Raw genomic sequence first — 56112 nt, 5'->3', positions numbered from 1 at the left:
GGACCACCTGCACGAGCACTTCGTCGACCCGGTCCGCGCCCGCGGCGGACGCTACCTGCTGCCCACCGCGCCCGGCTACAGCGCCGCCATGCGGCCGGAGTCGATCGCGGAGTTCCGCTTCCCGGAGGGACCGGCATGGCGCTGACCGTCGACACCGACCGGCTCGGCCTGGCCACGCTGCGCCGGCTGCCCGAGGAGAGCCGGCCGCTGGTGCGTCCCGGCACCGTGCCGGCCGGCATCGTCCACCTCGGGCTCGGCGCGTTCCACCGCGCCCACCAGGCCGTGCACACCGAGGCGGCGGTCGGCGCGGCCGGCGGCGACTGGGGCATCGTCGGCGTCGCGCCGCGCAGCACCGACGTGGTCGAGGCGCTGGCCGCGCAGGACGCGCTGTTCAGCGTCACCACGCTCGCCGCCGACGGCGCGTCGACCCGGGTCGTCGGCGCGCTGGCCGGGGTGCGGCACGCCGCCAGCGACCCGGACGCGGTGGTGCGCCTGCTCGCCGACCCGGCGATCCGGGTGGTCACGCTGACCGTCACCGAGAAGGCGTACCAGCTCGACCCGGTGACCGGCGCGCTGGCCGCCGACGCGGAGCTGACCGCCGACCTGACCACCGACCGGCCGCCGCGCACCGTGCCCGGGCTGCTGGTCCGCGGGCTGCTCGCCCGGGCCGCCGCCGACGCCGGGCCGCTGGCGCTGGTGAGCTGCGACAACCTGCCGGCCAACGGACGCCGGCTGCGCAGCCTGGTCGACCAGGGCCTGGCGCTGGCCCGGGTGCCCGACGCGACGCTGGACCGGGTGGCGGCGCAGGTCACCTGCCCCGGCACCATGGTCGACCGGATCGTGCCGGCCAGCACCGACGAGACCCGGCAGACCGCGCGGCGCGCGCTCGGCGTGACCGACCTGGCAGCGGTCGCGGCCGAACCGTGGTCGCAGTGGGTGATCGAGGACGACTTCCCGGGCGGCCGACCCGCCTGGGAGCGGGCCGGCGCGGTCCTCACCGACGACGCCGGACCGTGGGAACGGCTGAAGCTGCGCGCGCTCAACGGCGTGCACTCCGCCACCGCGTACCTCGGGGCCCTCGCGGGCGCGGAGACGGTGCTCGACGCGCTGGCGCTGCCGCACCTGGACGCGGTGCTGCGCCGGCTGGTCGCCGAGGAGATCGCGCCGAGCTTCACCCCGCCGCCCGGCGTCTCCGTGCCGGACTACGGGGAGCAGGTGCTCGCCCGCTTCGCCAACCCGGCGATCCGCTACCGCACCGCGCAGGTCGCCTCGGACGGCTCGCAGAAGCTGCCGCAGCGGGTGCTGCACACGGCCGTCGACCTGCGCGCGACCGGCCGGTCCGCGCGGTGGAGCGCGCTGGTGGTGGCCGCCTGGCTGCGGTTCCTGCACGGACACGCCGACGACGGCCGGCCGCTGCCGCTCGACGACCCGCTCGCCGACCGGCTGCGCGCGGCGCTCGCCGGCGGCCGGCACACCCCGGCCGGCGTGGTCGACGCGGTGTTCGCGGTCCGCGAGGTCTTCCCCGCCGAGCTGGCCGCCGACGAGGAGTTCCGGACGGCCGTGACCGGCTGGCTGACCGCGCTGGACCGGCACGGCGTCCGGGCCACCCTGGCCGGCGCCCGGTGACCGGCGGCACGCCGGCACGACCCGGCGACAGCGACGACCCCCGAACCGACGACGGCGACGGCGCGCGACCCGGCGACAGCGACGCGACGGGGGTGGGTCGGTGAGCGGCGACGCGCCGCCGCGGGTGGCGCTGGTCGGCGCGAACGGGCACGGCCGCTGGCACCGGCGGGTGATCGCCGCGCTGCACGGCGCCGGCCGGCTGCGGCTGGTCGCGCTTGTCGACGTGCGGCCCCCGGAGGAGGAACCGGACGCGCCGACGCCGCCCGGAACCGGGATCTTCACCGACCACCGGGCGATGCTGACCGCGTCCCGGCCGGACGTGGTGGTGGTGTGCACGCCGCCGCACACCCACCTGCCGATCGCGCGCGACGTGCTCGCCGCCGGCGCGGACCTGCTGCTGGAGAAGCCGCCCGTGCTCGACCTGGCCGAACAACGGGCGCTTGTCGACGCCGCCGGCGCCGCCGGGCGGGCGGTGCAGGTCAACTTCCAGGCGCTCGGCTCGGCGGCGCTGGCCGAGCTGACCGCCGCGCTGGCCGCGGGGCGGCTCGGCCCGGTCACCGGCATCGCCACCGTGGCGGCCTGGCAGCGTCCCGACGCCTACTACGCCCGTTCCCCGTGGGCCGGCCGGCGGTCGGTGGACGGCCGGCCGGCGCTGGACGGCGCGCTGGCCAACCCGCTCGCGCACGCGCTGATGCAGTGCCTGGCGGTGGCCGGGGCGGTGGCCGGCGAGCCGGTGCGACCGGCCCGGATCGAGGTGGAGCGCTACCGGGTCCGCCCGATCGAGGTGGACGACACCACCGTGCTGCGGCTGACCCCGGCCGTCGGGCCGCCGGTGCTGGCCGCGCTCACGCTGGCCGCCGAGGAGCACGTCGCCGGGGACGTGCTGGTCACCGGCGAGCGGGGGCGGGCGGTGCTGGAGTACCCGACCGACCGGCTGCGCCTGCCCGGTGACGCTCGCCCGCGCGCCGTGCCCGGCCGGGTCGGGCTGCTGGCGAACCTGCTGGACCACCGCGCCGCCGGCGTGCCGCTGATCGCGCCGCTGGCGCGTACCGGGCCGTTCACCGAGGTGCTGGACGCGCTGCGGGACGCGCCCGAGCCGACGCTGCTCGACGGTGACCTGGTGCGCGCCGTGGGCGACGGACCGGAGCGGGTCCGGGTGCTCCGGGGCGTCAACGCGGTGCTGCGGGACGCGGCGGAGACCGGCGCGCTGCCGTCCGAGGCGGGCGTGCCGTGGGCGGTCCGGCCGTACCTGGTGGACCTCGGCGTCGACATCCCCGACAGACAGAACGGAGCACGTCATGCGTAGACGAACGGTCACCGCCGCGATCCTCGCCGCCGCGCTCGCGGCCACCACCGCGATGCCGGCGTCGGCCGCGCCGGCCGGCGGGACGCCGTCGCCGGCGGCGGGCCTGCTCGGCCGCCAGGAACCGGCGGCAAAGCTGCTCGGCCGCCAGGCGCTGCCGGCGAACGACGGCTGGGCCGCCGAGGGCGTCGGCACCACCGGCGGCGGGGCCGCCACCGTGGACCGGGTACGCCTGGTGCGGACCCGCGCCGAGCTGGTCGCCGCGCTCGGCGGCGACAACGCCACGAACGCGGCCGACGCCACCCCCAAGATCGTGTACGTGGCCGGCCCGATCGACGGCTTCGAGGGGCCCGACGGCACGCCGCTGGACTGCGCCGACCTGGCCGACCCGGAGTACTCGCTGCCGGCCTACCTGGCCGCGTACGACCCGGCGGTCTGGGGCCGGGTGGACCCGAGCGGCCCGCTGGAGGCGGCCCGGGTCCGGTCGGTGGCCGCCCAGACCCGGCAGACGCAGATCAACGTCGGGTCCAACACCACGATCGTCGGGCTGCGTGGCGCCCGGCTCACCGGGCTGACCCTGATGATCGACCGGGTCGCCAACGTGATCGTGCGCAACCTGGAACTGGCCGACGCCCGGGACTGCTTCCCGGCCTGGTCCCCCACCGACGGCGACGCCGGCAACTGGAACTCGCAGTACGACCAGATCTCGGTGCGGCGCAGCGAGCACGTCTGGGTGGACCACAACACGTTCACCGACGGCGACAACCCGGACCGCGCGCAGCCGAGCTACTTCGGCCGGCCCTACCAGGTGCACGACGGCTCGCTCGACGTCACCCACACCGCCAGCCTGGTCACCGCGTCCTGGAACCGGTTCGCCGGGCGGGACAAGCTGATGCTGATCGGCTCCTCCAACACGGTCGGCCCGGACGTCGACCGGCTGAAGGTCAGCGTGCACCACAACCTGTTCGACGGGGACCTCCAACGGCTGCCCCGGGTGCGGTTCGGCCAGGTGGACGTGCACGAGAACCACTACCGGCTGGGCGGCCCCGGCTTCGAGTACGCGCTCGGCGTCGGCGTCCGGTCCGCCATCGTCGCGGAGCACAACTTCTTCACGCTCGCCGACGACGTCGACCCGGCGGACCTCATCCGCGACTGGGGCGGCACCGCGCTCACCGAGCGCGGAAGCTGGGTGCGGCAGGGTGACGGGCGGGCCCGGCCGGTGGACCTGCTGGCCGCGTACAACGCCGCGCACGACCCGGACCTCGGCGGCGACGCCGGTTGGACGCCGACGCTGCGCGCCGCGCCGCCGCTGCCGACGCCGCTGGTGCCGCTTGTCGTCGGCGCCTGGGCGGGCGCCGGCCGGCTTCCGCTCTGACCGCTGACCGACCCGCGCACCGGGCCGGCGTCCGCACCCACGGACGCCGGCCCGGCGGCTTCCGTCGGGGTGTCGGCTGACAGGCCGGCCCCGATGCGCGATGATCACCTTTGCCGAACCTCGCCGTCGGTGGCATGAATCGGCGGTCACCGGGGACAAGAGGGTGAGAAGCGGGTGGTGACAGCGCGAGTGGATGCCCAGGCCCGGAGACGGGCACGGGACGGAGGCCGGACGTGACGGGTGGGACATCCGGCCGGGTCCTCACCATCGATCTGCCGGCCGACCCCGGCCGGCTCGCGCCCACCCGGGAGCGGCTGCGCGGTTGGCTGCACGCGCACGGCATCGGCGAGTGGGACGTCGAGACGGTGCTGATCGCCACCGGGGAGGCCTGCGCCAACGCGATCGAGCACGGCTACCGCTTCGCCCCCGACGGGATCACCACGCTCCGGGTCGAACTGCGCGACGACCGGCTGGAGATCGAGGTACGCGACCACGGCGCCTGGCGGCCGGCCGACGGCGGCGACGAGAGCGACCGCGGCCGGGGGCGGCTGATCATGGCGCGGGTGATGGACGAGGCGACGATCGTCGGCACGCCGGAGGGCACCTGCGTACGCCTGGTCAAGCGGCTCACCCCGGCCGGCTGACGCCGACCCGGGGCCTGTCGTCCGTCCCCGGCGAGCGAAGATCAGCTATAAGGGACGTATGGAGTTCCCCGCGTACCTCGCCACCATGCCGATGCACGCGATCACCGAGATCCATGGTGAACCCGGCCTGCTGGCCCGTTTCCGGCTGGAGGTCGCCGCGTTCGACGACGCGGCCCGCGACCGGTTGACCGAGGCGCTGGACCTCGCCGCCGAGCTGCACCGCGACGACCGGCGGGTCCGGGAGCCGTACCTGAACCACCTGCTGCGGGTGGCGATCCGGCTGATGCACCACTACCAGGTGCGCGACGTGGACGTGATCGTCGCGGGGCTGCTGCACGACGCGGTGGAGGACCATCCGGTCGAGCTGGCCGGTCCGACGGTCGACCGGGACGTGACGACGGCGGCGCTGGCCACGCTCGCCGCGCGGTTCGGCCCGCGGGTGGCGCGACTGGTCGCGGCGGTCACCAACCCGGAGTACGACCCGGACCGGGACCGGGACGCGCAGTACCGGGAGCACGTGGCGAGCAGTCTGGACCGGGAGCCCTGGGCGCGGGTGATCAAGGTGTCCGACTTCACCGACAACGGCGTCGGCGTGATCCACACGGTGGGCCCGAAGGTGGCCCGCGCGGCCACCAAGTACCGCCCGCTGGTGCCGGTCTTCCGCGAGCTGGTCGCCCGCCCGGACACGCCCCTGTCGGCACCGGTCAAGCAACACATCTTCGCCCAGCTCGACCTCGCCGAGGAGCGCTTCAGCGCCATCCTCGACCCCCGCCCCTGACCCCCACCCCCGTCACCCCAAGCGGCCTCTTTCTCGGAAAGCGTGGCTGTGCCGGGCGGATCAGCCACGCTTTCCGGGAAACAGCGACCAGGGTGGGCGCGGAGGGGTGGGGTGGGGGTGGTCAGGTGGGGTGGGGGTGGTCAGGTGGGGTGGGGGGTGGCGCCCAGGGCGGCGGCGACTCTGGCGCGCAGGGCGGGCAGTTGCTCCGGGTGCTCGCGCAGCACCACCCGCAGCGTGGCGTGTCCGCCGGCGGCTGCCGCGCCGAGCACGTCGAGCAGCGTGCCGAGCTGGGCCGGCGGCTCGTCGGCGAGCAGGTTCGCCGCGTCGCGTACGACGAGGGTGAGCGGCCCCTCCTCGATCCGGTCGTTGAGGACGTCGGCGAGCGCGTCCCAGTTGCGGCCGTACCAGTCGGGCAGCGGCAGCGCCTCGGCCAGCGTCTCGTGCAGGGCCGCCCGGGTGCGGGTGGCCGCGCCGGGGACCGGCACGCCGGCCGGCTCGGGCGCCGAGTCGGCGTCGAGCGTGAGCCAGGCCGGCGGCTGCGGGGACGCTGCGCCCATGGGATCTGTCCTTTCCGACCGTGGGGGGGGGGGGGGGGGGGGGGGGGGGGGGGGGGGGGGGGCGGCGCGGGGGGGGGGGGGGGGGGGCGGCGGGGGGGGGGGGCGGGGGGGGGGGGGGGCCGGGGGCGCGGGGGGGCGGGCCGGGGGGGGCTGGCGGGGGCGCTGCGCCGGGGGTGGGGGCGCGGGGGCCCCTTGGTCTCTCCGCTGTGCCCCGCGCGGCCGGGGGGGGGGGCGCCCGCCCCCGACGGAAACTCAGAGCCGGTAGAAGTTGGCGTAGTGGTCGGGCGAGAACCAGGTCGTCCCGGTGCTCCTGTTCACCACGATCCGGTACGCGTCCCGGGCGGCGTTGCAGGCGCGCGGGTAGACGTCGTACTCGTAGTAGGTGGCGTTGGTGGGCAGTTGGCCCTCGCGGTTGTAGAACTGGCCGCCGGCGAAGTTGCACTGGCCGCCGCTCCACGAGTACCAGCCCCGGCTGGTCGGGAAGCTCTTCGCCGACCAGCCGGAGCGGGCCGTCCTGGCGTCCGCGCAGCGCGACAGCGTGCAGGAGCTGTAGACGGCGGCCTCGGCGGGCTCGGCGAGTCGGGTGGAGACCGTGGCGGGGGCCACCAGCGCGGCGGCGGCCACGGCGGTGACCAGGGCGGACGCGGCCAGGGCGCGGCGGACGCGGGTGACGACGGCGAGGAACGGGGTCAAGGGATCCTCCTTGAGCGAGCCGACAGGGCATCGACCAACATCGTTGGCTGGTCGGCGCTCAGTCTGCCCAGGATCCTGCCCGGCGTACAGCCCTCAGCCGGCGACCGGGCCCCGAATCCCGGGTGAACAGGCGGTGGCGGGTGCGGACGGACCGAGCCGCCCGCACCCGCCGGGTGCTCAGCGCGCGAACGCCTGGAACTCGGCGATCCGCACGTTCTGCGCCTGCGGGCTGGCCGTCGCGCAGTCGGTCGCCGCCCGCGGGTCGGCGTCCTGCTCACCGGCGTAGTCCGGCGCGCCGGTGCACTGGTTGGTCAGCACCTCGACTCGCAGGTGGGTGGCCCGGGTGCGGGGGATGTCGAACGAGCGCAGGATCAGCTCCGGCGCCCGGGGCCGCGGCGCCACCGCCGGGAACGCGTCCGGCCGGCTCGTGAACACCGGCCGGAAGTCGGCCGCGTCGGCGCAGCTCACCGTGCCGCCGGCGGTGCACGCCAGGACCCGGAACTGCCGCACCGCGGAGTACCGGCTCTGGGTGCCGGCGTCCGGGTCCCCGGTCACCGGCGGGCGCAGCATCGCGCTGACCTGCACCCGGCGTACCTGCTGGAGGCCGCCGGCCAGGTCGACGGTGACCTGCCGTCCGGCCACCGGCACGCCGAGCGAGGCCCAGTTGGTGGCCTCGTCGTCGTCCGCGACCGACGCCAGGTTGATGCCGTCACCGGCGACCGTCGCGCCCGCCGTCGTCGACGCCAGGTTGGCCCGCAGCACCACCGGCAGCGTCCGGTCCTGGCCGGCCCGCACCGTCACCGGGCCGATCCGGGTGTGCCCGTACCCGGGCGCCCGGACCACGAACTCGTACGTGCCGGGCACCAGGTCCACCCGGTCGGTGCGCGGGGTGGCCGCGTCGGTGTCCGCGACCGGCACCGCCCGCGCCTGGTAGCGCCCGACGAACAGCTGCGCGCCGGCCACCGGCCCGCGGTCGCCGAGCGGCAGCAGCCGCAGCGAGCCCTCCTCCGCGTACGGGGAGGTGAAGCCCGGCGTCGGATCGGGGTCGGCGTTGCCGACGCTGGCCGCGGTCTCGCCGAGGCCCCGCGCGGCGAACGCGTTCCAGAGCAGGTCCTGGTTGGCCCCGCCGAAGCGGATCCGGTCGGCGGCGAGCATCGCGTCCCGGGCGTCGACCATGCTGACCTGGCTGACCGCCATCAGCAGGAACGAGTCGACGACGAGCTGGATCCAGCGCCGGTTGCCCGGGCAGGCCGTCACGTCGCGGGCCCCGGTCGCGCACGCCTTCTGCACGGCCGGCGTGCCGGCGCCCCAGCGGCGCACCATGGCCGCCCGGATGTCGGTGTTGGTGGCGCTCCACACCTCGCCGGACGCGTGCACCTGGAGGCCGGTCACGTCGTAGTCGACCGACGAGTAGTTGAGCGGACTGTCACTCATGTTGTAGTTGCGGATGCCCGCGTTCGGGTCCTGGGTGGTGTACTCGCCGATGGTGAAGCCACGTCGGCCGGGCGCAGCGTACCCGTGCTCGAACAGGTACTCCATGGCGAGCTGGTCCGACCAGCTCTCGCTCATGCCCTGCGGCGAGCTGACGCCCGCGCTCGGGCCGGCGATCATGCGGTTGGTGACCGCGTGGCCGTACTCGTGGGCGATCACCGACATGTCGAAGTCGCCGTCCACGCAGGGCGCGTAGAACGAGCCGGCGACCGGCTGCCACAGGTACATGTTGGTGGTCGGCGCGACGCCGTCCGGCGGGGTGATCTGGTTGGCGTTGTTGCGGGCCGGGAACGTCGGCGGGCCGCCGCTGACGCCGCCGGCCTGCGCGTTGCCCTGCTCGGCATCGCCGCCGAGACCGCCCCGGCCGAGGTTGTCCTGTTGCAGGTTCCAGGTCTCCTCGGTGAAGCCCAGGTGGTAGGTCCAGTCGTGCATCCGGTTGTGCATCCCGAACAGGTTCGCCCGGGCCGCGTCGATGTCGCCTGCCTGCGGCGAGGTGAACACCTCCGGGTCGCAGCGCCGCTCCTGCCACTGGTTCGTCCACGGGTACGCGTAGACGCGGTCCGGACGCGGCGTGGCGGTCTCGGTGCCGACGCTGAACGGGTCGTTGCTGAACCAGTTCTGCACCGCGATCGCGTTGTTGCCCTTCGTGGTGGCGGTGGACGCCCCGGTGGCCGGGTCGACGTCCCACGCCGGGTGCCCCGGCACGCCGACCACCTCGCGGCAGCCGGCCGCCGGCGCGGCGCACCAGCGCACCCGGGTGTCGACCGAGGACCTGTCGACGCGCGGCGAGTTCGGGAACACGTCCCAGGACGGACTGTCCGCCGCGTGGTCGATCAGGTCCGCACGGACCAGCACACCGCCGTCGCGGGCGTCCACGTAGGTGGAGTAGGCGGCCGGGTCCGCGCCGGTGGTGTCCGCGCCCAGCACCACCTCCCAGGCCGCACGCGGCCCCCGGTCCGCGGTGGGCACCGCGACCAACGAGGTACGCATGACCTGCGCGTCGGCGCGGCCGGCGTCCGCGATGGCGGCTCTGCGGGCCTGCGCGGCGTCGATCGTGGCGGGCGCCGGCGTGCCGGCGTCCCGGGCCAGCGACGAGCTGACGTGCCAGACCGCCCCGTCGCGTACGCCGATCGCCAGCATGCCGTCGACGGCGGCCGGCAGGTCCCCGAAGCGCTGCCGGAACAGCACCGTCGCGCCCGGCCCCATCGGCGCCACGGTCAACTGCTCCAGCCCGGCGGCGCCCTCGGCGGTCAGCCCGAGCACGTCGGCGTTCGCCGTCACGTAGGCGCGTGCGGCGGCGGCCGGGTCGGCGGGCAGCCCGGTGGCGAGCGGCTTCCCGGTCGAGGTGAGCGTGGCCGGCGTACCGAAGTCGGTCCAGCGGACCCGCGCGCCCAGCGCGGCGACCCGGTCCCGCTGCCGCGCGCTGGCGGCGACGCGGCCCTTGCGGTTGTCCTTGGCCCGGCTGTCGTGCCGGTCCCCGGGCAGGTGGTCGGGTACGGCCCCGGCGCGGGCCTGGTCCCGGGGTGCGGCCTGACCGCCGGCTGCGGCGGTCAGGACCATGCCGGCTGCCATGAGCAGCGCGGTGGTCCCCGTCAACGCACGGGATGGTGTGCGCACGGTCCCTCCTGTCATCGTCGAACGGCGATGTCCGTGCCGCCATCCGACCAGGATGATCGACCGGCCGACACCCGCCGAACATCCATTAATGACAGTGTGTCGGCTCAGGGCCAGATCATGCCGCCACCGAGGTTGTGGGCGACGATCTGGCCGTGGCCGAGCACCGTGCCGCTGCCGACCCGGAACACCTGGCCCGGATCGGTTTCCGCCTCGACGGTCGTGCCGACGACGACCTCCCGCAGCGGTTCGAGTTGGTCCGGGTGCACCTCCAGCATCGCCTCGAAGCGGCCCTGCCAGCGGGTGGCCACGAAGTCGGGCGAGGAGTCGCCGCCCAGCACGGACCGGCGGGAGTCCTCCAGCGCGTCCGCGACCTCCGAGGCCCGGCCCTCACTCGTCCGGGCGTAGAGCCTCGTCAGCCGGTCCCGCACGATCGGCCACATCTCCGAGGCCATCGCGGCCACGACCGCCTGACCGGCCTGCCGGGCCAGCGACATCACCATCGGATCCATCAGGTGTCTCCCCGCTCCTGGTCGTCCTTCGGCCCCCACATCTCCCTCAGCACCGCACCGATCGCCGCATGCTGTGGATGGTCTTCGGGAAGGACCCGATGCTGTCGGTCACTCGCCTCGGCGAGCAGCCGCCGCGCGGCCGTCTCGTCGCCCAGCCGCTGTCTCGCCCGGGCCAGCAGGATCATCGCGCGCAGGGTGTCCGGGTGGTCGGTGCCCAGCAGCTCTCCGTAGCGCGCGACCACCAACTCGTAGGTCTCCGCGGCGGAGTTCTTCTCCCCCATCTCGAGCCGGATCGCGGCGATGTTCTCCAGTGACGCCAGCGTGGCCGGATGCTGCGCGCCGAGCCGCCGGCGCCGTCCGAGGTGCACGGCCTGCTCGCAGTTGAGCGCCTCCGCCAACCGGCCCGCCCCGAAGAGCATCGTGGCCCGGTTGCCCAGCGCCACCAGCGTGTCGGGATGGTCCGGCCCGAGCGCGGCCTGCCGCAGGGCCAGGAGCGTCTCGTTCCGGCTCAACGCCTCCTCGCGTCGATCCTGGCTCCACAGCATCACGGCGAGGTTGTTCAACGCGGCGAGGGTGTCGCCGTGCTCCGGACCGAGCAGTTCGGCCCGCCGCGTCCAGACGCGCTCGGCCAGCACGAGCGCCGTCTGAACCTCCCCGGTCTGCCAGGCCAGCGCGGCGAAGGTGTGCAGGGCCGCGATCGTGTCCCGATGGTCGGGGCCGAGCAGGTTGGTGAAGCGTGCCGCCGCGTCCTGGCTCAGACTCACCGCCCGGTCGATCTCACCGACCGCGGAGAGCTGACCGCACAGGAGGAGCACGAGCGCGCGCAGCGACTGTCCCTGGGCCCAGTCGGCGGCCACCACGTGCGGAAGCAGCCGCCGGTACCGGGGCCAGCTGCGCGCGTCGACCGGATCACCGAGCCGGGCGGAGACCAGGAGCCGCTCGCCCTGACGCCGGTACGACTCCTGGGCGATGATGGTGAGCTCCTCCCGCACGGCCTCCTGCACCAGCGGGTGCACGCGGAACGAGTCCTCGTCCCGCTCCACCAGGCTGTGGTCGTGCAACGTGGCCAGCAGCTCGTCGAAGTTCGAGTCCCGCGTCATCGCGTTGCGCAGGCCCGGGTGGTCCGCGGCGGCCGGGGTGTCGACGAAGAGGCTGACCGGGATCGGGTCGGGGGCGAAGAACGCCACGATGCGCAGCAACTCCACGGCGGCCGGCGCCTCGTTCCACAGCCGCTCCCGCGCCCAGGCCCAGAAGGGAGCCAGGATGAAGCCGGACGACCGGGTGTGCGTGTCGCCCCGGAGGTTGCCCGCCACGGCGGGACTGGTGGCGGCCAGCGCCAGCGCCAGCGCCAACCCACCGGCCCGCCCGGCGATCTCCCGTGCCGGGCCGTCGCCCAGGTCGGGCTCGATCCGGCGGAGCAGCTCGACGGACTCCGCCTCGGACAGGACGGACAGCTCGTGCCGGACCACGTCCGCGCCCCAGCCCTGGAGCCGGGAGGTGATGAGGACGTCCATCACGGGCAGCGGAGCCACCGTGCGCCAGTCGCGGACGTCCTCCACCCCGTCGAGGATCAGCAGACACCGCCGATTGCCGAGCACGAAGGGCAGCTCGCGGCCCGGCTCGTCGAGGTTGGGATCCTCCGTCCCGCCGAGCGCCACGACGAGCTCCGCCACGCCGAGGACGACGTCGTCGCGGGACCGGGCGGAGACCCACCACACGGCGTCGTACGTGGGGGCGAACCGGTGCACGAACTCGGCCGCCAACGCCGTCTTGCCGACCCCGGCGAAACCGCAGATCACCTGCGTGACGCCACGGCCCCGGAAGCCGGCCCAGAGGTCGAAGATCTCCTCTTCGCGGCCGACCAGGTCCCGCAGCCGTACCGGTGGCATCCGGGCGATCTTCGGCAACCGGCCGGGGAAGTCGCGTGACCCGACGCCCGCGTCCCGGGGACGAAGACCACCGGTGGACGGCTGCACCAACCGGATCGCGGTGAGCAACCGCTGGCGCGCCGTCTTCTCGTCCTCTCCGGCCAACTGGATGCCGTTTAGGTCCCGCAGCCCCGCCGGCGTCGGGCACTCGACGACCTGCACCGGGATGAGGCGCGCCGACTCGCCGCCCGGATCGACGTCGCGGGCGAGCCCCCACTCGCGGCGTAGCCCCACCGTCCGGAGCGCCGCGGGGGACAGCAACGCGAGCGTCACGTCGCTGGACAACATGACCCTCTCGATCTCCTCCGACAACCGGGCCCCGGGACGGAGGTTTCGCGACGAGGCCCAGACCCGGTAGCCGGCCTGTTCCAGCTCGGCGGCGATCCATTCGGCCCACCGCTGGTCGGCGGGGTGATGACTGATGAAGAAGTCGTACAGGCTGACCCCGACGGTCCGCCGCCAGAAGCGCCTGACCAGCGCCTCCCGCTCCGACACCGGCAGCGGCTCGGCCTCGGTAACCCGACCGCCCGTCACGCGGGCGGTCAGCCGCTCGTAGGCGGCCAGCAACGAGCCTTCCTGGTGCGGGCGGTCACCGACCGATGCCAGGATCTCCTCGTAGGCGTAGAAGATCTTGTAAGGGATCTCGACGTCACCCCAGTAGCGGTCCCGCTCCTCCCGGCTCCCGACGTCGACGAAGCGCCGGAAGCCGTGCCGCACGTAGCTTCGGGCCGCCTCCAGCCGGGCCTTCTCGCCGTCCTCCACCCGCGACGGCACCGGGAGGATACGCAGGTCGCGGTCGCCACGCTGCCGGCGTACCGAGTCCGCGACGGCCAGCGCGCCGGTGACGCTCTGGTTGTTGAGCGTGAAGCAGATGACCAGGACGTCCGGAAGCTGCACCGTGCAGATGCCCGACGTGTCGTTGAGGCCGGTCCGGCTGTCGATCAGCACGTAGTCGTAGTGCCGGCGCATGCTGCCCCTCATCTCCTCGATGAAGGAGCCGCCGTGCAGCCGGTCGTAGAAGTTGTCCCAGTCGAACGACATGGCGCGGCTCGCGTACGACCGGTCCTGCCGGCCGGCGGGCAGGAGGTCGACGAACCCACCGTGGGGAAACTCGTGGCGCAGAGACACCGCGTACTCCAGCACGTCGGCGTGCGTCTTCCGCCACTGCTCGCGGTTGTCGAGCGACGGATCGACCATGCCGGCCGCGTAGCTCCACAGCATGTCCATCAGACCCGGCGTGGAGGTCAACTCCTTGTCCAGGAGGAACGGGTGGAAGTAGCGGTGCAGACCGGGCGCCTCCAGGTCCCAGTCCACGGTCAGCACGCGATTGCCGTTGCTGGCCAGGATCCAGGCCATGTTGGCCAGGGCCATCGAACGACCGGTGCCACCCTTGTACGAGTAGAAGGTGACGATGCGTCCCGTCGTCTCGTCGGCATCCATCAGGCCGCCCCCGGTCCGTCCAGGATCGGGCGGTCGACGACCGGGGCGGCATCCGCGAACTCCGGCACCGGGTGTCGCTCGAAGACGAACTTCTGGGTCCGGATGAGCACCTCCCGCAACGTCTGCTGGAACTCGTCCACGCTGCGAAGCGAGTGGTGGAAATTCGGATGCGGAACCCGCATGTTCTTCGCGAACAGGTTCGACACCGATGCCCCCAACGTCGTCACGTTCGCCGTCGACTCCGCGTCCGCCGGGTTCCACGGCACCAGCACGGCGCAGTTGCCGTAGAAATGGTGGTCGTAGGGCTCCAGCGCCTCGGCGTACGCCGGGATGAGTGTGGCCCAGGCGTCCACCAGCAGGACGACCAACTCATTCGCCGACTCCGCGTCGGTGAGCAGTTCGGGCAGCTTCTCGGACGCGCCGACCGGGTGCGAGGTGAGGTCCTGCTCGTCCGCGACCGTCATCGCGTAGCGCACCACCGGCTTGACCGCCTCCGGGAGGTAGGGCATCCAGTCCTCCGAACGCGTCCCGTAACGGTCCACGTCGACGCGCTTCTCGGCGGCCTCGGTCGCTGTCGGCGCCGCCACCACGAGGTGCACGTGTCGCGGGCCGCTCGTGCAAGGCTCCCCCGCCCTCGGCCGGGGAACGGGACTGTCGCCATCTTCACCGGCCACGGGCCGGAAGACGTCCGGCGCGGTGTCGAAGTCGATCGCCGCATCGTACGCCGGAAGCTCGTACCGCGCGGCTACGGTACGGATCCGGTCGACCAACTGGTCCAGGAAGTCGTCGTAACGGTCGCGGTGCCGGGCCTTTTGCTGCACCATTTTTCGCAGGGCGATCGGGGGCTGCTGGGTTCCCAACACGCCACTTCGCGCCCAGATGTCCTGGGCGAGCCGTGGGATGCCGACCTGGCCCGCACCGAAGACGTCCTCCCACAGCACCGGCACGATCAGCTCCGGCGTGACGCCGTGCTCCTGCTCGTACGACCGCAGTCGGTCGGCGAAGATCCCCCACTCCTGACCGCAGAAGCGCGCATCGAAGTATCGCGGCGAGTAGAGCGGCACGAACACGTTGCAGGTGCCGAGCGCCTTCGCGACGGTGGGCCGCCACTGTGTCCCGTCGTCCATCCTCCCGTACTCGAAGCCGATGCGGTCCTCCGGCAGGTTGGTGCTCCGGCGGATCTCGTCCGACAGATCGGTGAAGAAATCGGAGACGAGCCCACCGCGCCCGTCCTCGCCGCAATAGCTGAGAAAGAAAAGAAACGACATCCCCGCACACTCTCGCCGACGACCGGGGGTCAGTCTGAACGAGACAGTGACGGTGCGGCAATCGTCGACTTGCCGACAGTTCGGCTGATCGGCTGCTCAGGCCAGCAGCGTCAGGACAAAACCGGTCGCGTAGACGATGGCGAACGAGACCGGTATCCACTGTTCGAGGTGGGTCAACGGCCAGTACCGCGACGGGTCACGACCCTCGCCCAGCGCCTTCCACTCCGCCCGCCAGTACGGCGAAGCCGGCAGCCGCTCCTCCAGCGCGCCGATCACGACGTACTTCGCGGAGTTGAGCTGACGATAGGAGCGCAGCAACCAGAACCAGGCCGCACACTGCAACAGCAGCGCCGCCACCGGGACGGCCAGATAGCTCGGCTCGACGCCGTCGCGACTGCGCCAGATGACACCGGCGGCGGTGGCGATCAGCGTGTTCAAACTCAGGAAGAACGTGTTGGTGAGGCCGCGCCGGGCACTGACCCGGTCGGCCATCTCCACATAGATCTTGTACTGCTCCAGCACCACCTTACGGCGGTCGTCGGCGTCCGGGGAATCCTCCTCGTCGGCCGCGCCCCACAGCAGCGGGGTCACCTCGTCGAAGCGGGCCGTCGTCGTACCCAGATACCTGCCCATGTTCACCGCTACAGTGTGGCGGTCCCGCCTCGGGTCGCAAGTCCGGGCGAACCATCGATCCGCGCTGCCCGTCACCGCGGCTGCTGGCCGATCAGGGCGCAGACCGCCAGGTACACCTCCCGACGGCGGATCTGGTCCTTCCGCTCGACCACGAACACGAGGTCACCCCGGCGGGTGCGCAGCAGGACACCCGGGAGCATGTTGGACGCCCCCAGGAGGCGGCTCACCGGATGCCGGACGTTGCGGTCGGCGACGGCTCCCGCGAGCCCCGTCATGTGGAACTCGTCCTCGCGCGCCGACAGGATGTCGCCGGCGGCGAGCCGGTCCGTCACCAGCCGTCCGCCGGCCATCAGGCTGCGCGTCACGGCGAGGTGGTCGGCGAAGACCCGCATCACCGCGTGGATCCGGCTGGCGTCGGCGCGGGCGCCGAGGCCGGCGGTGAACCCCTCGAACGTCACGAGCGGCGCGGCGCCCGCAGACGTGGGGGCGGCGCGCAGTCTCCGCTTGCCGCGACGGGCCGCCATGACGCCGAGCAGGAGCGGAGCACCCCCGATCAGCAGACACAGCAGGAAGCCGAGCGCGGGACTGTTCCGGCTCATGGGTGTTTCCCTTCCTCGACGGCGGAGCGGACCTTGATCCGACCACGATGGACGGTCGGCGGGATCGGTTGCCGGGCCGCAATCAACGGCGCGCTCGCGGGCCACCGCGCCTGATCGGCCGACCCGACCGGCCTCGACGGCGACCCGGGCCGCCCGATCAGGCGGCAGTGACGACCGGGTCCGAGCGCCGAGGACCGTCAGGCAGACGGACGGGGTTGATCGTGGGAGTCTGCCGGCTGGCCCGGGTCTCGGTCCCGCGGGCCGCGGGACGCCAAGGCCGCCGGCTCCGGCCGACCAGGCTTCGGGAGCAGGTGCCGCACCTGCTCCACCGAACCCCCGCGAACACCCAGGCTCTCCCGGGCGGCTCGGTAGAACCGGTCACGCCCCAGGTCGGCCCGATGGACCATGCCGGGCACGTCCGTCGGCGGCCGGGGCAGGTCCCGGGCCGCCGACTCGATGTCGCGGACCGCGTGCCGCCACTCGGCCGCGGCCCGGACCGTCGCCTCGTCACCGAGCAGCAGCACCGACTCCCACGCCAACGTGTGCCGGACGTCCGCCTCGGCCAGTCGGGCCACTCCCTCGTGGTGGTCGAGCGCCGGCCGCCGCGCCCCGGGACGGTGCTCGCCGAGCATCTGGGTCGCCACGGCGTGGATCTCCTTGACCGCCTTCGTCAGCTCCACGTACGCGTCGAGACGCCGCTCGTCCCACCGGACGGTCTGGCTCCGGCGCCACCGGGTCCGCTCGTTCAGGCCGGTGGCGAGCATCGTGCCCGCCGTACCGATCAGGACGCCGAGCAGAGCCGGCAGTTGCGTCCCGAGGCTTCCCAGCACGCTCATCGATCCCCCGCCCGCCGATCCCGTCCGGCCGACCACGCTATCGCTGGTTCCCCGAGCTGCGATCACCGGGCCGCGAAGCCGATCGGGCGGCGGCGCACCTGGGCTACGACGCCCGGGGCGCCGGCGGCGCACGCCTCCGGGTCGAGGCGTCTAACGGAAACGCGGAGCGCAATTCCGAAGAACGTACCGGCAACGACCGTGCCTTATCGTGCCCGGATGATGATCCCGACCGAACCGATCGGCAGCATCCCCCGCTCGCCCGAACTGCTGGCCGCCGTCGCCGACCACGCGGCCGGCCGGATCGGCGCCGACGAACTCGGGACGCGGTACGACGAGGCGGTTCGGGACACGATCACGCGGCTGGTGGCGCTCGGGTCGCCGGTGGTGACCGACGGCGAGCAGCGCAAGCCCAGCTTCGCGACGTACCCGCTCGCCGGGCTCACCAACCTGGCGCCCGACGGCGTCGTGATCCCGTTCGCGGACGGCCACACCCGGCAGCTGCCGAGGCTGACCGAGGGGCCGTTCCGGTACGCGGTGCGGTCGGTGGAGTACCTGCGAGGCGCGCAGCGGTACGCGACGGTGCCGGTCAAGCAGGCCGTCATCGCGCCGTCCGCGCTGAGCCTGCTGTACCCGGCGGACGGCATCGCCGGGTACGACCGGGAGGCGTTCCTCGACGACCTCGTCAACGAGGCCGAGGCGGACATCCGTACGGCGCTCGACGCCGGCGCGGACTCGGTTCAGCTCGACTTCACCGAGGGCCGGCTGTCGGTGAAGCTCGATCCGTCCAAGGGGTTGCTGGAGTCGTTCGTGGCGCTCAACAACCGGGTGCTCGACCGGTTCACGGACGCGCAGCGGGCGCGGATCGGGGTGCACACCTGCCCGGGTGGGGACCGCGACTCGACGCACAGCCTCGACGTTGACTATGCCGAACTCCTGCCGGGCCTGTTCGCGCTCAACGCGGGCCGGTTCTACGTGCAGCTCGCGAGCGAGCCGGACCCGAAGCGGGTACTCGCGACGATCGCGGCGCACGCCCGGCCCGGACAACGAGTTTTCGTCGGCGTCACGGACCCGATCGACCCGCGGGTCGAGACTCCCGCGCAGGTGCGCGACCGGGTGCTTCTGGCCGCCGAGCACCTCGGGCCCCAGCGGCTGGGTACCTGCGACGACTGCGGGTTCGCGCCGTTCGGCGATGACGTGTCGACGTCCCGGGAGACGGCATTCGCGAAGGTACGGGCCCGGATCGAGGGTACGGCCCTGGCCGCCGAGCGGCTCTGACCGTCGGCGACGACCCGCACCGGACCGTCCGCGACCAGGGCCGGGATTCCCGGTCAGTCCTGCGTGCAGGCGAACAGGGTCCAGGCGTCGACCTCGGTCGGGTTGAGCGGCCGGGCCGCCGGGAGGTAGGCGGACAGGTCCCGGAAGTCGGCCGTGGCGTTGTGCACGCACACCGCGAGCGCGCCGTCGAGCAGGTCGCGGACGGCCTGCGCCTCGGGCGCGGTCACGTCCTCCAGCAGCGGACTCCACACGTCGAGCGTGAACACCACGTGGCAGGCGCTCTGGTCGGCCTTCACCACGCAGTAGTAGCGCCCGGTGTCGGCCAGCCGGTTGCGGATGTTCGCCCAGGTCATCGCGCCGGAGATGTCGGCGACGTCCGCGCCGGGCGCGCACGCCATCTGGAAGAACCAGCGCGTCGGGTCGCCCTGGACCACCGCGCCGTAGACCAGGACCAGCCCACCCTGGTGGTACACCACGAAACCCTGCACGTCGGGGGTGAGGGTGAGGAAGTCCGGGGTCCACACCCGGTCGTACTGCCGCTCGGCGAGCGACCTGAGGAATTCGATGGTCCGTCCGGCGGCCCGGCGCGCTTCCACGCCCATGCGTTCAGTCCCTCCCGCGCCCGGCCCGGCGGACGTCGGCTCGTCGGCACGCGACCACGCCATGACGGTCGTGACCGGCACGGCTCCGGCGATCAGCATTCGCACCCCACGGACCGGCCGCAGCCGTCGGTGGCGCCCCACCACCCGAGGGGTTTGCGGAAGCCTCACGCTACGAAGCGCGACCTAGCGGAATCAAGACATCACCCTGAGATCACGGTCCGGTCTGGACGGTCGGTCCCGTTGACGGGACCGACCGCATTGAGCACGTTAACAGACCCGGCGGCAAGTCCCGTCGATCGGACTATCCGACACGTCGTCCGATCGGACGAACGCGAGCCTCGGCCCGCCCGCGCGGCTGCCCACTCCGGCCGTACCCGGTTGTTAGGTTGACTCCGGGACACCCCTCACCCGACCGACCCGCCGCCGCACGACGGCCGGGCGGCCGGCTGCCGTCCGGCGGAGAGGGGTGCGATGACGGCGATGCCACCGGATCCCGGCCCGACCGGCCGGCGACCGGGCCCCGGCACACCTGTCGGCGCCCGGCGGCGCTGGGCCGGGCGGGCCCGGGCGCTCGGTGACGCGGCGCGCCGGCGCGTCCGGCGGTTCTGGGCCGGCGCGCAGCCCGCGCTGCGCGGCCTGTGGTGGACCGAGGAGCCGGCTACGCCGGTGACCACCGTCGACCGGCGGCAACCGGAGCAGTTGGTGGTGCCGGCCCAGGGCCAGGTCTACGTGTTCGGGGTCCGGGCCACCTACACCTGGTCGTCGGAGACCGCCCGGCCGGAACTGTTCGGCTGGTACGTCGACTATTTTCAGCCGCAGGCGACGCAACGGCTGCACCGGCTGGCGGTCCGCTGCGCGGCGGAGGTGCCGCCGCACCGTCCGCGCGACCTGCTCGCCGCGCTGACCGCGGCGCTCGCCGAGCACGATCCACCACCCTGGGCGTACGCGCGGGGCGACGTGACGTTCACCTGCGAGCCCGACGTGACGGTGCACCTGGACGAACGGGTCCGCCGGCTGCTCCAGCCGTACTGGGAGCAGCGCATCGCGCTGGAGTGCGAACGCGACCTGGCCCGCCGACGCGCCGAGTACGCCGCGGAACGCCACCGGCGCGACCCGCCCCCACCCGACGCGACGGAGCCGGAGCGACCCCCCGGCGGCACGGGGCGCGCCGCGGCCCGACCGGCGCCGCCCCGACGCGGCCCGCGGCCGGACGCCCCGGCGGAGATGTTCATGCCGCTGAACCCCCTGCTACCCCCACCCACCCCTGACCCGTGACCGTGACCCGTGACCCCACTCCCGCGATCTTGCACTTACGGCCCCGGGAAAGTCGGACTTGATGTGGTTCAGGGGGGCAGTATCTGCAAGATCGACGAGGGCCAAGGGCGGGGGCGGGCGGGGCGGGGTCAGCCGACCAGGGTGGCGTAGCGGCCCTGGTGGTCGAGCAGGGTGGTGTGGGTGCCGGACTCGACGATGCGGCCGTGGTCGAGCACGGCGATCCGGTCGGCGTCGCGCACCGTGGAGAGGCGGTGCGCGATGGTCACCACGGTCCGGCCCCGGGCCAACTCGTCCAGGGCCCGCTGCACCGCGCGTTCGGTCTCGGTGTCCAGCGCGCTTGTCGCCTCGTCGAGCACCAGGATCCGCGGGTCGCGCAGCAGTGTCCGGGCGATGGCCAGGCGCTGCTGCTCGCCGCCGGAGAAGCGGTGGCCACGGGAGCCGACCATGGTGTCGTACCCGTCGGGCAGCGCGGCGATCAGGTCGTGGATCCGGGCGGCGCGGGCGGCGGCCTCGATCTCGGCGTCGGTGGCGTCCGGCCGGGCGTACCGCAGGTTGTCCCGCACGGTGGCGTGCAGCAGGTACGTCTCCTGGCTGACCACGCCCACGACGGCGGCCAGGTCGGCCAGGCGCAGGTCGCGCAGGTCGACGCCGTCGATGGTGATCCGGCCGGCGTCCGGGTCGTGCAGGCGGCTGATCAGGGCGGCGAGGGTGCTCTTGCCGGAGCCGGTCTCGCCGACCAGGGCCAGGCTGGTGCCGGCCGGCACGTCCAGGGTGACGCCGGCCAGCGCGGCGGTGTCGCTGCCCGGGTAGCTGAACGTGACGTCCTCGACGCGCAGGTGGCCGCGGACCGTGGCCGGGTCCAGCGGCGTCGGGCGGGCCGGCTCGGCGACCTCGACCGGCAGGTCGAGGTACTCGAAGATGCGGGCGAACAACGCGAGCGAGGCGGTCAACGTGACACCGACGTTGAGCAGGCCCATCAGCGGGCGGAACAGGTTGCCCTGCAACGCGGTGAACGCGACGAGCGTGCCGATGGTGAGCGTGCCGGCGGTGCCGGGCAGGCCGGCGCCGAGGTAGATCACGGCGGGGATGGCGGCGAAGACCACGGTCATGGCGGCCATCCGCCAGCGGCCGGCCAGCTCGGAGCGCAGCTCCAGGTCGACCAGGCGGGCCGAGGAGGCGGTGAACCGGTCGACGAGCGCGGCGCCGGTGCCGAGCGTCTTGGCCAGCCGGACGCCGCTGACCGACAACCCCTCCTCGATGGTGACGGTGAGGTCGGCCAGCTCGCGCTGGCGCCGGGCGGTGATCTCCCGGCGCAGCCGGGCGACGCGGCGGGTGAGCCAGAGCGCGGGCGGCAGGACGATCACCGAGACGAGCGTGAGTCGCCAGCTCAGCGCCACCATGGCGACGGTGGTGGCGACCACGGTGGTGAGGTTGGCGGCGATGGAGGTGGCGGTGGAGGTGACCACCGACTGCATGCCGCCGATGTCGTTGGTGATGCGCGACTGCACCTCGCCGGTGCGGGTACGCACGAAGAAGCCGATCGACTGCCGCTGGAGGTGGGCGAAGACGTCGGTGCGCAGTCGGTGCATGACCTCCTGGCCGACGCGGGTGGAGATCCAGGTCTGGACGACGCCGAGCACGGCGGTGACGGCGGCCACCGCGATCATGGCCGCGACCAGCCAGGCCAGCAGCGTCAGGTCGCGGTCGGGCAGGGCCCGGTCGATCACGGTACGCAGCAGGAACGGCGAGGCCATCGCGATGATCGACGACGCCACGATGATCGCCACCACGGCGGCGAGCGGGCCGCGGTGGGCGGTGAAGAGGCCGCCGATGCGGCGTAGCGACACGTCGCGGGCCTGTGCCTTCTCGGCGGGGGACACGGTTCGGCCGGCTCCGCGGCCGTCGGGGATGCGATCCAAGGGGGTGCTCCTTCGTCGGGGGTAATGCTGAGGTTACCTCATCATGAGGGAACAACAGGATCGACTGCTACCGTATTCCGGGTGAGCGGCAGCGACGAGGAGAGCCCGGCCGAGACGTTCTGGGCGGTGGCCCGACGGCTGCGCCACCAGACCAAGCGCGCGCTGGAGCCGTGGGAGGTCAGCCCGGGGCAGGCGCGGGCGCTCGGCATCCTGCTGCGGCACGGCGCGTTGCGCCCCGGCGCGCTCGCCGAACACCTGCACATCGCGCCCCGCTCGGCCACCGAGGTGGTCGACGGCCTCCAGGAGCGCGGCCTGGTCGAGCGGCGGCCCGATCCGGGCGACCGGCGGGCCACGCTCGTCGCGCCCACCGCCGAGGGCGAACGGGTCGGCGCCGCCATCCGGGCGGCCCGGGCCACCGAGGCGGAACGGTTCTTCGGCGCGCTCGACCCGGGCGACCGGGCGGAGCTGACCCGGATCCTGCGCCGGCTGCGCGACGAGTAGCGCCGCCACCGCGGTCATCCCTCGCCCTAAAACGGCCGGACCTCGATCGGCACGGGCGACCCCCTGCCGCCCTCCACCCTTTCACACGAACGGCGGACACCGGTCTCGACACGCGGGCGGGCGGGATTCCCGCCGGGATCCGGGTATGCCCGGCCGTGGGCGACGGCCGGGTGATCGTGGTGGGGGCGGGGTTCTCGGGGCTGACCTGCGCGCTCGCGGTCGAGGCGGCCGGCGGGCGGTCGCTGGTGCTGGAGGCCCGGGACCGGGTGGGCGGCCGGACGCTGAGCCGACCGCTGCCCGGCGGTGGCTGGCTCGACCTCGGCGCGCAGTGGATCGGCCCCACCCAGGACCGGATGTACGCGCTGGTCGCCGCGTACGGCCTGGAGACGTTCCCGTCGCCGGCCACCGGCGCGCCGACGCTGGTGCTCGACGGCGTGCCGGTGGCCGGGCCGCCGGCCGGGCTGGCCGGGCTGCTCGACACGCTGGACGCGCTGGCGGCCGGGGTCGACCCGGTCGCGCCGTGGCGGGCCGCCGGGGCGGCGGAGTGGGACCGGACCACGCTCGGCGGGTGGCTCGCCGCCACCGCGCCCGATCCGGTCACCGCCCGGTACGCCGGCCGGCTGCTGGCCGGTGGGCTGCTGGCCGCCTCGCCGGCCGAGGTGTCGCTGTTGCAGATGCTTTTCTACCTGCGCAGCGGCGGCGGCGTCGGATCGCTGCTCGGCATGGCCGGCGGCGCGCAGCAGGACCGGATCGTCGGCGGACCGGCGGCGCTGGCGCAGCGGATGGCCGACGCGCTGCCGCCGGGTCGGCTGCGCCTCGCCGCGCCGGTGGACGCGATCGCCCAGGACGCCACCGGCGTCCGGGTCCTCGCCGGCGGTCAGGCGCACCACGGCGACGCGGTTGTGGTGGCGGTGGCCCCGGCGCTGGCCGGCCGGATCCGGTACGACCCGCCGCTGCCGGCGCTGCGCGACGGCCTGTCCCAGCGGATGCCGATGGGCGCGGCGGTCAAGGTGCACGCGCGCTATCCGGAGCCGTTCTGGCGGGCCGACGGTCGCTCCGGGGTGGCCACCACGGACACCGGGCCGCTCACCGAGACGGTGGACAACTCGCTGCCCGGCTCGCCGGGCGGGGTGCTCACCGCGTTCAGCTACGGCGCGCAGGCGCGGGCGCTGCGCCGGCTGTCGGACGGGGCGCGCCGGGCCGCGTTGCGGGACGCGCTGGCCGCGCTGTTCGGCCCGGCCGCCGCCGAGCCGGTGGACCTCGTCGAGTACGACTGGTCGGCCGACCCGTGGACCCGGGGCTGCTTCTGCGGCATGGTGTCGCCCGGCTCCTGGTGTGACTACGGCCCGGAGCTGCGCGCGCCGGTGGGCCGGGTGCACTGGGCCGGGACGGAGACCGCGACCCGGTGGAGCGGCTACCTGGAGGGCGCGGTGACCGCCGGCGAGCGGGCCGCCGCCGAGGCGCTCGGCAGCCTCGACCGACCCGGATCCAAAGAAAATCTTCGATGCGTCTCTTGAAAAGTTTCTCCGCACTGTGACCTAATGTTGACAGTTCCTTTCGTACTCCCGCCGCCGCGAGGCGGCAACCCCCAGGGAGGAAAGATGCACCGTCACCTGCGATCGGCGCTGCGCGCGGCCGGCGCCGCCCTGCTCGCCACCGTCACCGCCGCCGCCGCGGCCCTGGCCGGCGCCGCGCCCGCCCAGGCCGCCCCGGCCGGCCTGCCCGGCATGGACGTCTCCAGCTACCAGGGCAACGTGAACTGGTCCGGCGCCTGGGCCAACGGCGCCCGGTTCGCGTACGTCAAGGCGACCGAGGGCACGTACTACACCAACCCGTACTTCGCCCAGCAGTACAACGGCTCCTACAACGTCGGGATGATCCGCGGGTCCTACCACTTCGCCCGGCCGGACACCACCACCGGCGCGACCCAGGCGAACTACTTCGTCGACCACGGCGGCGGCTGGTCGCGGGACGGCCGGACGCTGCCCGGCGCGCTCGACATCGAGTACAACCCGTACGGCGCCACCTGCTACGGGCTGAGCCAGGCGTCGATGCGGAGCTGGATCGCCTCGTTCGTCAACCAGTACTACGCGCGCACCGGCCGGTGGGCCACCATCTACACCACCACCGACTGGTGGAGCACCTGCACCGGCAACACGTCGCAGTTCGCGGCCAACAACCCGCTGTGGATCGCCCGGTACTCCAGCAGCGTCGGCACGCTGCCGGCCGGCTGGGGCACGTACTCGTTCTGGCAGTGGTCCTCCTCCGGCGTGTTCCCGGGTGACCAGAACGTCTGGAACGGCACGCTGGACCGGCTCCGCGTGCTGGCCTGCAACGGCACCTGCTGACCCCACCGGCGGGGCGGGTCGCTGCGGCCCGCCCCGCCGCCGTGTCCGAACCCGACGAGGAGGCCCTCATGTCCGTTCCTCTCCCCCGGCGGGCCGTGCTGCGCGGCGCGGTCCTGCTCGGCGCCGCCGCCGGCGCCGGCGCGCTGACCCAGGTCGGCGCCGGCCGCGACGCCCGGGCCGCCGCCACCCGGGTCGACCAGCCGACCATCGCCAACTGCGCGACCTGGGGCGCCCGGCCCCCCTCGTCGCCGGTGAGCGTGGTGCAGAGCCGACCCAACAAGATCATCATTCATCACACCGCGTTCCCGAACACCACCGACTACAGCCTCGCCCAGGCGTACCGGAACTCGCGCGACATCCAGAACCTGCACATGGACAGCAACGGCTGGCTCGACTCCGGGCAGCACTTCACCAACAGCCGGGGCGGCTACCTGACCGAGGGCCGGCACGGCAGCCTGTACGGGCTGCTGCACGGGCAGAGCATGGTGCAGGGCGCCCACTGCGTCGGGCAGAACAGCCAGGCCATCGGCATCGAGAACGACGGCATCTACCTCGACGTGCAGCCGCCGCAGGCGCTCTGGGACAGCCTGGTCTGGTTCTGCGCGTTCACCTGCCAGCAGTACGGCATCGCGCCCACCGAGATCTACGGGCACAAGGACTTCAACTCGACCCAGTGTCCCGGCCTGCTGCACGACCGGCTGCCCGAGCTGCGGCGTACCGTCGCCGGCCGGCTCGGCGCCTGAGAGGTAAGGCGGGGGCCCTTCTTGACGCATTCGGTAGAGGAAGGGGCCCCGCTCAACTCGACGGACCCGCCAGGCGCTCGCCCACTCGGCTCCGCCGGCCGGGTCGCCACCAGTTCGCCCGGCCGAGCAGGGCCATGGTGGCCGGCACCAGCAGGCCCCGCACCACAGTGGCGTCGACCGCGACGGCCACCGCCATGCCGAGACCGAACATCTTGATCACCGGGTCGTCCTGGAGCACGAAGCCGGCGAAGACGGTCACCATGATCAGCGCGGCCGAGGTGATCACCCGGCCGGTGCCGGCCAGCCCCGCGCGGACCGCCACCCGGTTGTCGCCGGTGGCCCGCCAGGACTCCTGCACGGCGGTCAGCAGGAACACCTCGTAGTCCATGGAGAGCCCGAACAGCAGCGCGAACAGCATCATCGGCAGGTAGCTCTCCACCGGCACCGGGCCGGACAGGCCGGTCAACCCGACGCCCCAGCCCCAGGCGAAGACCGCGGTCAGCACCCCGTACGCGGCCCCGATCGAGACCAGGTTCATCACCGCCGCCTTGACCGCGACGACAGGCGCCCGGAAGGCCGCGTACAGCAGCACGGTGGACAGTCCGACCACCACCGCGATGACCCACGGCATCCGCGCCCCCACCCGGTCGGCGAGGTCGACCCGGGTGGCGGTCGCGCCGCCCACGTGCACGGCCGCGCCCGGCACGTCCGCGGTCCGCAGCGTCCGCACGAGCGCCGCGGTGGCCGGATCGCTCGGCGCCGTGCGCGGGTACGCGGTCAGCGCCACGGTCCGCCCGTCGTCGGCGAGCCGGACCGGGCTGACCCGGGCGACGCCTGCGGTGCCGGCCACCCGGGCGGTCAGCCCGGTGACCCGGGGGTCGGCCCCGGAACCGGCCGGCGGCGTCAACTCGGCGACCACCGTCAACGGTCCGTTCACGCCCGGCCCGAAGCCGGCCGCGAGGCGGTCGTAGCTGGTCCGCCCGGCGGTGCCGACCGGCTCGTCGCCCGCGTCCACCTGGCCCAGCCGCAGGTCGAGTGCGGGCGCGGCGAGCACGCCGAGCAGGAGCAGCGCGAGCAGCGCCCAACGCCACGGCCGGCGGGTGACCCGGTCAGCCTGCCGGGCCCACCCGGTCGTCCGGCCCGCCCCGGCGACGGGGCCGCCGCCAGGGTCGCCACCGGTCCGGCTGTCCGTCCCGGCGACGGGGCCGCCGCCGGGGTCGCCACCGGTCCGGGCGCCCGTGGGGGGCGGCGGGGCCGGGCGCCGGCGGCGGATGCGCAGCCGGTCGATCCGGTGCCCGAGCAGCGCCAGCAGCGCCGGCAGCAGCGTCACCGCGCCGGCCACCGCGACGACCACCACCAGGCCGGTGGTCCAGCCGAGCGTGCCGAGGATCGGCACCCCGGCCACCGCCAGTCCACCGAGCGCGACCACCACCGTCCCCCCGGCGAACACGACCGCGCTGCCCGAACCGGCGACGCTGCGGGCGACCGCCTCGGCCGGCGGCACGCCCTCGGCCAGCAGCCGGCGGTGCCGGGTGACCAGGAACAGCGCGTAGTCGATGCCGACGCCGAGGCCGACCATGGTGGCCAGCGTGCCGGCCACCGACGGAACCGCCACCAGGTGCCCGGCCAGGCCCACCGCGCTGACCGCGCAGGCCAGTGTGAACAGCGCGGTGACCAGTGGCACCGCGGCGGCGACCAGGCCACCGAAGGCGAGCAGCAGGACCAGCGCGGCGACGGCCAGGCCGACCAGCTCGCTGTCCCGCGAACCGCCGCGTTCGGCGGCCGAGGCGAGCACCCCGCCGGGGGTGACCTCGATGCCGGCGGCCCCGGCGGGCGCCGCCGCGTCGGTGATCGCGCGGGCGAGCGCCCGGTCCACCTGACGCGGTGACACGTCGAGCCGCACGGTCAACCAGCCGGTCCGCCCGTCCGGGCTGAGCGTGCCGGCCGCGGCGCTCAGCCCGTCGACGCCTGTCACGTGGCGGACGTCGGCGACCTCGTGGATGACCCGGGCGAGCGCGTCCCGGCGGGCCGGGTCGTCGAGCCGCCCGTCGTCGACGCGCAGCACCAGTTGCCCGCCCGTGCCGCCGCCCGACCCGGTCCGGTCGAGCAGGTCCCGGGCCTGTTGGGCGTCGCTGCCGGGCAGTGCCACGTCGTTGTCGACCGGTCGGCCCAGCACCGCCGCGGCGCCGACCAGCGCGACGGCCAGCAGCAGCCAGGCCGCCAGCACCGTACGGGGACGGCGGGCGCAGAACCGGCCCAGGCCGCCCAGCATCCGGTGCACCGGACTTCCGTCGTCGACCCGCATCAGGCCCCTCCACAGCGCGCGCCGGCCCGGCCACCGGCCGCCGGCAGGGTGAGATCGTGCCCGCCGACCCGGACCAGGAGCCCGTCGGCGGTCGCCGTCACCGCCCGGTAGGACAGGCCGGCCGGCAGGGCGGGCAGGTCCCGCCCGAGGTCCGGACCCCCGCCGAGCCGGTCGAGCAGCTTGCCGGCCGGCCGCCGGATGCCGAACACCTCCACCTCGGTCGGCGTGAGGGTGAGGCGTCCGCCGGTCAGCGTCGGGCGGGCCAGCAGGGTGACCGGGACGGCGGACAGCTGCGTCTCGATGCCGAGCAGCCCGTCGACGTAGCGGTAGCGCAGCGTCCGGCCGGCCGCCTCGGTGGGCAGCGCCTCGTAGCCGACGAGCACCGCCACCGCCACGTCGCCGATCCGCGCCGGCCCGTCGCCGGTCCGGACGTTCCGCAGGTCCGCGTCGGCGCGGGCCACCCGCAGGCCGCCGACCCGGGCGCCGGCCACGGCGACCCGGAGCCGGTCCAGCCGGCCGCCGAACACCTGGGGCAGCACCGGGAAGCCGGCCAGCTCGACCGAGGGCCGGGCCACCCCGGCCGCGCAGGCGACCCGGTCGGCGAGCCGCCCGGCGACCAGCCGGGCCGTCACCCGGTCGGCGACCACCGCCGCCACGACGAGGAACAGGACCGCCGTCCCGGCGAGCAGCCGGCGGCGGGTGAGTTTACGCATGCGCCGAGCACACCAGGGCCGGCTGGGCGTCCGACCGGAGTCGGATGAGAGAACGTCAAGAGTCGACGCCGGGCAGCCGGAACCAGACCGTGGTGCCCGCGCCCGGTGCGGTGTCCAGTCCCAGCTCGCCATCGTGCGCGGCGACGATCTCGGCGACGATGGCCAGACCCAGTCCACTGCCGCCGGCGCCACCGTGGCTGAACCTGTCGAACGCGCGGGCGGCCAGTTCGGGCGTCATCCCCGGCCCGGTGTCGCGGACGCGTACCTCGACCCGTCCCTCGCGGCGGCCCACCTCGACCACCGCCGACGTGCCCGCCGGGGTGTGCGCGCGGACGTTGGCGAGCAGGTTCGCGAGCACCTGGCGCAACGCGTCGGCGTCCCCGCGGACCGGGGCCGCCTCCGGCGCGGCGACCCGCAGCGGGCGGCCGGGCTGCACCGCCAGCGCGTCGGCGACCGATTCCCGGGCCACCTCGGCCAGGTCGACGGGGTCGCGGTCGAGCCGGGGTTCGGCGTCGAGCCGGGCCAGGTAGAGCAGGTCGTCGAGGATCCGGCTCATCCGGGTCGCCTCCTCGTCGCCCCGGCGCAGCACCTCCGGGCGGCGTGCCGGCTCGACCATGTCCCGGCGCAACAGGTGCAGGTAGCCGCGGATGGAGGTCAGCGGCGTCCGCAGCTCGTGCGAGGCGTCGGCCACGAACGTGCGCAGCCGGTCCTCGGAGCGGGACCGGGCGGCGATCGCCGACTGGAGCCGGGTGAGCATCCCGTCGACCGCGCGGGTCAACCGGCCCACCTCGGTGCGGTCGCTGCCCTCGACCGGCACCCGGCGGTCCAGGTCGCCGCCGGCGATCGCGGTCGCCGTGTCGGTGATCCGGTCCAGGGGGCGCAGGCCGCGTACCAGCAGCAACCGGGCGAAGCCGGCGAGCAGCACCAGCACGGTCAGGCCACCGGCCGCCTCGACCAGGACCAGGCGGCGCACCGTCTCGCGTACCGGGGCGAGCGGGAGCGCGATGAGCACGACCGCCTCGCCGGCCCGCACGGTGACCGCCCGCCAGGCCCCGTCGGCGAGCGTGGTCGCCGGGCCGGGAGCGCCGTCGGCGGGCGGCGCGGGCGCCCGGGCCAGCAGCGGCTCGGCCGGCGGCGACCCGCCGAGCCGGGTCAGCGTGCCGTCCGGGTGCCGGATCTCCACCAGGTAGTCGGAGGGCGCGACGACCGCGCGGGCCACCCCGCCGGGCTCGCGCAGCAGCACCCCGACCCGCTGGGTCGCCAGCGCCGCGCCGGCGCGGAGCTGGTCGTCGGTCCGTTCCAGCAGGTACGCCCGCAGCCCCGCGACGCTGACCACGCCGGCCACCAGCAGGGCCAGGGCGGTGAGCGTCACCATGCCGGTGAGCAGGCTGCGCCGCAGCGGCAACCGGCTCATCCGCCGGCCCGCAGCGCGTACCCGAACCCGCGCTGGGTGACGATCAGCGGCGGCCCGAGCGGGTCGAGCTTGCGACGCAGGTAACCGATGTAGGTGTCGACCACGTTCGAGGCGCCGCCGAAGTCGTAGCTCCACACCGCCTCGAGGATCTGGGTGCGGCTGAGGACCCGCCCGGGGTTGAGCATCAGGTAGCGCAGCAGTTTGAACTCGGTCGGCGAGAGCGCGAGCGGATGGCCGGCGCGTCGGGCCTGGCAGGTCTCCTCGTCCAACTCCAGGTCGGCGTAGCGGAGCAGGCCCGCGCCGGCCTCGGCGTCGGGGCCGATCCGGCGCAGCACCGCCCGGACCCGGGCGACCAGTTCGTCGACCGAGAACGGCTTGGTCACGTAGTCGTCGCCACCCCAGGTCAAGCCCGCGATCTTGTCGCGTGGCGCGTCGCGGGCGGTGAGGAAGACGATGCCGAAGCGGTGCCCGGCGGCGCGCAGGCGGCGGCAGAGCGCGAACCCGTCGCCGTCGGGCAGCAGCACGTCCAGCACCAGCAGGTGCGGTGGCCGTTCGCCGGACAGCCGCTCGGCGTCCCGCGCGGTGCCGGCGGTCACCACCTCGAAGCCGTGGAACCGCAGCACCGTCGCCACCATGTCGACGATGTTCGGCTCGTCGTCGACCACCAGGACCGTCGTACCCATCGGGACCAGCAGAACACAGGTCGATGAGAGTTCGATGAGAATCAGCCAGAGCTCACCGCAGCGCCGCGCGAGACGACGGGCCGGCCCGGAAAGCGACGTGCGGAACGTCGGTGGGGGCAGGCAGGATGCGGGGCATGCCGATCCGATCCGTCGCCGACCTGACCGCCGCCCTCGACGCCGGCCGGTCGGTGAGATACCTGCACTTCTGGGGGCACCGGCCGCAACGGGACGGCAGCGTCGGCGCCGGCTGCCTGAGCCAGTGGTGGCCGGCGGCGTTCACCGTGGACGGTCGGGAGTTCGCCACCGCCGAGCACTGGATGATGTGGCACAAGGCCACCCTCTTCGACGACCACGCGACGGCCGAGCGGGTGCTCGCCGCCACGCACCCGCACCGGGCCAAGGCGCTCGGCCGGCAGGTGCGCGACTTCGACGAGGCCGTCTGGGTGGCCCGCCGCCGGGAGGTCGTCGTGGCCGGCAGCGTGGCCAAGTTCGGCCAGCACGAGCCGTTGCGGCGGTTCCTGCTCGGCACCGGCGAGCGGGTGCTGGTCGAGGCGAGTCCGACGGACCGCGTCTGGGGCATCGGCCTGACCGCCGACGATCCGCGCGCCGCCGACCCGGCGACGTGGCGGGGCGAGAACCTGCTCGGTTTCGCCCTGATGGAGGCGCGCGAGCAGTTGGCGGGCCGGGCGTGACGACCGCCGGCCCGGTTCCGGCACCGGTTCCGGCACCGGGTGCGCACCCGACGGGGCCACTCGGCGGCCGGTGGGCCGGGTAACGTGCGCGTGGTGACCGCGTACTCGCACTGTTCCTTCTGCGGCGCGGCCTACCCGGCGGACGCCGGGTGGCCCCGCGTCTGTCCGGCCTGCGGCGAGACGGTGTGGCGCAACCCGCTGCCGGTGGCGGTGGCGGTGCTGCCGGTCCGCACGCCCGACGGGCTCGGCGTGGTGGTCGTCCGCCGCGACATCGAGCCGGCCCGCGGCCAGCTCGCGCTGCCCGGCGGCTACATCGAGCTCGGCGAGGAGTGGGAGGAGGCGCTGGTGCGGGAGCTGCGCGAGGAGACCGGGCTGCTCGCCGAGGCCGGCGAGGCGCGGCTGTTCGCGGTGCACGGCACGCCGGCCGGCGGCACCATGATGGTCTTCGGCGTGCTGCCCGAGCGGTCGGTCGGCGACCTGCCGCCGTCCGCGCCGACCGAGGAGGCCACCGAGTGGCTGGTGCTCACCGAGCCGGTCGAGCTGGCGTTCTCCACGCACACCCGGGTGCTCGCCGACTTCCTGGCGGGCCGGCGCCAGCACTGACCACGCCGGCGTCTCAACCCCGGGCCGGCACCGGCCGGGGTGCGAACGGCACGCCGACCGACGCCTCGACGGCCGGCTCGCCGGCCGGGTGCCGCCACAGGCCACGTCGGCGCAGGATCGGCAGCACGCCCTCGCCGAACCAGTACGCCTCCTCCAGGTGCGGGTGGCCGGAGAGGATGAACTCGTCGATGCCGAGCGCGTGGTAGTCGGCGATCCGGTCGGCGACCTCGGTGTGGCTGCCGACCAGCGCGGTGCCCGCGCCGCCCCGGACCAGCCCCACCCCGGCCCAGAGGTTGGGCGCGATCTCCAGCCGGTCGCGGGAGCCGCCGTGCAGGTCCAGCATCCGCCGCTGGCCCTCGGACTCGCTGCGCCGCAGCCCCTCCTGCACGGCCCGGATGTCGTCCTCGGCGATGCCGTCGAGCAGCCGGCGGGCCTGCGCCCACGCCTCGTCGGCGGTGTCCCGGCTGATCACGTGCAGCCGGATGCCGTAGCGCAGCTCGCGGCCGGCGGCGGTGGCCAACCCACGGATCCGGTCCAGCTTGTCGGCCACCTGCGCGGGCGGCTCGCCCCAGGTCAGGTAGACGTCGCTGTGCCGGGCGGCCACCGGCCCGGCGGCGGCGGACGACCCGCCGAAGTAGACCGGCGGCACCGGGTCGGGCAGCCGGCCCAGCCGGGCGCCGCAGACGCGGAGGTGGGCGCCGTCGTGGTCGACCGTCTCGCCGCGCCACAGCGCGCGCACCACGTGCAGGAACTCGTCGGTACGCGCGTACCGGGCGTCCTTGTCGAGGAAGTCGCCGTACGCCCGCTGTTCGGTGGACTCGCCGCCGGTGACCACGTTGAGCAGCAGCCGGCCGCCGGAGAGCCGCTGGAAGGTGGACGCCATCTGCGCGGCGAGCGTGGGTGAGAGCAGGCCCGGTCGGAACGCCACGAGGAACTTCAGCCGCTCGGTCACCTGGGTTAGCATGGCGGTGGTCAGCCAGGCGTCCTCGCACCACGCGCCGGTGGGGGTCAGCGCGCCGACGAAGCCGAGCTGTTCGGCGCTGCGGGCGATCTGGCCGAGGTAGGCCACGTCGGCCGGGCGGGCGCCCCCGGCGGTGCCCACCGGCACACCGTGCCCGCCGCCCACGATGTCCCGGCTGTCGCCGTAGGTCGGCAGGAACCAGTGGAAGGTGAGCGACATGGGGGCCTCCGGCGCGGGTCGGGCGGGCCGCCTCCTGAGGGGTGGGACGACCGCGCCAACAGACTACCCATAAAACCTATCGGGTTGGTAGGTTGCTGACGCCCGCCGACGTGCCGGGCCCCGCCCCTTCCGAGGAGTCGTCATGCGTACCCCGTCGAGACCCCGCCGCCGGGTGACCGCGCTGCTCACCACGCTCGTCCTGCTCGCCGCCGCGACGCTGACCGGCTGTGGCGGGGAGGCCGCCGACGCCCGCGACGGCGACGGCGGACCGCTGCGGATCGGCTACCAACGCTTCGGCGGGCTCAGCCTGGTCAAGGCGCGCGGCACCGCGAAGAACGTCACCTGGTCGCTGTTCGAGAGCGGCCCCGCGCTCACCGAGGCGCTCAAGGCCGGCTCCATCGACATCGGACAGGTGGGCGAGGCCCCGCCGGTCTTCGCCGCCGCCGGGAAGATCCCGTTCTCCGTGATCGGCACGTCCGAGCCCATCCCGCAGGGCGAGGCGGTGCTGGTCAGGGCGGACAGCCCGTACCGGAGCTTCGCCGACCTGCGCGGGCGGACGGTCGCGCTGAACAAGGGCTCCAACGTGCACTGGCTGCTGGTCAAGCTGCTGGAGGCGAACCGGATGACGCTCGCCGACCTCAACGTGAAGTACCTCAAGCCGGCCGAGGGACGACCCGCGTTCGACAACGGGCAGGTCGACGCGTGGATCATCTGGGACCCCTACTTCGCGCTGGCCGAGCGGCCCGGCGTGCGGGTACTCGCCGACGCCACCGGCCTGGCCGGCAACCGGGAGTACGTGCTGGCCGCGCCCGGCGCGGTGAAGAACCGCACGGACGACGTCCGGGCCTTCCTGGACACCTACCGTGGGACCACCGACTGGGGCATCGCCCACCCGGCGGAGCGGGCCGCCGTGCTCGCCCCGGAGCTGAAGATCCCGCTGGACGTGACCACCCGGGCACTGGCCCGCAGCGCCCGGCCGCTCGCCCCGGTCACCCCGGACATCGGCCGCGAGTTGCAGGCCATCGCGGACAGCTTCGTGGCGCTGAAGCTGGTGCCGGGACCGGTGGACATCGCCGGCCGGGTGGACGACCGGTTCACCGAGGCGTTCCGGTGACCGGCCCGGCGCTGGCCGAGGCGCCCGCCCCGGTCGTACCGTCGCCGGCGCCCCGACGACCACGGGCCCACACCGGCCGGCGGTGGTGGCGGCTGGTCAGCCCGGTCGCGCTGGTGGTCGCCTGGGAGGCCGCCGCGCGGACCGGCCTGCTCTCCGCGGAGAAGCTGCCGGCGCCGAGCACGGTGCTGGCCACCGGCGCGCGGCTGGCCGCCGACGGCACGCTCGGCACGCACCTGCTCGACTCGCTCACCCGCGCCGCGCTCGGCCTGCTCATCGGCGGCGGCCTGGCGCTGGCGCTCGGCGCCGCGGCCGGGCTGCTGCGCCTCGGCGACGACCTGGTCGACCCGCCGGTGCAGATGGCCCGGATGCTGCCGCACCTGGGCCTGGTCCCGCTGCTCATCATCTGGGTCGGCATCGGCGAGTCGCTGAAGGTCACGCTTGTCGCGCTCGGCGCGTTCTTCCCGATCTACTTCAACCTGTACGCTGGCATTCGCGACATCGACGAGCGTCTCGTCGAGGCGGCCCGCACCTGCGGACTCGGCGCGGCGGCCCGGCTCCGGCACGTGGTACTGCCGGGCGCGCTGCCCGCGCTCTTCCTCGGGCTACGGCTGGCCATCGGCGCGGCCTGGCTGAGCCTGGTCGTCGGCGAGCAGGTCAACGCCCAGACCGGCGTCGGTTTCCTGATGATGGAGGCCCGCGAGTTCAGCCAGACCGACGTGGTGGTGCTCGGCCTGCTCGTCTACGCGCTGCTGGGCCTGGCCTCGGACCTGCTCATCCGGTTCGCGGAACGGAGGACGCTGACGTGGCGACGCGGGCTGCGCGCGACCTGACCGGGCCGGTGCTCACCGCACGCGCGGTGACCCGGTCCTTCGGCCCCGCCGTGGTGCTGGCCGGGGTCGACCTCACCGTCGCCGCCGGGGAGACGGTGGCGCTGCTGGGCGGCAGCGGCTCCGGCAAGAGCACGCTGCTGCGGGTGCTGGCCGGGCTGGACGACGACGCGGGCGGCGAGCACGCGGTGCACGGCACCGCCGCGGTGGTGTTCCAGGAGCACCGGCTGCTGCCCTGGAAGCGGGTGGCCGACAACGTGGCGCTCGGCCTCATCGGGCCGGGCGTGGGCGACCGGGTCGGCCGCGCGCTGGCCGAGGTCGGGCTCGCCGACCGGGGCCGGGCCTGGCCGGCCGAGCTGTCCGGCGGCCAGGCGCAGCGCGTCGCGGTGGCGCGCGCGCTGGTCCGGGAGCCGGACCTGCTGCTGCTCGACGAGCCGTTCGGCGCGCTCGACGCGCTGACCCGGCTGCGCATGCAGGGGCTGCTGCGCCGGCTGCGCGCCCAGCACGGCTTCGCGGCGCTGCTGGTCACCCACGACGTGGAGGAGGCGCTGCTGCTCGCCGACCGCGTCCTGCTGCTCGACGGAGGCGTGATCGCCGAGGAGGTCCCGGTGGGCCTCGGCCCCGCCCCGAGCCCCGACGACCCGGCCCTCGGCGCGCTGCGCCGCCGGCTGCTCGACCGCCTCGGCGTACCCACCTCGTGACCATGATGGAGCACCGATGACCCGCTGGACCCCGGACCCGACGTTCTACCCCTCCCCCACGCTGGCCGCCGCCGCGCCGGCCGAGAAGCTGGCGTACGTGGCCGCGTTCGACCGCGCCGGCCGGCAACCGGACGCCATCGCGGTGCTGGACACCGACCCGGAGTCCGACACGTACGGCCGGGTGGTGGGCTGGACCGAGCTGCCGCACACCGGCGACGAGCTGCACCACTTCGGCTGGAACGCGTGCAGCAGCGCGCTCTGCCCGACCGCGCCGCACCCGCACGTGGAACGCCGCTACCTGATCGTGCCCGGCCTGCGCTCGTCCCGCATCCACGTGCTGGACACCAAACCGGACCCGCGCCGGCCCGAGCTGGTGAAGGTGATCGAGGCGAAGGAGCTGGCCGAGCGCGCCGGGTACTCCCGCCCGCACACCGTGCACTGCGGGCCGGACGGCATCTACGTCTCCGCGCTCGGCGGCGCCGACGGCGAGGAGGGGCCGGGCGGCATCGCGGTGCTCGACCACACCACGTTCGAGGTACGCGGCGCGTGGGAGGCCGACCGGGGACCGCAGTTCCTGGCGTACGACTTCTGGTGGCACTACACGCAGGACGTGCTGGTCACCAGCGAGTGGGGCACCCCGTCGATGATCGAGGACGGCATCGTCGGTGAGCTGCTGCTCGGTCGCCGCTACGGGCACGCGCTGCACTTCTGGGACCTGGCGAAGCGTCGGCACGTGCAACGCGTCGACCTCGGCGACGCGTACCAGATGGCGCTGGAGCTGCGCCCCGCGCACGACCCGACGAAGTCGTACGGCTTCGTCGGCGTGGTGATCAGCGTCGAGGACCTGTCCGCCTCGGTCTGGCTGTGGCACCGCGACGGCGACGCCTGGGCGGTGACCAAGGTGATCGACATCCCGGCCGAGCCGGCCGACGCGGCGGACCTGCCCGAGCTGCTCAAACCGTTCGGGGCGGTGCCGCCGCTGGTCACCGACATCGACCTGTCGGTGGACGACAGGTTCCTGCACGTCTCCTGCTGGGGCACCGGCGAGCTGATCCGCTACGACGTCAGCGACCCGTTCCACCCGGTGCGGGTCGGCTCGGTGCGCCTGGGCGGCATCGTCGACCGCACCCCGCACCCGGCGTTCCCGGACGAACCGCTGGCCGGCGGCCCGCAGATGGTGGAGATCAGCCGCGACGGCCGCCGCGTCTACGTCAGCAACTCGCTCTACGGGGCCTGGGACGACCAGTTCTATCCCGACGGCGTGGGCGCCTGGGTGGCGAAGCTGGACGTCGACGAGGAGCACGGTGGCCTCGTGCCGGACCCACGGTTCTTCCCGCGCGGCGAGGAGTTCCGCGGCCGGCGGGTGCACCAGACCCGGTTGCAGGGCGGCGACGCCTCGTCCGACTCGTACTGCTTCCCGTGACCGGCGCGACCTGGGCGGCGCTTGTCGGCCTCGGCGCGTTCCACGGCCTGAACCCGGCGATGGGCTGGCTGTTCGCGGTGGCCCGGGGCCTCCAGGAACGCCGTCGGGCCGCGCTGCTGGCCGCCCTGCCGCCGATCGCGGCCGGGCACGTGGCGTCGGTGGCGGTGGTCGCCGCGCTGGTCAGCGCCACCCGCTCGGTGACGGCCGGCACGGCGGTCGCGGTCGGCGGCGGGGTGCTGCTGGTCGGGTTCGGGCTGTGGCGGCTGCTGTCCGACAGGCACTTCCGCTGGGCCGGGATGCGGCTGTCGGCGGCCCAGCTCACCGCCTGGTCGTTCCTGATGTCGGCGGCGCACGGCGCGGGGTTGATGCTGCTGCCGGTGCTGCTCGCCGAGCCGGCGGTCGGCGCCGGCCCGCACGCCGGGCACCTGGCCGCCGCGCCGGCCGGCGCGCTGACCGGGCTCGCCGCGGCGGCCGTGCACACCGGGGCCATGCTCGGTGTCGCGCTGGCGGTCGCGCTGCTGGTGTACGAGGTGCTCGGCGTCGGCGTGCTGCGCCGGGCCTGGTTCAACGTCGACCGGCTGTGGGCCGGCGTGCTGGTGGCCGCCGGGCTGGTCACCCTGCTCGGCGCCGCCTGAGGGTCGCGTACGGCAGGCCCACGTCGACGACAGTCAACTCCTACTGATTCAATAGGAAAGGCAGTGTCGCCGAGTCCGGAGGTCCCCGTGAGCCTGTCCCCCACCGAAGCCGCCCACGACACCGAACGGAGCCGGCAGTGGCTCGCCGGTGCGGCCCGCGGCGACGGCGTCGACCGTGACGCGCTGCGGGAGCTCGGCGCCGCCATGGCCGCGGTCACCGCCGCCGCCGCGGAACGCGAGCCGGTCGCGGTGACCGCCGTCCCGGTCGGCGTCGACCCACCGATCGCCAAGCCGCTGCCGCCGGAGCTTTTGCGCCGGTTGGACACCAACGCCGAGATGCACTGGTCGGCGATGGCCGGTCAGGGATACGTGGTCCCGACCGACCGCTTCTTCGTCCGCAACCACACCGTCACCCCGCGACTCGACCCGGCCACCTGGCGGCTGTCGTTGTTCGGCGACGGGCTGCACGGCGCGCCGACCCGGACCGCGCCGGTGGAGTTCAGCCTCGACGAGCTGCGCCGGCTGCCGGCCGAGGAGAGCACCGCGCTTGTCGAGTGTGCCGGCAACGGGCGGCGGTTCTTCGCCACGCAGCAGGGCGAGCCGGCCCCGGGCGTGGCCTGGGGGCTGGGCGGTGTGGGCGTGGGCCGCTGGCGCGGCGTCCGGCTCGGCGTCGTGCTGCGCCGGGCCGGCCTGCGCGACGACGCGGTCGACGTGATGCCCGAGGGTTTGGACCCGCACTACGTCACCGGCGGAATCGACCTGGGCCGCGTCCGCCGGCCGCTGCCGGTCGCCAAGGCGCTCGACGACGTGCTGCTGGCGTACGAGATGAACGGCGCGCCGCTGCCGGCCGACCACGGCTTCCCGGTGCGGGTGGTGGTGCCCGGCTGGATCGGCATCTCCTCGATCAAGTGGGTGGGGCCGGTGGAGGTCTCCACCACGCCGCTGTTCTCACCCTGGAACACCCGGTTCTACCGGCTGTTCGGCCCCGGCCACCCGGACGGCGGCGCGGTGCTCGGCGCGCAGCCGGTGAAGAGCGCGTTCGAGCTGGCCTGGGACGCCCGGGTGCCGGCCGGCGAGGAGCTGCTGCTGCGCGGCCGGTCCTGGTCCGGCACCGGCCCGATCGAACGGGTCGAGGTGGACACCGGCGACGGGTGGCGCCCGGCCGACCTGGTGGCCGCCGACCGGGGCGGCCCCTGGCAGCGCTGGACCGCGCGCTGGCGTCCACCGGCCGCCGGCCGGCACACGCTGCGGGCCCGCGCCACCGACCGCACCGGCGCCGGCCAGCCCGACCGGGCCGAGCCGAACACGCTTGCCTACGCCTTCGACGCCGTGGTGGCGCACCCGGTCACGGCGTGCTGACGGTCAGGTAGCCGGGCGGGACGGTGTCGGTCAGCCACACCCCGTTCGCCGACCGGTAGAACAGGTAGCCGTGGTCGGCCATGGTGGCGGCGTCGACCGCGAGCACGACCACCGTGCCGGAACGCCGCGCGCCGACCCGCCGGGCCGTCGCCACGTCCGGCGACAGGTGTACGTGGTGTCGGCGTCCCCGCCGCAGCCCCTCGGCCCGGATCGCGTCCAGCACCTCGTCGGCGGTCCCGTGGTAGAGCCGGCCGGGCGGCGACGCCGGCGTCAGACCGAGGTCGACCGGGACCGAGTGGCCCTGGTTGGCGCGGATCCGGTCGGCCCCGTCCGGGCCGGGCTCCACCGCGAAGCGTCGCTTGTCGTTGCCGGCGACCACGGCGTCCAACTCGACGCGGCTGATCCGCATCGCGGCGAGCAGGTCGGTGACCGGCACCCAGCCGGCCCGGTCGAGCGTCAGGCCGAACCGGTCGGGACGGTGCCGCAACGCCAGCGACATCCGTCTGCTCATCCGAACCAGGTCACGGTGTTCCATCCGGACAGTGTGGGCGCTCGGCCGCGCCGCGTCGACCGGGTTCGACGGATGGCGGCCGGGTTCCGCGGACGGCGGCCGGGTTCCGCGGACGGCGGCGAGGGCTCAGCGGACGGCGGCCGACTTCGGGTCGGCCATCAGGCCGGCGGCGTCCACCACCTCGAAGTCGCTGCCGCGCAGGCGGTCCAGCGCGTGCAACGCGTCGTTGTCCCAGCGCGGATCCGGTGCGCCGGAGACGAACCAGGCCGAGCCGTGGTCGGCCACGATCAGCCCGTGGCGGCGCATCGCCTCGGCCACGATCCGGGCCTGCCGGGGCAGCCCGGACAGGTCGACCGAGCGCCTGAGCCGCAGCCGTTGACCGAGCTGCGGCAACGTGGGGTCGGTGACGGACGAGGCGGAGTGACCGGCCGGCCACGTCCAACCGGTCCGGGTACGCGGCACGGTCACCCGGATCGCGTGGTCGATCCGGCCGGCGGCCACCTCCTCGTAGCGGACCAGCCCGGCGAGCACGGACAGCCCGGCGGCATCGGCGGAGGTCCAGCCGGCCGGCCGCATCCGATTCGCCCGCAGGTCGAAGACCGCGCCCGAGCCGGCCCGCCAGCCGGCGCCGGAGCGGTGCGCGTCGAACAGTTCGTACGCGCGGCAGGCGGCCCGGTCCCAGACGATCACGTGCCGGTCGCCGGTGCCGGCCGGGCCGCCCTCGACCTGCGCGTCGGGCGGGATCGGGTACGGCCCCGGGTCGCTCTCGTCGGCGTACCCGAAGGTGATCGGGACCTTCCGCTGCCCGGCCGCGACGACGGTGACCGGGATGCCGATCGGCGCGCCCGCCCACCGCCCGGAGCCGAAGTCGGCGTGCACGGTCGCGCCGGCCCCGATCGCGCCGATCATCGCGCTGGACCGGGCGTGCACGGGCAGCCGGGAGACGTCGGCGTGCCAGACGTTGTCGGCCGGGAACACGGTGCACGGCCGGGTCGGGGCGCTCGGCCGGGCGCCGATCCCGGCCCGCGCGGCCGGCACGGGCGACGGCGCCGTCGAGGCGGACGGCCGGCCCGGCGTCACGCCGGCGGACCCGGGCGCGGCGGTGGACACGGCGGGATCGGGCCCGGACGCGGCGCAGCCGGCGGTCAGGAGGGCCAACACGACGACGGCGGCGTGGCGGGGGCGGGACATCCCGGCGATCCTGCCCGACCCGTGAGCTGGCGGTCAACGCTCGGCGGCCGGCTCGCCGGCGCCGGCCAGGTAACCGGCCGCCTGTAGTTCGAACAGCTGCCGGTAGGGGCCGTCGGCGGCCATCAGCGTGCCGTGGTCGCCCTGCTGGACGAGGCGGCCGTGGTCCAGCACGAAGATCCGGTCGGCGTGCCGCACGTTGGCCAGCCGGTGGGTGATCAGCACGACGGCCCGTTCCGGGTGCCGCCGCAGGTGCGCGAAGAGGGCGTGCTCGGCGCGTGCGTCCAGCGCGGCGGAGGGCTCGTCGCAGATCAGCAGCCGGGCGTCGCGGTAGAGGCTGCGGGCGGCCACCAGCCGCTGCCACTGCCCGCCCGACAGGTCCTGACCGTCCTTGAACTGCCGGTCCAGCAGCGTGTCGTACCCGAACGGCAGCTCGCTGATCATGTCGTGCGCGGCGGCGTCCCGGGCGGCGGCCTCCACGGTGGGACCGGGCCGTCCGCCCCGGTCGTGGCGACCGACCCGGATGTTCTGCCGGGCGGTGAACGGGAACTTCCACCAGTCCTGGCTCATCACCGCGACCTGGGCGGCGACCTGGCGCGGGTCCAGCTCGGCGATGTCCACCCCGTCCCAGCGGATGGTGCCGTCGGTGGGCCGGTAGAGGCCGGCGATCAGCTTGGCCAGCGTGGTCTTGCCGGAGCCGTTCTCCCCCACCAGCGCGACCACCTCGCCGCGCCGGACCGTGAGGCTGACCTCGTCGACGGCGACGCCCTCGGTGTCCGGGTACCGCAGGCTGACCCGGTCGAGCTCCAACCGGTCGAACCCGTCGACCGGCCGCTCGCCACCGGCCGGGACCCGCCGGTCGGCCCGGTCGAGGAAGTCCCGGTAGTCCTGGTAGTAGAGGGCGTCCTCGTAGAGCGAGTTGGTGGCGAAGATCGCGGTGCGCAGGCTGCCACGCGCGGACTGGAGGGCGAGCAGCGCGGTGGCCGCCGCCGCGAGCGCCACCACGCCTCCCATGAGCAACGCGCCCAGCACCAGGTAGAGCCCGAACGTGGCGATTCCGGTGACGGACAGGCCGACACCCCGGGTGATCGTCTGAGCCCGGGCCAGGCGCAGCTCGGCCCGGGTCTCCAGACGCGTCATCAGGCGGTACTCCGAGAGCAGGAAGTCGCGCATCTGGTAGGCGCGGATCTCGGCCGCCGTGTGCCGGTTGGCCATCAGGTCGGCGAGCATCCACTTGCGGCGGCGCCGGGTGATCCGGGCGAGCCAGTCGACGTGCTGCCGGCGGGCCATCCGCACCGCCGTCACCGCCTCCGGGGCGGCGGCGACGAGCAGACAGGGCAGCAGCGACGGGTGGATGACGGCCACCGCGACGGCGGTGGCCACCACCCCCACCACGCCGGTGACCAGGTTGACCGTGTCGTCGACCAGGGACCCGGCCTCGGCCAGCCCACGGTCGCGGGCACGGTCCATCTCCTCGGCGAAACCGGCGTCGTCGAAAGCGGCCAGCTCGACCGCGGAGGTGGTCTCGAACAGCCGCCGCTCCACCGCGTAGTTGATCTGTGGGATGAGCCGGGCCTGCGCCCATCCGGCCGCGACGGTCAGCGCGCCCCGGGTGGTGACGGCCGCCGCGGCCAGCACCAGGGCGGGCAGCGCCGCCCGGATCCGGGCCGGCGTCGGGCCGGCCGCGAAAAGCTGCTGGAGCACACCCGTGGTGGCGAGCAGGCCGAGCGTGGTGAGCACCCCGGCGGCCACGTTGAGGCCGAGCGACGCCGTGGTGTCCCGGCGGCTGGTCGTCCAGGCCAGGCCGACCGCCTCGCGGACCAGCGCGGGCAGCCGGCGGGCCACCGACCAGAAGCCGGTGTGGGCCAGCTCGGTGGCCCGGTGCATCCAGTGCGGATCGACCAGCTCCGGCAGCGCCGACTCACCGGCCGGCTCGTCCGGGTCGGACGGGGGACGAGGGTGGACCACTCGGGGCATGGCACCTCCCACACGGGGACCGGGCAGCAGGATATTACGTTCGGCGATCGACGGGTGTCAGCCGGTGACCGGCGTGTCGAACGGACGTGCCAGGCTCGGGTCGGGCTCGACGCCGGGTGGGACACGCCCAGCAGGTGGGGCGATGCCGGGTCGCGTCGCGGTGACCGGCCCCGGATGGCAGGCTGGTGGGGTCGCCGGCGAAAACCCGCCGACCGCCCCGTCGTGAAGGAGAAGATCGACCCGATGGCTGTGGACGTCACCACCACCGACGAATGGCAGGCGCTGCGCAAGCACGCCGAGGCGATGCGCGCCACCCACCTGCGCGACCTCTTCGCCGCCGACGGGCAGCGGGGCGAGCGGCTCACCGGCGAGGTCGCCGACCTGCACGTGGACTACAGCAAGAACCTGGTCACCGACGAGACGGTCGCGCTGCTCACCGCGCTCGCCGAACGGGTCGGCCTCGCCGAGAGGATCGCGGCCATGTTCGCCGGCCGGCACATCAACGTCACCGAGGACCGGGCCGTGCTGCACACCGCGCTGCGCCTGCCCCGGGACGCCACGCTGCACGTGGACGGCCAGGACGTCGTCGCCGACGTGCACGCCGTGCTGGACCGGATGTCGGCGTTCGCCGACCGGGTACGCTCCGGCGGGTGGCGCGGCCACACCGGTGAGCGGATCACCACCGTGGTCAACATCGGCATCGGCGGCTCCGACCTGGGGCCGGTGATGGCGTACGAGGCGTTGAAGGCGTACCGGGACGCGGGGATCTCCTGCCGGTTCGTGTCCAACATCGACCCGACCGACATCCACGACAAGACCGCCGACCTGGACCCGGCGCGCACGCTGTTCGTGGTGGTCTCGAAGACGTTCTCCACCCAGGAGACGCTGGCCAACGCCGACCAGGCACGGCGTTGGCTGCTCGCCGGGCTGGACGCGGACGACGACGCGGTCGCCCGGCACTTCGTCGCGGTCAGCACCAACGAGCAGCGGGTCCGCGACTTCGGCATCGACCCGGAGAACATGTTCGGCTTCTGGGACTGGGTGGGCGGGCGGTACTCGCTGCCCTCGGCGGTCGGGCTGTCGGTGATGCTGGCGATCGGCCCGGACCGGTTCCGCGAGATGCTGGCCGGCTACCACGCCGTCGACGAGCACTTCCGCTCGACTCCGGTGGAGCGCAACGTGCCGGCGCTGCTCGGCCTGCTCAACGTGTGGTATTCGGACTTCCTCGGCGCGGAGACCCACGCCGTGCTCCCCTACGCGCAGTACCTGCACCGGTTCCCGGCCTACCTCCAGCAGCTCACCATGGAGAGCAACGGCAAGTCGGTACGCGTCGACGGCTCCCCGGTGACGTACCCGACCGGGGAGATCTTCTGGGGCGAGCCCGGCACCAACGGTCAGCACGCCTTCTACCAGCTCATCCACCAGGGCACCCGGCTGATCCCGGCGGACTTCATCGCGTTCAGCCGGCCCAACCACGACCTGGGCGACATGCACGACCTGTTCATGTCGAACTTCTTCGCCCAGACCGCCGCGCTGGCGTTCGGGCGCACCCGGGAGCAGGTGGAGGCCGAGGGCACCGCGGCCGACGTGGTGCCGCACCGGGTGATGGCGGGCAACCACCCGACCACCTCCATCCTGGCCCCGAAGCTCACCCCGGCGACGCTGGGCCAGCTCATCGCGCTCTACGAGCACATCGTCTTCACCGAGGCCGCGGTCTGGGACATCAACGCCTTCGACCAGTGGGGGGTGGAACTGGGCAAGGTGATGGCCAACCAGCTCGCCCCGAAGCTCACCGGAGCCGCCCCGGATCTGACCGAGGTGGACACCTCGACCGCGGAGCTGATCGGCCGTTACCGCGCCGAGCGCGGCCGGAGCTGACCTCCGCCGACGCCCGGGTGGCCCGACCGCCCGGGCGTCGTCGTGACCTGCGACGACGCGTGCCCGCCATTCGGTTGCCCGAATTGCTCGACTGCTTACTCCCCGACAGTCGCCACATTTACCCGCGTCTCACCTTGACCCCGCGCCTCGGCCGCCGCAACCATGGATGAGCCGACGTCGATTCATCTTTCGACGACGGCGCGGCGGGCCACCTGAGCAGTGGGGCGCCGGTTCGCAACGGGGGCTCGACGGGGAAAGTCTTTTTCGCACGTCACCGATCCGGACAGCATTCCGGACGTGCTGGCGCGCACCCATTTCCCCGCACCCGTGATCCGTTGCGGAAACGGCATTGCCGCCGCCATTCGACAGCGGATCACGACGGGGGAAATCGTGGATCAGATCCTGTACTGGAACGAGGTGGCCCTGGAGGCGAACCGGGTCACCCACACCACCGGCGACGTCACCGAGGCGCAGTCGCAGGGGCCGGTGGGCAGCGCCCGCGCGCTGGCCATCGTCCACCTGGCCATGCACGACGCGTACGTCGGTGTCACCGGGGCGTACGAGCCGTGGCTGGGCGACCGGCTGCCGGAGCCACCCGCCGACGCGGACCCGGACAGCGCCGTGGCGGCTGCGGCCCGGACCACGCTGGCCGTCCTGCACCCGGCACAGCGGGCGTTCTTCGAGGCCCGGCACCTCGCCGCCGGCCTGGTCGCCGGCAAGCACGACGCGGCCGGGCACGCCTACGGTAGACGGGTCGCCGAGGAGGTGCTGCGCCGGCGGGCCGGCGACCCCGGTCTCGGTGACGACGGCTACGTGCCGTCCCCGGCGCGCCCGCACCACCGCGTCGACCCGGACAACCCGGGGCAGGGCTACCACGCGCCCTTCTACGGCGCGCGGTCACGCTGCTTCGCGGTGACCACCCGGCACCAGCTCGACGCACCGCCGCGCCCGGGCGACCGGGCGTACGAGCGGGCGCTGCGCCAGGTGCGGGGCAAGGGCGTCGCGCCGCACCTGGCCGGCGCGCTGCCGGACCGGCTGCCGCGCCGGACCGCCGCCGAGACCGCCGTCGGGCTGTTCTGGGCCTACGACGGCGCGCGTGGCATCGGCACCCCGCCCCGGTTCTACAACCAGATCGTCCGGGCCGTGGCCCGGGCCCAGGGCCACGACACGGCCCGCAACGCGCGACTCTTCGCGCTCGTCAACGCCGCGATGGCCGACGCCGGCATCCTCTGCTGGGCGGAGAAGTACCGCCACGACCTGTGGCGACCGGTGCTCGGCATCCGGGAGCACGACAGCTCACTGGGGCCGACCGGCACCGGTGACGACGCGCTCGACCCGGCCGGCGACATCGGCTGGCTGCCGCTCGGCGCGCCGAACACCAACAGCGTCGGGCAGAAAAACCGGACGCCGAACTTCCCGGCCTACCCCTCCGGCCACGCCACGTTCGGCGCGGCGGCGTTGCAGACGGTGCGCCAGTTCCACGGGCGCGGCGGGCGCGGCCCGGACGACCTCGCCGACGGGCTGGAGTTCGTCTCCGACGAGCTGAACGGCGTCAGCGTGGACAACACCGGCACGGTCCGGCCGCGCTGGGCCCGCCGCTTCCCGGACGGGCTGTGGCAGATGATCGAGGAGAACGGCCTGAGCCGCGTCTATCTGGGCGTGCACTGGTCGTTCGACGCGTTCGCGCTCGACGACGACGGCCGGGTCGACCTCGGGCAGAACGTCGGCGGGGTGCGCCTCGGCCTGGAGGTGGCCGACGACCTCGCCGCGCACGGTTTGCGCGCCGACGCCGCCGCCGGCCCGGTCGGGCCCTGAGCGGCAGCGGCCCGGTCGAGCCCTGAGCGGCAGCGGCCCGGTCGAGCGCTGAGCGGCAGCGGCCCGGTCGAGCCCTGAGCGGCAGCGGCCCGGTCGAGCCATGAAGCGGCAACGGCCCGGTCGAGCCATGAAGCGGCAACGGCCCGGTCAAGCCGTGAACGGCGGCGGCCGGGACGCGCCCCGAAGCCGCGGCGGTCGCTCGGACCGCCGCTCGAACGGCCGTCGTGCCGCGCGCCACGGGGGTGCGCGCGGCACGGCGGCGCCGGCGGGTCGGGCCGGGCGGCTCCCGGGTCGGGCGCGCGGTGCGGACGACCCGCGCGACGGGGCCGGTGGCGCCCCGTGCCCTCGGCCGAGGACACGGGCGGCGCCTGTCGCCGGGCGTCGGTCGGCCCGGCCGGTCAGAGGCGCAGCAGGTCGGCCCGGCCAGCCAGAGGCGCAGCAGGTCGGCGTGGGCGGTCAGGGACGCAGCAGGTCGGCGTGGGCGGCACGGAGCCGGGTGAGGGTCGCGTCGCCGGCCGGCGCGCGCCGGTCCAGCTCGGCCCACGCCTCGGCGAGCGCGTCGGTGAGGGCCCGCAGCTCGGCGGCGTGCCGCCGGCTGGACTGCCGGTGCAGCTCCTCCAGGCGACGGGCCCAGCCGGCGCTGATCGCGGCGATCCGCTCCGCGTCGGCCCGGGCCTGGGCCCCGGTGCGGGCGGCCGGGGCGGGCACGATCGCGGCGATCGGGCGGGGGTCGCCGTCACGCGTGACGACGGTGACGGTGTCGGTCAGCTCGGCGAGGGAGACGAGTTGGGTGAGCCGGGTGCGGACCTCGCGCAGCGGCAGGGCGCGCGGCTGGGGGGACCGGTCGGCCAGTGCGGGGACAGCCATGGACACATGTTGACGTCCGGGTACGACAAGAACCGTTCTCAGGCCGTCCATTCCGGCGCCAGCACCGACCAGACCTCCATGTCCGCCCGGCCCTCCGGCACCGGCGCGGCGTCCCGGAGCACCCCGTCGCGGCGCATGCCGAGCCGGCGGGCGACCGCGATGCTGCGCTCGTTGCCGGCCCGGGTCACCCACTCGACACGGTGGATGCCGCGCTCCCGGACCGCCCAGTCGATGACCACCCGGGCGGCCCGGGTGACCAGGCCCTGGCCCTCCGCGTCCGCCTCCAGCCAGCAGCCGGCCTCACAGACGCCGCGAGCGGTGCTCAGCGACACCAGCAGCACGCCACCGACGAGCGTGCCGCGCTGCCAGATGCCCCAGATCCCGCCGTCGTCGCGGGCCCACCGGTCCGCGTACGCCTGGAGGACCCGGCGGGCCGACTCGGCGTCGGTGGCCACGAAGGACGCGCCGACCCAGGGCGCGATGTGCTCCCGGCAGCGGTCGAGGTTGGCGAGGAACTCGTCGGCGTGCCAGGGCTGCAACGGTCGCAGCTCGGCGTCGTCGGTCAGGGCAAGCGCGAACATCCGTGCAACCTACCGGCCCACCGCGCGGTCCCGCCCGCCGATTTCGCCGCTCACTGTCGCATCTCGTACGCGCCGGCCAGGTCGGCCACCCGCTGCCACGTCCGGGCGCTGCGATCGGCGTCGACCACCGGGCGGCGGATGTGGGCGAGCGCCCAGGCGGCCTGCTCGTCGGTGGTGGCCGGTTTGCCGTGCAGCTCGGTGGCGTAGCCGGAGAAGTCCCGGACCAGCAGGTCGAAGATCTCGTCGAGCAGGTCCGGGTCGAGACCGGTCAGCTCCGCCTGCTCCAGGACGAGCTGACCGTAGACCACGAGCGCGAAGAGCTGGCCGATGGTGAGCAGGAAGTCCAGGTCGCGCTGCTGCGTCTCGTCCGGCGCGTGCGTGGCGAGCAGCGTGACCAGCCCGTCGGCCTGTTCCCGGAACCGGGCCACGTTGGGCAGGTGGGCGTGCGCGTCGTAGGCGGCGCGCCAGTCGTGGAACCGGATCGCGCCGAGGCCACGTGCCGGGCCCTGCCGGAACAGGAACGTGTCGTCGGCCGCGTCCCGCCGGGTCGGCACCGCCGGGTGTTCGGTGGGTCGGAACAGGTAGTTGGGCATGAACTTGAGGATCAGCGCCAGGTTGACGTGGACGGTGCCCTCCAGCTTCGGCAGGCCGCGGATGTCCTTGGCGGCCTTGTCGAAGTAGGTGTCGGCCTCGAAGCCCTTGGCGGCGATGACGTCCCAGAGCAGGTCGATCACCTTCTCGCCCTCGGTGGTGACCTTCATCTTGGTCATCGGGTTGAACAGCAGGTACCGGCGGTCGTCCGGGCCGGCCGAGCGGAAGTAGTCGACCGCCCGGTCGCTGAACAGCTTCATCGCCACCAGCCGGGCGTACGCGTCGGTCAACTCGCGGCGCACGTGCGGGAAGTCGGTGACCCGCCGGCCGTACAGCACCCGGCCGTGGGCGTGGCTGACCGCCTCGTACATGGCGTGCTCGCAGATGCCGACGGACGCGGTGCAGAGGTTGAACTTGCCGACGTTGACCGTGTTCAGCGCGGCGTCGAACGCGGCCGGCCCGGTGTGCAGCACGTCCTCGGCGCGCACCGGGTAGTCCGCCAGCCGGAACTCGGAGACGTACATCTGGGCGGCGACCACGTTGCGGACCAGCCGGTACGCCGGGTGCCGGCTGTCGGCGGCGAAGAACACGTACCCCTCGGGGCCCTCGACGTCGGCGCGCCGGCCGAAGACCGAGACCAGCCCGGCGACGTTGCCGTTGCCGATGTAGTACTTGCCGCCGGTGGCCCGGAAACCACCCGCGCCGTCGGGGGTGAGCAGCATGTCGGTGGCGTAGATGTCGGCGCCGTGCGGACGCTCGGAGAGGCCGAACGCCATCACGTGCCCCTGGTCGAGCAGCTCGGCGGCACGGGCCCGGGCGGCGGCGTTGCCGCTCTGCCACACCGGCCCGAGGCCGAGCACGGTGACCTGCCAGGTGTACCAGTAGCCGAGCCCGTAGAAGCCGAGGATCTCGCTGAGCGCGGCGTTGCGGGCGGTGTCCCAGCGCTTGTCGGCGTCGTCGCCGCCGTCGGCGGACGGGGTGAGGAACGTGGCGAAGAGGCGTTCCCGGGCGGCGAAGTCGAGGAAGTCGGCGTACCACTCGCGGGCGTGGTAACTGTCGACCAGGGCGCGCTTGCCCCGGGTCTCGAACCAGTCGATGGTGGCGCGCAGCAGCCGCCGCGAGGTCTCGTCGAGGTCGGCGGGGTCGTAGTGGTGCGGATGGAACAGCAGCGGGTCGCTCACGCGGGGGGCCTTTCCGGGTCGAGGTCGCGGAGGGTGGCCAGGACGTCGTCCAGCCAGGTCAGCACCATCCGCTCGTACGCGATGCCGCCGCGCAGCACCACGTGCTGCAACGCCGCCCGGGCGTCGGGTGCGGCGGAGCCGAAGTCGCGGCGCTCGCCGGCCAGGTAGCCGGCGAGGACGGTCTCGTGGTCGCCGCGGTAGCGCTCGACCTCGGCGACCAGGAGCGCGCGCCCGGCCGCGTCGTCGAACGCGGCGCCCCGGATCTTGACGGCCAGTTCGTGCCGGACCGCCTCCGGGCGCACCGGAGCGTGCAGCCAGCCGACCAGCGCGGCCCGGCCGGTCGGGGTGACCGACCAGAGCTTCTTGTCCGGCAAGCCCTCCTGACCGATCTCCTCACCGGTGATCCGGTCGTCCTCGGCGAGTTGCTTGAGGACCCGGTAGATCTGCTGGTGCGTGGCGGTCCAGAAGCGCCCGATCGAGCGGTCGAAGCGACGGGCCAGCTCGTAGCCGGAGGCGGGTTGCTCCAACAGCGAGACGAGGATGGCGTGCTCCAGCGACATGCCGGCCATCATGCTATGCACTTTGTTGCATAGCAACACCTAGCCCGGCAGGCACTCCCGCACGGCCGCGAACTGCGCCACGGTCAGGTAGGACGGGTTCGCCGCCTGCGGCTGCCGGAAGACCTCCGCGCCGGCCAGCCGGGGGTCGGCGCGCAGCACGTCACGACGCACCCGCAGCGGCTCGTCGAGGACGGTCAGGTCCAGCGGCAGCGTCCACGGCCCGCCCGGCTCCCCCGGCTGCGGCTCGCCGGCCACCCGACCCAGACCCCACACGCCGTACGGGAGTCGGCCCCGGCTGCCGCTGGCCCAGAACACCACCGGCTGGCCGGCGCGCATCAGGCGGATCCGGTAGCCGGGACGCACACACCAGCCGGTCACGGTCGGGTCGGCGGCGAAGCGGGCGGCCAGGTCCGTCTTCTCCGCGTTGCCCTTGATCAGCCAGGCGCCGAGATCGTCGAGGGTCACCCGCGGGGAGGTCATCCGGCCATTCTGCGTCCCGGTGGCCGGAGCCGCCCGGTAAGGCGCGGCCGTGAGGGTGGTCATAACGGCTGGACGACCGGCGCACCGGTGCTGCTAGCCTTTCGGCAGGTCATGAGCGCCAGCGTCAAGCCCCGGCTCGCTGGCCGGCAACCCTCCGCCACGGTGGGGTGCTCCGGGTGAGGACCAGGCGCCGGCCGCAGTCGGCGCAAGCGTGGCCTGGCACCCAGGTCAGCACCGACGGACCAGGGAGACCCATGTTCGCACCACCCCCCATCCGGACCGGCCCCGCGCTGGTCAGGCGTCGCCACGTCGACCTGATGCGGGTGTGCAGCGACCGCTGTCGCGACGCGCGCTGAGCGACCGCTCCACCCTTTCCGATCCACCCTTCCGGCTCCGCCGTGCCTGGCGGCGCCGGCACCGGCACGCGTCCCGCGTGTTCGTCCACTCTGGAGAGACATCGTGCGTATCCGTACCGCCCTGACCCGCGTCGCCGCGCTCGGCGCCGCCGCCGTGCTCGCCGCCACCGCGCTGACCGCCTGCGGCGGGTCGGCCGACGACGCGGCCGACAACCCGTACGGCCTGCGGCAACCCGGTGTGATCCGGGCCGGCACGCTCACCGACGCCCCGCCGAACGTCTTCCTCAAGGACGGCGAGTTCACCGGCTTCGACAACGACCTGCTGCGCGCCGTCGCCGGGAAGGTCGGCCTGCGGGTGGAGTTCGTCGGCACCGACTTCTCCGCGCTGCTCGCCCAGGTCAACAACCGCAAGTTCGACGTGGGCAGCTCCTCGATCACGGTCACCGAGGCGCGGAAGAAGACCGTCGACTTCGGCAACGGCTACGACTTCGGCTACTTCGGCCTGGACGTGCCGGCCGGCTCCGCGATCACCGGCTTCGACCAGCTCGCCGGCAAGCGCGTGGTGGTGGTCCAGGGCACCGTGCAGGACGACTTCGCCACCAGGGAGAAGCTGAACCCGGTGCGGGTGCCCGACTACAACGGCGCGGTCAACCAGCTCAAGGCCGGCACCGCCGACGCCTGGATCGCGCCCGCCGAGATCGGCGACAAGTCCGCGGCCGACAGCGCCGGCAAGATCAAGGTCGCGGCGAAGCAGCTCAGCCCCGCGCCGACCGCGTACGCGGTGGCGAAGGGCAACGACAGACTGCGCGAGGCGCTGGACAAGGGCCTCGACCAGGTGATCGCCGACGGCACCTGGAGCCGCCTCCAGGAGCGGTACTACCCGGGGCGGCCGATCCCGGCCGACTTCACCCCCGGCAGCGGATCGGTCGCCGTGCCGTCGCCGTCGGCGGCCTCCTGAGTCGGTAACCGGGCACGAGCGGGACGGACGGAGCGGACATGGATCCACTGAGCACCCTCTGGGAGACGTTCTTCGACTGGGGGTCGATGCGCGAGGCGCTGCCCGAGATGCTGACCGTCGGGCTGCCGAACACGCTGGTCCTGGCCGCCTCCGCCGCCCTGCTCGGCTCGGTGCTGGGCATGCTGCTGGCGGTCGCCGGCATCTCGCGTACCCGATGGTTGCGGTGGCCGGCCCGGGTCTACACCGACGTGTTCCGCGGCCTGCCGGCCGCGGCCACCATCCTGCTCATCGGCGTCGGCCTCGCGCCGCTGGGCATGGAGGTGTGGGGCCCGAACCCCTACCCGCTGGGCGTGCTGGCGCTGTCGCTCATCGCCGCCGCCTACCTCGGCGAGATCTTCCGGGCCGGCATTCTGAGCGTGGAGACCGCCCAGTTGGAGGGCGCCCGGGCGCTCGGCTTCTCCTGGGCCGAGTCGATGCGGCTGGTGATCATCCCGCAGGGCGTACGCCGGGTGCTGCCCGCCTGGGTCAACCAGCTCATCGCGTTGATCAAGGACTCCAGCCTGGTCTACTTCCTCGGCCTGCTGGCCAGCCAGCGGGAGCTGTTCCGGATCGGGCAGGACTACGCGGCGAACACCGGTAACCAGTCCGCGCTGCTGCTGGCCGGCCTCTGCTACCTGCTGCTGACCGTGCCGCTGACGCACGCGGTCAACTGGCTGGACCGGCGGCTGCGCCAGGGCCGCCCGGCCGCCCCGCCGCCCGAGCCCGACACCGACCTGACGCCGGCCGGCGTCACCCCGACCGGAAGGGACCCACGATGAGCACCGGCACCGTCACCTCGGTCAGTCTCGCCGTCCGCGACGTGCACCTGGCCTTCGGCGCGCACCGGGTGCTGCGCGGCGCGGACCTGGACGTGGCCCGGGGCGGCGCCGCCTGCGTGATCGGACCGTCCGGCTCCGGAAAGTCCACGCTGCTGCGCACGATCAACCGGCTGATCGAGCCGGACCGGGGCGACGTGCTGCTGGACGGACGCAGCGTGCTGCGCGACGACCCGGACGCGCTGCGGCAACGCGTCGGCATGGTGTTCCAGCAGTTCAACCTCTTCCCACACCTGAGCGTGCTGCGCAACGTCACGCTGGCGCTGCGGAAGCTGAAGGTGCTCGACCGGGACGAGGCGGAGGCGGTGGCCCGCGCCCAACTCGACCTGGTCGGGCTCGCCGCGAAGGCCGACGCCCGGCCGGCGCAGCTCTCCGGCGGCCAGCAGCAACGCGTCGCCATCGCCCGCGCGCTCGCGCTGCGCCCGCAGGTGATGCTCTTCGACGAGGCCACCTCGGCGCTGGACCCGGAGCTGGTCAAGGGCGTGCTCGCGGTGATGGCCGACCTCGCCGCCGCCGGCATGACCATGGTGGTGGTCACGCACGAGATGGGCTTCGCCCGCACCGTCGCCGACACGGTCGCGTTCATGGACGCCGGCCGGGTGCTGGAGGCCGGGCCGCCGGCCGCCGTGTTCGAGGCCCCCGAACACCCCCGGTTGCGGCGGTTCCTGTCCCAGGTGCTCTGATCAGCCCTTGACCGCGCCGATCAGCACCCCCTTGATGAAGTGCCGCTGGATGAACGGGTAGACCGCGACGATCGGCGCGACGGTCAGCACCACCACCGCCATCTTGATCGCCTCGGTCGGCGGCATGGTCACCCCGCTGGCCGCGCCGGAGGTGTGCGGCGCCTGCCCGGCCAGCAGGTAGCTCTGCAACACCCGCTGGATCGGGTACATGTCGTTGCGGTCGATGAACAGCAGCGCGTCGAACCAGACGTTCCAGTAGCTGACCGCGTAGAAGAGACCGACCACGGCGATCACCGCACGGGACAACGGCAGCACGATGCGGCCCAGCGTCCGGAAGTCGCTGGCCCCGTCGATACGCGCGCTGTCCAGCAGTTCCTGCGGGATGCCCTGGAAGAAGCCGCGCACCACCACCAGGTTGAACACGCTGATCGCGGACGGCAGCACCAGCGCCCAGATGGTGTCCTTGAGCCCGAGCCCGGTGACCACCAGGTAGCGGGGCACGAGCGGCGGGTAGACCAGGAACGGGATCAGGAAGTACGCCAGCAGCCAGCGGTGCCCCACCGTGCCCGGCCGGGACAGACCGTACGCGGCCAGCACGGTGACGGTCAGCGCGATCGCGGTGCCGCAGACGGTGACCAGCGTGCTGATCCACAGCGCCCGGGTGACCGCGCCGCCGGCGAAGATGGTGGCGTAGGCCGAGGTGTCGATGCCCCTCGGCACCACCACCAGGCCGCCCGCGTCGGCGATCGTCCGGCGCGACGAGAGGCTGGTCACCAGCACCACCCAGAGCGGGAAGAGGACGCCGAGCACCAGCAGGGTGAGCAGGGTGGCCTTGAGCGCCTGACCGACGCGGGTGGGGGGTTCCTCCCACACCGGGCGGTGGGGCCGCGCACGCGGCGGCCGTCGGATGGTCACGGTCATGACTTCGAGTAGATCCCTCGTTCGCCGAGCAGGTGCGCCACCCGGTTCGCGGCCAGGATCAGCACCAGGCCGACGACGGCCTTGAACAGGCCGGCCGCCGCGCCGTAGCCGTAGTTCCCGGTGGCGATGGAGAAGTGGTAGACGAAGGTGTCGAGCACCTCGGCGGCCTGCCGGCCGACCGCGTCGCGTTGCAGCAGGAACTGTTCGAAGCCGACCGAGAGCGCGTCACCGAGGCGCAGGATCAGCAGCAGCACGATCACCGGGCGCAGGCCGGGCAGCGTGATGTGCCAGAGCCGCCGCCACCGGCCGGCGCCGTCCGCCGCGGCGGCCTCGTAGAGGCTCTGGTCGATGGTGGACAGCGCGGCGAGGAACACGATGGTGCCCCAGCCCACGTCCTTCCAGACCGCCTCGGCGGTGACCAGGACGATGAACGTGTCCGGGTTGGTCATCACGTTCCACGGCTGCATGCCGGCGTCGCGCATGGTCTGGGCCAGCAGCCCCGCGCCGCCGAGCATGGCGACGAAGAAACTGATCACCAGCACCCAGCTGAAGAAGTGCGGCAGGTAGACGACGGTCTGGACGAGGCCGCGCAGCCGGCTGGAGAGCAGGTTGTGCAGCATGACCGCGAGCAGGATCGGCAGCGGGAAGAAAAACACGAGCTGGAACGCGGTGATGGCGAGCGTGTTGCGGAACGCGTCCCAGAACGCCGGGTCGTCGAAGAGGAGCTGGAACTGGCCGAAGCCGATCCAGTTGCTGTGCGTGAACGCCTGCCACGGATTGTCGCCCAGGTACGGGTTGTAGTCCTGGAACGCGATGACGTTGCCGGCGATCGGCAGGTAACTGAAGACCAGCAGCACCAGGAAGCCGGGCGCCACCATGGCGAGCAACTGCCAGTCGCGGCGCAGCCGGCTGCGCAGTGGCACCCGGCGACGGTGGGGCGGTCGGCGGCGGGCCGGTGCGGCCGGCTCGTCGGGGGGGGGGCGGGGGGGGCCCCCCCCCCCCGCCCGCCCCCGCGGGGCGGCGCCCGGGGGCGGCGGGGGGGGGGCCCGCTGTGGGGGTTAACCCCCCCCCTGTGCGTGCA

Annotated in this window: 51 protein-coding genes and 1 riboswitch (1 of these 52 running past the window's edge); of the genes, 25 read left to right on the top strand and 26 right to left on the bottom strand. The window is 74.2% G+C overall.

All coding sequences use genetic code 11. From position 1 onward, the window contains the following. The 6 genes from ACIA6B_RS18900 to ACIA6B_RS18875 all read left to right on the top strand — a co-directional run. Window positions 1-145, top strand: the 3' portion of a protein-coding gene (locus ACIA6B_RS18900) for an enolase C-terminal domain-like protein (protein WP_396774883.1). It extends 1157 nt beyond the left edge of the window; 145 of the gene's 1302 nt are visible here — the last part of the coding sequence; the start codon falls outside the window, past its left edge; it ends in the stop codon at window positions 143-145. Further along, window positions 136-1626: a mannitol dehydrogenase family protein gene (locus tag ACIA6B_RS18895; protein ID WP_396774882.1), complete on the top strand. Its 1491-nt coding sequence runs from the start codon at window positions 136-138 to the stop codon at window positions 1624-1626. The genes ACIA6B_RS18900 and ACIA6B_RS18895 overlap by 10 nt, the downstream gene beginning before the upstream one ends. A gap of 100 nt (window positions 1627-1726) precedes the next feature. Beyond that, on the top strand, window positions 1727-2932 hold the full coding sequence (locus ACIA6B_RS18890; protein ID WP_396774880.1) for a Gfo/Idh/MocA family protein: 1206 nt from the start codon (window positions 1727-1729) through the stop codon (window positions 2930-2932). Next, window positions 2925-4304: a polysaccharide lyase family 1 protein gene (locus ACIA6B_RS18885; RefSeq protein ID WP_396774879.1), complete on the top strand. Its 1380-nt coding sequence runs from the start codon at window positions 2925-2927 to the stop codon at window positions 4302-4304. Before ACIA6B_RS18890 ends, ACIA6B_RS18885 begins: the two co-directional genes overlap by 8 nt. 233 nt (window positions 4305-4537) lie before the next feature. Continuing rightward, window positions 4538-4948 carry an ATP-binding protein gene (locus ACIA6B_RS18880; protein WP_281941837.1) on the top strand — a complete coding sequence of 137 codons (411 nt, stop codon included), beginning with the start codon at window positions 4538-4540 and terminating at the stop codon, window positions 4946-4948. 58 nt (window positions 4949-5006) lie between these two features. Then, window positions 5007-5726, top strand: coding sequence for an HD domain-containing protein (locus ACIA6B_RS18875; protein ID WP_396774877.1), 720 nt, complete (start codon window positions 5007-5009; stop codon window positions 5724-5726). Between the two features lie 140 nt (window positions 5727-5866). Here ACIA6B_RS18875 and ACIA6B_RS18870 read toward each other — a convergent pair whose 3' ends face one another. The 9 genes from ACIA6B_RS18870 to ACIA6B_RS18830 form a co-directional block, all read right to left on the bottom strand. Continuing rightward, window positions 5867-6283, bottom strand: a complete 417-nt coding sequence (locus ACIA6B_RS18870; protein ID WP_396774876.1) for a barstar family protein — start codon at window positions 6281-6283, stop codon at window positions 5867-5869. Window positions 6284-6535: 252 nt separating this feature from the next. Then, window positions 6536-6976, bottom strand: coding sequence for a ribonuclease domain-containing protein (locus ACIA6B_RS18865; protein ID WP_396774874.1), 441 nt, complete (start codon window positions 6974-6976; stop codon window positions 6536-6538). 177 nt (window positions 6977-7153) lie between these two features. Further along, entirely contained in the window at window positions 7154-10063 is a 2910-nt protein-coding gene (locus ACIA6B_RS18860) for a M36 family metallopeptidase (protein WP_396774872.1), read from the bottom strand. Window positions 10064-10188: 125 nt separating this feature from the next. Beyond that, complete coding sequence (locus tag ACIA6B_RS18855) at window positions 10189-10593, bottom strand: hypothetical protein (RefSeq protein ID WP_396774870.1); 405 nt, start codon at window positions 10591-10593, stop codon at window positions 10189-10191. After that, window positions 10593-13961, bottom strand: a complete 3369-nt coding sequence (locus ACIA6B_RS18850; protein WP_396774868.1) for a KGGVGR-motif variant AAA ATPase — start codon at window positions 13959-13961, stop codon at window positions 10593-10595. The genes ACIA6B_RS18855 and ACIA6B_RS18850 overlap by 1 nt, the downstream gene beginning before the upstream one ends. After that, window positions 13961-15229, bottom strand: coding sequence for an FxsC protein (gene fsxC / locus ACIA6B_RS18845; RefSeq protein WP_396774866.1), 1269 nt, complete (start codon window positions 15227-15229; stop codon window positions 13961-13963). Before fsxC ends, ACIA6B_RS18850 begins: the two co-directional genes overlap by 1 nt. A gap of 96 nt (window positions 15230-15325) precedes the next feature. Beyond that, entirely contained in the window at window positions 15326-15868 is a 543-nt protein-coding gene (locus ACIA6B_RS18840) for a hypothetical protein (protein ID WP_396774865.1), read from the bottom strand. 65 nt (window positions 15869-15933) lie between these two features. After that, window positions 15934-16461: a hypothetical protein gene (locus ACIA6B_RS18835; RefSeq protein WP_396774863.1), complete on the bottom strand. Its 528-nt coding sequence runs from the start codon at window positions 16459-16461 to the stop codon at window positions 15934-15936. 197 nt (window positions 16462-16658) lie between these two features. Continuing rightward, the gene (locus ACIA6B_RS18830; RefSeq protein ID WP_396774861.1) at window positions 16659-17297 is read right to left on the bottom strand and encodes a hypothetical protein; all 639 of its coding nucleotides are present in this window, start codon (window positions 17295-17297) and stop codon (window positions 16659-16661) included. A 216-nt stretch (window positions 17298-17513) separates the two neighbouring features. Between ACIA6B_RS18830 and ACIA6B_RS18825 the strand changes: the two genes are divergently transcribed. Then, the gene (locus ACIA6B_RS18825) at window positions 17514-18572 is read left to right on the top strand and encodes a cobalamin-independent methionine synthase II family protein (protein ID WP_396774859.1); all 1059 of its coding nucleotides are present in this window, start codon (window positions 17514-17516) and stop codon (window positions 18570-18572) included. Window positions 18573-18625: 53 nt separating this feature from the next. Here the strand turns inward: ACIA6B_RS18825 and ACIA6B_RS18820 are convergent, their stop codons facing one another. Next, window positions 18626-19174, bottom strand: a complete 549-nt coding sequence (locus tag ACIA6B_RS18820) for a hypothetical protein (protein ID WP_396774857.1) — start codon at window positions 19172-19174, stop codon at window positions 18626-18628. Window positions 19175-19654: 480 nt separating this feature from the next. Here ACIA6B_RS18820 and ACIA6B_RS18815 point away from each other — a divergent pair, with 480 nt between their 5' ends. Continuing rightward, the gene (locus tag ACIA6B_RS18815; RefSeq protein ID WP_396774856.1) at window positions 19655-20449 is read left to right on the top strand and encodes a hypothetical protein; all 795 of its coding nucleotides are present in this window, start codon (window positions 19655-19657) and stop codon (window positions 20447-20449) included. 128 nt (window positions 20450-20577) lie between these two features. Here ACIA6B_RS18815 and ACIA6B_RS18810 read toward each other — a convergent pair whose 3' ends face one another. Then, window positions 20578-22329 carry an ABC transporter ATP-binding protein gene (locus ACIA6B_RS18810; protein WP_396774854.1) on the bottom strand — a complete coding sequence of 584 codons (1752 nt, stop codon included), beginning with the start codon at window positions 22327-22329 and terminating at the stop codon, window positions 20578-20580. Window positions 22330-22449: 120 nt separating this feature from the next. Between ACIA6B_RS18810 and ACIA6B_RS18805 the strand changes: the two genes are divergently transcribed. The 4 genes from ACIA6B_RS18805 to ACIA6B_RS18790 all read left to right on the top strand — a co-directional run bounded on the left by ACIA6B_RS18805 (window position 22450) and on the right by ACIA6B_RS18790 (window position 25960). Then, window positions 22450-22869, top strand: coding sequence for a MarR family winged helix-turn-helix transcriptional regulator (locus ACIA6B_RS18805; protein ID WP_396774853.1), 420 nt, complete (start codon window positions 22450-22452; stop codon window positions 22867-22869). A gap of 155 nt (window positions 22870-23024) precedes the next feature. Beyond that, window positions 23025-24386, top strand: a complete 1362-nt coding sequence (locus tag ACIA6B_RS18800; RefSeq protein ID WP_396774851.1) for a flavin monoamine oxidase family protein — start codon at window positions 23025-23027, stop codon at window positions 24384-24386. An 84-nt stretch (window positions 24387-24470) separates the two neighbouring features. Next, on the top strand, window positions 24471-25217 hold the full coding sequence (locus ACIA6B_RS18795) for a lysozyme (protein ID WP_396774849.1): 747 nt from the start codon (window positions 24471-24473) through the stop codon (window positions 25215-25217). A gap of 68 nt (window positions 25218-25285) precedes the next feature. Beyond that, on the top strand, window positions 25286-25960 hold the full coding sequence (locus ACIA6B_RS18790) for a peptidoglycan recognition family protein (protein ID WP_107159717.1): 675 nt from the start codon (window positions 25286-25288) through the stop codon (window positions 25958-25960). A gap of 52 nt (window positions 25961-26012) precedes the next feature. Here ACIA6B_RS18790 and ACIA6B_RS18785 read toward each other — a convergent pair whose 3' ends face one another. From ACIA6B_RS18785 to ACIA6B_RS18770, 4 genes are read right to left on the bottom strand one after another with little or no spacing between them, the layout of a single operon-like run. Further along, window positions 26013-28265 (bottom strand): MMPL family transporter, encoded by a 2253-nt coding sequence (locus tag ACIA6B_RS18785; protein WP_396774846.1) that lies wholly within the window; start codon window positions 28263-28265, stop codon window positions 26013-26015. Then, window positions 28265-28978: a DUF2993 domain-containing protein gene (locus tag ACIA6B_RS18780; RefSeq protein WP_396774844.1), complete on the bottom strand. Its 714-nt coding sequence runs from the start codon at window positions 28976-28978 to the stop codon at window positions 28265-28267. Before ACIA6B_RS18780 ends, ACIA6B_RS18785 begins: the two co-directional genes overlap by 1 nt. 55 nt (window positions 28979-29033) lie before the next feature. Beyond that, window positions 29034-30392 carry a sensor histidine kinase gene (locus tag ACIA6B_RS18775; RefSeq protein WP_396774843.1) on the bottom strand — a complete coding sequence of 453 codons (1359 nt, stop codon included), beginning with the start codon at window positions 30390-30392 and terminating at the stop codon, window positions 29034-29036. Beyond that, window positions 30389-31075 (bottom strand): response regulator transcription factor, encoded by a 687-nt coding sequence (locus tag ACIA6B_RS18770; protein WP_396774841.1) that lies wholly within the window; start codon window positions 31073-31075, stop codon window positions 30389-30391. The genes ACIA6B_RS18775 and ACIA6B_RS18770 overlap by 4 nt, the downstream gene beginning before the upstream one ends. 134 nt (window positions 31076-31209) lie before the next feature. Between ACIA6B_RS18770 and ACIA6B_RS18765 the strand changes: the two genes are divergently transcribed. After that, entirely contained in the window at window positions 31210-31767 is a 558-nt protein-coding gene (locus ACIA6B_RS18765) for an NADAR family protein (protein ID WP_396774839.1), read from the top strand. Between the two features lie 93 nt (window positions 31768-31860). After that, complete coding sequence (locus ACIA6B_RS18760) at window positions 31861-32370, top strand: NUDIX domain-containing protein (RefSeq protein WP_396774837.1); 510 nt, start codon at window positions 31861-31863, stop codon at window positions 32368-32370. Between the two features lie 13 nt (window positions 32371-32383). Here the strand turns inward: ACIA6B_RS18760 and ACIA6B_RS18755 are convergent, their stop codons facing one another. Next, entirely contained in the window at window positions 32384-33550 is a 1167-nt protein-coding gene (locus ACIA6B_RS18755; RefSeq protein WP_396774836.1) for an LLM class flavin-dependent oxidoreductase, read from the bottom strand. A 142-nt stretch (window positions 33551-33692) separates the two neighbouring features. Here ACIA6B_RS18755 and ACIA6B_RS18750 point away from each other — a divergent pair, with 142 nt between their 5' ends. The 6 genes from ACIA6B_RS18750 to ACIA6B_RS18725 all read left to right on the top strand — a co-directional run bounded on the left by ACIA6B_RS18750 (window position 33693) and on the right by ACIA6B_RS18725 (window position 39609). Beyond that, window positions 33693-34664: an aliphatic sulfonate ABC transporter substrate-binding protein gene (locus tag ACIA6B_RS18750; protein WP_396774834.1), complete on the top strand. Its 972-nt coding sequence runs from the start codon at window positions 33693-33695 to the stop codon at window positions 34662-34664. After that, window positions 34661-35494 carry an ABC transporter permease gene (locus ACIA6B_RS18745; protein WP_396774832.1) on the top strand — a complete coding sequence of 278 codons (834 nt, stop codon included), beginning with the start codon at window positions 34661-34663 and terminating at the stop codon, window positions 35492-35494. Before ACIA6B_RS18750 ends, ACIA6B_RS18745 begins: the two co-directional genes overlap by 4 nt. Then, window positions 35467-36192 (top strand): ABC transporter ATP-binding protein, encoded by a 726-nt coding sequence (locus tag ACIA6B_RS18740; RefSeq protein WP_396774830.1) that lies wholly within the window; start codon window positions 35467-35469, stop codon window positions 36190-36192. Before ACIA6B_RS18745 ends, ACIA6B_RS18740 begins: the two co-directional genes overlap by 28 nt. 16 nt (window positions 36193-36208) lie before the next feature. After that, a complete protein-coding gene (locus tag ACIA6B_RS18735; protein ID WP_396774827.1) occupies window positions 36209-37615 on the top strand; it encodes a selenium-binding protein SBP56-related protein in 1407 nt (468 codons plus the stop codon). Further along, entirely contained in the window at window positions 37612-38250 is a 639-nt protein-coding gene (locus tag ACIA6B_RS18730; protein ID WP_396774825.1) for a hypothetical protein, read from the top strand. Before ACIA6B_RS18735 ends, ACIA6B_RS18730 begins: the two co-directional genes overlap by 4 nt. Before the next feature lie 87 nt (window positions 38251-38337). Further along, the gene (locus ACIA6B_RS18725) at window positions 38338-39609 is read left to right on the top strand and encodes a molybdopterin-dependent oxidoreductase (protein ID WP_396774823.1); all 1272 of its coding nucleotides are present in this window, start codon (window positions 38338-38340) and stop codon (window positions 39607-39609) included. On the opposite strand, the gene ACIA6B_RS18720 is transcribed toward ACIA6B_RS18725, so the two are convergent. From ACIA6B_RS18720 to ACIA6B_RS18710, 3 genes are all read right to left on the bottom strand, one after another. Next, window positions 39596-40144 (bottom strand): RNA 2'-phosphotransferase, encoded by a 549-nt coding sequence (locus tag ACIA6B_RS18720; protein WP_396774822.1) that lies wholly within the window; start codon window positions 40142-40144, stop codon window positions 39596-39598. The genes ACIA6B_RS18725 and ACIA6B_RS18720 overlap by 14 nt on opposite strands. Window positions 40145-40246: 102 nt before the next feature. After that, a complete protein-coding gene (locus tag ACIA6B_RS18715) occupies window positions 40247-41311 on the bottom strand; it encodes a hypothetical protein (RefSeq protein WP_396774820.1) in 1065 nt (354 codons plus the stop codon). 33 nt (window positions 41312-41344) lie between these two features. Beyond that, the gene (locus ACIA6B_RS18710) at window positions 41345-43285 is read right to left on the bottom strand and encodes an ABC transporter ATP-binding protein (RefSeq protein ID WP_396774818.1); all 1941 of its coding nucleotides are present in this window, start codon (window positions 43283-43285) and stop codon (window positions 41345-41347) included. A gap of 243 nt (window positions 43286-43528) precedes the next feature. Here ACIA6B_RS18710 and pgi point away from each other — a divergent pair, with 243 nt between their 5' ends. Beyond that, entirely contained in the window at window positions 43529-45163 is a 1635-nt protein-coding gene (pgi, locus tag ACIA6B_RS18705) for a glucose-6-phosphate isomerase (protein ID WP_396775069.1), read from the top strand. A 390-nt stretch (window positions 45164-45553) separates the two neighbouring features. Then, window positions 45554-46978, top strand: a complete 1425-nt coding sequence (locus tag ACIA6B_RS18700) for a hypothetical protein (RefSeq protein ID WP_396774816.1) — start codon at window positions 45554-45556, stop codon at window positions 46976-46978. 456 nt (window positions 46979-47434) lie between these two features. Here ACIA6B_RS18700 and ACIA6B_RS18695 read toward each other — a convergent pair whose 3' ends face one another. From ACIA6B_RS18695 to ACIA6B_RS18675, 5 genes are read right to left on the bottom strand one after another with little or no spacing between them, the layout of a single operon-like run. Beyond that, a complete protein-coding gene (locus ACIA6B_RS18695; RefSeq protein WP_396774814.1) occupies window positions 47435-47845 on the bottom strand; it encodes a type II toxin-antitoxin system Phd/YefM family antitoxin in 411 nt (136 codons plus the stop codon). Between the two features lie 38 nt (window positions 47846-47883). Further along, entirely contained in the window at window positions 47884-48426 is a 543-nt protein-coding gene (locus tag ACIA6B_RS18690) for a GNAT family N-acetyltransferase (RefSeq protein WP_107157374.1), read from the bottom strand. A 50-nt stretch (window positions 48427-48476) separates the two neighbouring features. Next, the gene (locus ACIA6B_RS18685; RefSeq protein ID WP_396774812.1) at window positions 48477-50198 is read right to left on the bottom strand and encodes an acyl-CoA dehydrogenase family protein; all 1722 of its coding nucleotides are present in this window, start codon (window positions 50196-50198) and stop codon (window positions 48477-48479) included. After that, window positions 50195-50758, bottom strand: a complete 564-nt coding sequence (locus ACIA6B_RS18680) for a PadR family transcriptional regulator (RefSeq protein ID WP_396774810.1) — start codon at window positions 50756-50758, stop codon at window positions 50195-50197. Before ACIA6B_RS18680 ends, ACIA6B_RS18685 begins: the two co-directional genes overlap by 4 nt. Window positions 50759-50797: 39 nt before the next feature. Next, window positions 50798-51238 (bottom strand): hypothetical protein, encoded by a 441-nt coding sequence (locus tag ACIA6B_RS18675; protein ID WP_396774808.1) that lies wholly within the window; start codon window positions 51236-51238, stop codon window positions 50798-50800. 107 nt (window positions 51239-51345) lie between these two features. Continuing rightward, window positions 51346-51456: riboswitch (SAM riboswitch) on the top strand. Between the two features lie 241 nt (window positions 51457-51697). Here ACIA6B_RS18675 and ACIA6B_RS18670 point away from each other — a divergent pair. From ACIA6B_RS18670 to ACIA6B_RS18660, 3 genes are read left to right on the top strand one after another with little or no spacing between them, the layout of a single operon-like run. Next, window positions 51698-52552 (top strand): ABC transporter substrate-binding protein, encoded by an 855-nt coding sequence (locus ACIA6B_RS18670; protein ID WP_396774805.1) that lies wholly within the window; start codon window positions 51698-51700, stop codon window positions 52550-52552. Between the two features lie 38 nt (window positions 52553-52590). Further along, window positions 52591-53370 carry an amino acid ABC transporter permease gene (locus ACIA6B_RS18665; RefSeq protein ID WP_396774803.1) on the top strand — a complete coding sequence of 260 codons (780 nt, stop codon included), beginning with the start codon at window positions 52591-52593 and terminating at the stop codon, window positions 53368-53370. Next, the gene (locus tag ACIA6B_RS18660) at window positions 53367-54110 is read left to right on the top strand and encodes an amino acid ABC transporter ATP-binding protein (RefSeq protein WP_396774801.1); all 744 of its coding nucleotides are present in this window, start codon (window positions 53367-53369) and stop codon (window positions 54108-54110) included. The genes ACIA6B_RS18665 and ACIA6B_RS18660 overlap by 4 nt, the downstream gene beginning before the upstream one ends. On the opposite strand, the gene ACIA6B_RS18655 is transcribed toward ACIA6B_RS18660, so the two are convergent. Together ACIA6B_RS18655 and ACIA6B_RS18650 are read right to left on the bottom strand one after the other, a co-directional pair. After that, window positions 54111-55031, bottom strand: a complete 921-nt coding sequence (locus ACIA6B_RS18655) for a carbohydrate ABC transporter permease (protein ID WP_396774799.1) — start codon at window positions 55029-55031, stop codon at window positions 54111-54113. Next, window positions 55028-55954, bottom strand: a complete 927-nt coding sequence (locus ACIA6B_RS18650; protein WP_396774797.1) for an ABC transporter permease — start codon at window positions 55952-55954, stop codon at window positions 55028-55030. Before ACIA6B_RS18650 ends, ACIA6B_RS18655 begins: the two co-directional genes overlap by 4 nt. Window positions 55955-56112: the final 158 nt, after the last annotated feature.

It is taken from the genome of Micromonospora sp. NPDC051141, from assembly GCF_044455765.1.
Taxonomy (GTDB): Bacteria; Actinomycetota; Actinomycetes; order Mycobacteriales; family Micromonosporaceae; genus Micromonospora.
Note: the sequence above shows the minus strand (reverse complement) of the source record. Positions and strands in the feature narration are given on the sequence as shown.

What these genes read in the sequence shown, in the direction of transcription:
- ACIA6B_RS18785 (WP_396774846.1), bottom strand. Translation starts at nt 28,265, where the DNA reads ATGCGGGTCGACGACGGAAGTCCGGTGCACCGGATGCTGGGCGGCCTG.
- ACIA6B_RS18695 (WP_396774814.1), bottom strand. Translation starts at nt 47,845, where the DNA reads ATGGCTGTCCCCGCACTGGCCGACCGGTCCCCCCAGCCGCGCGCCCTG.
- ACIA6B_RS18755 (WP_396774836.1), bottom strand. Translation starts at nt 33,550, where the DNA reads ATGTCGCTCACCTTCCACTGGTTCCTGCCGACCTACGGCGACAGCCGG.
- ACIA6B_RS18710 (WP_396774818.1), bottom strand. Translation starts at nt 43,285, where the DNA reads ATGCCCCGAGTGGTCCACCCTCGTCCCCCGTCCGACCCGGACGAGCCG.
- ACIA6B_RS18780 (WP_396774844.1), bottom strand. Translation starts at nt 28,978, where the DNA reads ATGCGTAAACTCACCCGCCGCCGGCTGCTCGCCGGGACGGCGGTCCTG.
- ACIA6B_RS18775 (WP_396774843.1), bottom strand. Translation starts at nt 30,392, where the DNA reads ATGAGCCGGTTGCCGCTGCGGCGCAGCCTGCTCACCGGCATGGTGACG.
- ACIA6B_RS18690 (WP_107157374.1), bottom strand. Translation starts at nt 48,426, where the DNA reads ATGTTCGCGCTTGCCCTGACCGACGACGCCGAGCTGCGACCGTTGCAG.
- ACIA6B_RS18795 (WP_396774849.1), top strand. Translation starts at nt 24,471, where the DNA reads ATGCACCGTCACCTGCGATCGGCGCTGCGCGCGGCCGGCGCCGCCCTG.
- pgi (WP_396775069.1), top strand. Translation starts at nt 43,529, where the DNA reads ATGGCTGTGGACGTCACCACCACCGACGAATGGCAGGCGCTGCGCAAG.
- ACIA6B_RS18790 (WP_107159717.1), top strand. Translation starts at nt 25,286, where the DNA reads ATGTCCGTTCCTCTCCCCCGGCGGGCCGTGCTGCGCGGCGCGGTCCTG.
- ACIA6B_RS18875 (WP_396774877.1), top strand. Translation starts at nt 5,007, where the DNA reads ATGGAGTTCCCCGCGTACCTCGCCACCATGCCGATGCACGCGATCACC.
- ACIA6B_RS18720 (WP_396774822.1), bottom strand. Translation starts at nt 40,144, where the DNA reads ATGGAACACCGTGACCTGGTTCGGATGAGCAGACGGATGTCGCTGGCG.
- ACIA6B_RS18870 (WP_396774876.1), bottom strand. Translation starts at nt 6,283, where the DNA reads ATGGGCGCAGCGTCCCCGCAGCCGCCGGCCTGGCTCACGCTCGACGCC.
- ACIA6B_RS18830 (WP_396774861.1), bottom strand. Translation starts at nt 17,297, where the DNA reads ATGAGCGTGCTGGGAAGCCTCGGGACGCAACTGCCGGCTCTGCTCGGC.
- ACIA6B_RS18675 (WP_396774808.1), bottom strand. Translation starts at nt 51,238, where the DNA reads ATGACCTCCCCGCGGGTGACCCTCGACGATCTCGGCGCCTGGCTGATC.
- ACIA6B_RS18715 (WP_396774820.1), bottom strand. Translation starts at nt 41,311, where the DNA reads ATGTCCCGCCCCCGCCACGCCGCCGTCGTCGTGTTGGCCCTCCTGACC.
- ACIA6B_RS18660 (WP_396774801.1), top strand. Translation starts at nt 53,367, where the DNA reads ATGAGCACCGGCACCGTCACCTCGGTCAGTCTCGCCGTCCGCGACGTG.
- ACIA6B_RS18895 (WP_396774882.1), top strand. Translation starts at nt 136, where the DNA reads ATGGCGCTGACCGTCGACACCGACCGGCTCGGCCTGGCCACGCTGCGC.
- ACIA6B_RS18750 (WP_396774834.1), top strand. Translation starts at nt 33,693, where the DNA reads ATGCGTACCCCGTCGAGACCCCGCCGCCGGGTGACCGCGCTGCTCACC.
- ACIA6B_RS18835 (WP_396774863.1), bottom strand. Translation starts at nt 16,461, where the DNA reads ATGAGCCGGAACAGTCCCGCGCTCGGCTTCCTGCTGTGTCTGCTGATC.
- ACIA6B_RS18815 (WP_396774856.1), top strand. Translation starts at nt 19,655, where the DNA reads ATGCCACCGGATCCCGGCCCGACCGGCCGGCGACCGGGCCCCGGCACA.
- ACIA6B_RS18680 (WP_396774810.1), bottom strand. Translation starts at nt 50,758, where the DNA reads ATGTCGCTGGAGCACGCCATCCTCGTCTCGCTGTTGGAGCAACCCGCC.
- ACIA6B_RS18825 (WP_396774859.1), top strand. Translation starts at nt 17,514, where the DNA reads ATGATGATCCCGACCGAACCGATCGGCAGCATCCCCCGCTCGCCCGAA.
- ACIA6B_RS18850 (WP_396774868.1), bottom strand. Translation starts at nt 13,961, where the DNA reads ATGGATGCCGACGAGACGACGGGACGCATCGTCACCTTCTACTCGTAC.
- ACIA6B_RS18735 (WP_396774827.1), top strand. Translation starts at nt 36,209, where the DNA reads ATGACCCGCTGGACCCCGGACCCGACGTTCTACCCCTCCCCCACGCTG.
- ACIA6B_RS18655 (WP_396774799.1), bottom strand. Translation starts at nt 55,031, where the DNA reads ATGACCGTGACCATCCGACGGCCGCCGCGTGCGCGGCCCCACCGCCCG.
- ACIA6B_RS18765 (WP_396774839.1), top strand. Translation starts at nt 31,210, where the DNA reads ATGCCGATCCGATCCGTCGCCGACCTGACCGCCGCCCTCGACGCCGGC.
- ACIA6B_RS18770 (WP_396774841.1), bottom strand. Translation starts at nt 31,075, where the DNA reads ATGGGTACGACGGTCCTGGTGGTCGACGACGAGCCGAACATCGTCGAC.
- fsxC (WP_396774866.1), bottom strand. Translation starts at nt 15,229, where the DNA reads ATGTCGTTTCTTTTCTTTCTCAGCTATTGCGGCGAGGACGGGCGCGGT.
- ACIA6B_RS18855 (WP_396774870.1), bottom strand. Translation starts at nt 10,593, where the DNA reads ATGGATCCGATGGTGATGTCGCTGGCCCGGCAGGCCGGTCAGGCGGTC.
- ACIA6B_RS18820 (WP_396774857.1), bottom strand. Translation starts at nt 19,174, where the DNA reads ATGGGCGTGGAAGCGCGCCGGGCCGCCGGACGGACCATCGAATTCCTC.
- ACIA6B_RS18665 (WP_396774803.1), top strand. Translation starts at nt 52,591, where the DNA reads ATGGATCCACTGAGCACCCTCTGGGAGACGTTCTTCGACTGGGGGTCG.
- ACIA6B_RS18885 (WP_396774879.1), top strand. Translation starts at nt 2,925, where the DNA reads ATGCGTAGACGAACGGTCACCGCCGCGATCCTCGCCGCCGCGCTCGCG.